The 53,783-nt window shown below is 63.9% G+C and carries 56 protein-coding genes, 5 tRNA genes and 1 pseudogene (1 of these 62 running past the window's edge); 22 read left to right on the top strand and 40 right to left on the bottom strand.

Annotated elements, in window-relative coordinates; translation table 11 throughout:
• Positions 1-213: 213 nt before the first annotated feature.
• From murB to NJH59_RS19330, 8 genes are all read right to left on the bottom strand, one after another.
• Complete coding sequence (gene murB, locus NJH59_RS19295; RefSeq protein WP_043862886.1) at positions 214-1,233, bottom strand: UDP-N-acetylmuramate dehydrogenase; 1,020 nt, start codon at positions 1,231-1,233, stop codon at positions 214-216.
• Entirely contained in the window at positions 1,230-1,694 is a 465-nt protein-coding gene (locus tag NJH59_RS19300) for a low molecular weight protein-tyrosine-phosphatase (RefSeq protein WP_054915815.1), read from the bottom strand. The genes murB and NJH59_RS19300 overlap by 4 nt, the downstream gene beginning before the upstream one ends.
• The gene (kdsB, locus tag NJH59_RS19305; RefSeq protein WP_043862888.1) at positions 1,694-2,458 is read right to left on the bottom strand and encodes a 3-deoxy-manno-octulosonate cytidylyltransferase; all 765 of its coding nucleotides are present in this window, start codon (positions 2,456-2,458) and stop codon (positions 1,694-1,696) included. Before kdsB ends, NJH59_RS19300 begins: the two co-directional genes overlap by 1 nt.
• Positions 2,455-2,640, bottom strand: a complete 186-nt coding sequence (locus NJH59_RS19310; RefSeq protein WP_003247142.1) for a Trm112 family protein — start codon at positions 2,638-2,640, stop codon at positions 2,455-2,457. Before NJH59_RS19310 ends, kdsB begins: the two co-directional genes overlap by 4 nt.
• Positions 2,641-2,677: 37 nt before the next feature.
• Positions 2,678-3,688 carry a tetraacyldisaccharide 4'-kinase gene (gene lpxK, locus NJH59_RS19315; protein WP_253087186.1) on the bottom strand — a complete coding sequence of 337 codons (1,011 nt, stop codon included), beginning with the start codon at positions 3,686-3,688 and terminating at the stop codon, positions 2,678-2,680.
• Positions 3,688-4,119, bottom strand: a complete 432-nt coding sequence (locus NJH59_RS19320; RefSeq protein WP_078479738.1) for a biopolymer transporter ExbD — start codon at positions 4,117-4,119, stop codon at positions 3,688-3,690. The genes lpxK and NJH59_RS19320 overlap by 1 nt, the downstream gene beginning before the upstream one ends.
• Entirely contained in the window at positions 4,116-4,751 is a 636-nt protein-coding gene (locus tag NJH59_RS19325; protein WP_162484877.1) for a MotA/TolQ/ExbB proton channel family protein, read from the bottom strand. The genes NJH59_RS19320 and NJH59_RS19325 overlap by 4 nt, the downstream gene beginning before the upstream one ends.
• A 62-nt stretch (positions 4,752-4,813) precedes the next feature.
• Entirely contained in the window at positions 4,814-7,036 is a 2,223-nt protein-coding gene (locus NJH59_RS19330) for a DNA internalization-related competence protein ComEC/Rec2 (protein WP_253087187.1), read from the bottom strand.
• Positions 7,037-7,176: 140 nt separating this feature from the next.
• Between NJH59_RS19330 and NJH59_RS19335 the strand changes: the two genes are divergently transcribed.
• Positions 7,177-7,716: a DUF2062 domain-containing protein gene (locus tag NJH59_RS19335; protein ID WP_043862892.1), complete on the top strand. Its 540-nt coding sequence runs from the start codon at positions 7,177-7,179 to the stop codon at positions 7,714-7,716.
• Here the strand turns inward: NJH59_RS19335 and NJH59_RS19340 are convergent.
• The 3 genes from NJH59_RS19340 to NJH59_RS19350 all read right to left on the bottom strand — a co-directional run bounded on the left by NJH59_RS19340 (position 7,684) and on the right by NJH59_RS19350 (position 10,160).
• Entirely contained in the window at positions 7,684-8,463 is a 780-nt protein-coding gene (locus NJH59_RS19340) for an ABC transporter permease (protein ID WP_058541067.1), read from the bottom strand. The genes NJH59_RS19335 and NJH59_RS19340 overlap by 33 nt on opposite strands.
• Positions 8,460-9,392, bottom strand: coding sequence for an ABC transporter ATP-binding protein (locus NJH59_RS19345; RefSeq protein WP_043862894.1), 933 nt, complete (start codon positions 9,390-9,392; stop codon positions 8,460-8,462). The genes NJH59_RS19340 and NJH59_RS19345 overlap by 4 nt, the downstream gene beginning before the upstream one ends.
• Before the next feature lie 144 nt (positions 9,393-9,536).
• On the bottom strand, positions 9,537-10,160 hold the full coding sequence (locus NJH59_RS19350) for a glutathione S-transferase (RefSeq protein WP_253087188.1): 624 nt from the start codon (positions 10,158-10,160) through the stop codon (positions 9,537-9,539).
• 187 nt (positions 10,161-10,347) lie between these two features.
• On the opposite strand from NJH59_RS19350, the gene NJH59_RS19355 reads away from it, so the two are divergent.
• Both NJH59_RS19355 and NJH59_RS19360 read left to right on the top strand, forming a co-directional pair.
• Positions 10,348-12,795, top strand: coding sequence for an acyl-CoA dehydrogenase (locus NJH59_RS19355; RefSeq protein WP_043862896.1), 2,448 nt, complete (start codon positions 10,348-10,350; stop codon positions 12,793-12,795).
• A 76-nt stretch (positions 12,796-12,871) separates the two neighbouring features.
• The gene (locus tag NJH59_RS19360; RefSeq protein ID WP_043862897.1) at positions 12,872-13,285 is read left to right on the top strand and encodes a PA2817 family protein; all 414 of its coding nucleotides are present in this window, start codon (positions 12,872-12,874) and stop codon (positions 13,283-13,285) included.
• Between the two features lie 103 nt (positions 13,286-13,388).
• Here NJH59_RS19360 and NJH59_RS19365 read toward each other — a convergent pair whose 3' ends face one another.
• From NJH59_RS19365 to NJH59_RS19385, 5 genes are all read right to left on the bottom strand, one after another.
• Complete coding sequence (locus NJH59_RS19365; protein ID WP_063612007.1) at positions 13,389-13,724, bottom strand: hypothetical protein; 336 nt, start codon at positions 13,722-13,724, stop codon at positions 13,389-13,391.
• Positions 13,725-13,800: 76 nt separating this feature from the next.
• Positions 13,801-13,876 (bottom strand) — tRNA-Gly (locus NJH59_RS19370).
• Positions 13,877-13,879: 3 nt separating this feature from the next.
• Positions 13,880-13,955, bottom strand: a tRNA-Glu gene (locus tag NJH59_RS19375).
• A 102-nt stretch (positions 13,956-14,057) separates the two neighbouring features.
• Positions 14,058-14,133 (bottom strand) — tRNA-Gly (locus NJH59_RS19380).
• A 2-nt stretch (positions 14,134-14,135) separates the two neighbouring features.
• Positions 14,136-14,211 (bottom strand) — tRNA-Glu (locus tag NJH59_RS19385).
• A gap of 333 nt (positions 14,212-14,544) precedes the next feature.
• Here NJH59_RS19385 and NJH59_RS19390 point away from each other — a divergent pair.
• Positions 14,545-15,312: a hypothetical protein gene (locus NJH59_RS19390; protein ID WP_043862749.1), complete on the top strand. Its 768-nt coding sequence runs from the start codon at positions 14,545-14,547 to the stop codon at positions 15,310-15,312.
• Positions 15,313-15,387: 75 nt separating this feature from the next.
• Here NJH59_RS19390 and NJH59_RS19395 read toward each other — a convergent pair whose 3' ends face one another.
• On the bottom strand, positions 15,388-15,870 hold the full coding sequence (locus tag NJH59_RS19395; RefSeq protein WP_054915824.1) for a GAF domain-containing protein: 483 nt from the start codon (positions 15,868-15,870) through the stop codon (positions 15,388-15,390).
• Entirely contained in the window at positions 15,870-16,757 is an 888-nt protein-coding gene (locus NJH59_RS19400; RefSeq protein WP_058541064.1) for an ATP-binding protein, read from the bottom strand. Before NJH59_RS19400 ends, NJH59_RS19395 begins: the two co-directional genes overlap by 1 nt.
• Positions 16,758-16,833: 76 nt before the next feature.
• On the opposite strand from NJH59_RS19400, the gene NJH59_RS19405 reads away from it, so the two are divergent.
• Positions 16,834-19,200: a response regulator gene (locus NJH59_RS19405; protein WP_253087189.1), complete on the top strand. Its 2,367-nt coding sequence runs from the start codon at positions 16,834-16,836 to the stop codon at positions 19,198-19,200.
• Here the strand turns inward: NJH59_RS19405 and NJH59_RS19410 are convergent.
• Both NJH59_RS19410 and msrB read right to left on the bottom strand, forming a co-directional pair.
• On the bottom strand, positions 19,197-19,685 hold the full coding sequence (locus NJH59_RS19410; RefSeq protein ID WP_043862745.1) for a glutathione peroxidase: 489 nt from the start codon (positions 19,683-19,685) through the stop codon (positions 19,197-19,199). The genes NJH59_RS19405 and NJH59_RS19410 overlap by 4 nt on opposite strands.
• 26 nt (positions 19,686-19,711) lie before the next feature.
• Positions 19,712-20,107 carry a peptide-methionine (R)-S-oxide reductase MsrB gene (msrB, locus tag NJH59_RS19415; RefSeq protein ID WP_043862744.1) on the bottom strand — a complete coding sequence of 132 codons (396 nt, stop codon included), beginning with the start codon at positions 20,105-20,107 and terminating at the stop codon, positions 19,712-19,714.
• Positions 20,108-20,272: 165 nt separating this feature from the next.
• Between msrB and NJH59_RS19420 the strand changes: the two genes are divergently transcribed.
• Together NJH59_RS19420 and htpX are read left to right on the top strand one after the other, a co-directional pair.
• On the top strand, positions 20,273-21,484 hold the full coding sequence (locus tag NJH59_RS19420; RefSeq protein WP_043862743.1) for a pyridoxal phosphate-dependent aminotransferase: 1,212 nt from the start codon (positions 20,273-20,275) through the stop codon (positions 21,482-21,484).
• A gap of 203 nt (positions 21,485-21,687) precedes the next feature.
• A complete protein-coding gene (htpX, locus tag NJH59_RS19425; RefSeq protein ID WP_043862742.1) occupies positions 21,688-22,575 on the top strand; it encodes a protease HtpX in 888 nt (295 codons plus the stop codon).
• 51 nt (positions 22,576-22,626) lie between these two features.
• Here htpX and NJH59_RS19430 read toward each other — a convergent pair whose 3' ends face one another.
• Positions 22,627-23,280: a thiopurine S-methyltransferase gene (locus NJH59_RS19430; RefSeq protein WP_058541062.1), complete on the bottom strand. Its 654-nt coding sequence runs from the start codon at positions 23,278-23,280 to the stop codon at positions 22,627-22,629.
• A gap of 105 nt (positions 23,281-23,385) precedes the next feature.
• Here NJH59_RS19430 and NJH59_RS19435 point away from each other — a divergent pair, with 105 nt between their 5' ends.
• Entirely contained in the window at positions 23,386-24,153 is a 768-nt protein-coding gene (locus tag NJH59_RS19435; RefSeq protein WP_054915826.1) for a class III extradiol ring-cleavage dioxygenase, read from the top strand.
• 105 nt (positions 24,154-24,258) lie between these two features.
• Here NJH59_RS19435 and NJH59_RS19440 read toward each other — a convergent pair.
• Positions 24,259-25,960 (bottom strand): annotated as a pseudogene (locus NJH59_RS19440) (DEAD/DEAH box helicase).
• Between the two features lie 322 nt (positions 25,961-26,282).
• Positions 26,283-27,038, bottom strand: a complete 756-nt coding sequence (locus NJH59_RS19445; RefSeq protein ID WP_043862738.1) for a spermidine synthase — start codon at positions 27,036-27,038, stop codon at positions 26,283-26,285.
• Between the two features lie 128 nt (positions 27,039-27,166).
• Between NJH59_RS19445 and NJH59_RS19450 the strand changes: the two genes are divergently transcribed.
• Entirely contained in the window at positions 27,167-28,513 is a 1,347-nt protein-coding gene (locus tag NJH59_RS19450) for a class II 3-deoxy-7-phosphoheptulonate synthase (protein WP_054915827.1), read from the top strand.
• A gap of 48 nt (positions 28,514-28,561) precedes the next feature.
• On the opposite strand, the gene NJH59_RS19455 is transcribed toward NJH59_RS19450, so the two are convergent.
• Complete coding sequence (locus NJH59_RS19455) at positions 28,562-29,311, bottom strand: sulfite exporter TauE/SafE family protein (RefSeq protein ID WP_043862736.1); 750 nt, start codon at positions 29,309-29,311, stop codon at positions 28,562-28,564.
• A 105-nt stretch (positions 29,312-29,416) separates the two neighbouring features.
• Here NJH59_RS19455 and NJH59_RS19460 point away from each other — a divergent pair, with 105 nt between their 5' ends.
• Positions 29,417-30,373 (top strand): LysR family transcriptional regulator, encoded by a 957-nt coding sequence (locus tag NJH59_RS19460; protein WP_054915829.1) that lies wholly within the window; start codon positions 29,417-29,419, stop codon positions 30,371-30,373.
• A 51-nt stretch (positions 30,374-30,424) separates the two neighbouring features.
• Positions 30,425-30,883, top strand: a complete 459-nt coding sequence (locus tag NJH59_RS19465; RefSeq protein ID WP_043862734.1) for a MarR family winged helix-turn-helix transcriptional regulator — start codon at positions 30,425-30,427, stop codon at positions 30,881-30,883.
• Positions 30,884-30,961: 78 nt separating this feature from the next.
• Here the strand turns inward: NJH59_RS19465 and NJH59_RS19470 are convergent, their stop codons facing one another.
• Both NJH59_RS19470 and earP read right to left on the bottom strand, forming a co-directional pair.
• Positions 30,962-31,534: an elongation factor P gene (locus NJH59_RS19470; protein ID WP_043862733.1), complete on the bottom strand. Its 573-nt coding sequence runs from the start codon at positions 31,532-31,534 to the stop codon at positions 30,962-30,964.
• 48 nt (positions 31,535-31,582) lie between these two features.
• Entirely contained in the window at positions 31,583-32,716 is a 1,134-nt protein-coding gene (gene earP, locus NJH59_RS19475; RefSeq protein ID WP_253087190.1) for an elongation factor P maturation arginine rhamnosyltransferase EarP, read from the bottom strand.
• A gap of 137 nt (positions 32,717-32,853) precedes the next feature.
• On the opposite strand from earP, the gene NJH59_RS19480 reads away from it, so the two are divergent.
• Positions 32,854-33,246, top strand: a complete 393-nt coding sequence (locus NJH59_RS19480) for a hypothetical protein (RefSeq protein ID WP_043862731.1) — start codon at positions 32,854-32,856, stop codon at positions 33,244-33,246.
• Between the two features lies 1 nt (position 33,247).
• Entirely contained in the window at positions 33,248-33,730 is a 483-nt protein-coding gene (locus NJH59_RS19485) for a GreA/GreB family elongation factor (protein WP_043862730.1), read from the top strand.
• 38 nt (positions 33,731-33,768) lie between these two features.
• Here the strand turns inward: NJH59_RS19485 and NJH59_RS19490 are convergent, their stop codons facing one another.
• A complete protein-coding gene (locus NJH59_RS19490) occupies positions 33,769-34,656 on the bottom strand; it encodes a LysR family transcriptional regulator (protein WP_253087191.1) in 888 nt (295 codons plus the stop codon).
• Between the two features lie 106 nt (positions 34,657-34,762).
• Here NJH59_RS19490 and NJH59_RS19495 point away from each other — a divergent pair, with 106 nt between their 5' ends.
• Positions 34,763-35,953 carry an MFS transporter gene (locus tag NJH59_RS19495; protein WP_043862728.1) on the top strand — a complete coding sequence of 397 codons (1,191 nt, stop codon included), beginning with the start codon at positions 34,763-34,765 and terminating at the stop codon, positions 35,951-35,953.
• 103 nt (positions 35,954-36,056) lie between these two features.
• Positions 36,057-38,216: a TonB-dependent siderophore receptor gene (locus tag NJH59_RS19500; protein ID WP_253087192.1), complete on the top strand. Its 2,160-nt coding sequence runs from the start codon at positions 36,057-36,059 to the stop codon at positions 38,214-38,216.
• An 88-nt stretch (positions 38,217-38,304) separates the two neighbouring features.
• Here the strand turns inward: NJH59_RS19500 and NJH59_RS19505 are convergent, their stop codons facing one another.
• The 3 genes from NJH59_RS19505 to NJH59_RS19515 all read right to left on the bottom strand — a co-directional run bounded on the left by NJH59_RS19505 (position 38,305) and on the right by NJH59_RS19515 (position 39,181).
• On the bottom strand, positions 38,305-38,820 hold the full coding sequence (locus tag NJH59_RS19505) for a hypothetical protein (protein ID WP_043862726.1): 516 nt from the start codon (positions 38,818-38,820) through the stop codon (positions 38,305-38,307).
• 78 nt (positions 38,821-38,898) lie between these two features.
• Positions 38,899-38,988: transfer RNA gene (locus tag NJH59_RS19510), tRNA-Ser, on the bottom strand.
• Entirely contained in the window at positions 38,984-39,181 is a 198-nt protein-coding gene (locus tag NJH59_RS19515; protein ID WP_143516616.1) for a hypothetical protein, read from the bottom strand. The genes NJH59_RS19510 and NJH59_RS19515 overlap by 5 nt, the downstream gene beginning before the upstream one ends.
• 75 nt (positions 39,182-39,256) lie before the next feature.
• Between NJH59_RS19515 and NJH59_RS19520 the strand changes: the two genes are divergently transcribed.
• The 3 genes from NJH59_RS19520 (at position 39,257) to NJH59_RS19530 (ending at position 41,851) form a co-directional block, all read left to right on the top strand.
• Positions 39,257-39,946 (top strand): crotonase/enoyl-CoA hydratase family protein, encoded by a 690-nt coding sequence (locus NJH59_RS19520; RefSeq protein WP_253087193.1) that lies wholly within the window; start codon positions 39,257-39,259, stop codon positions 39,944-39,946.
• Between the two features lie 146 nt (positions 39,947-40,092).
• Positions 40,093-40,836 (top strand): 1-acyl-sn-glycerol-3-phosphate acyltransferase, encoded by a 744-nt coding sequence (locus tag NJH59_RS19525; RefSeq protein ID WP_043862724.1) that lies wholly within the window; start codon positions 40,093-40,095, stop codon positions 40,834-40,836.
• 43 nt (positions 40,837-40,879) lie between these two features.
• Positions 40,880-41,851 (top strand): magnesium and cobalt transport protein CorA, encoded by a 972-nt coding sequence (locus NJH59_RS19530; RefSeq protein ID WP_043862723.1) that lies wholly within the window; start codon positions 40,880-40,882, stop codon positions 41,849-41,851.
• A 3-nt stretch (positions 41,852-41,854) separates the two neighbouring features.
• On the opposite strand, the gene NJH59_RS19535 is transcribed toward NJH59_RS19530, so the two are convergent.
• A complete protein-coding gene (locus NJH59_RS19535; protein ID WP_253087194.1) occupies positions 41,855-42,583 on the bottom strand; it encodes an amidotransferase in 729 nt (242 codons plus the stop codon).
• Positions 42,584-43,131: 548 nt separating this feature from the next.
• Here NJH59_RS19535 and NJH59_RS19540 point away from each other — a divergent pair.
• On the top strand, positions 43,132-43,947 hold the full coding sequence (locus tag NJH59_RS19540; protein ID WP_253087195.1) for a cytochrome c: 816 nt from the start codon (positions 43,132-43,134) through the stop codon (positions 43,945-43,947).
• A 42-nt stretch (positions 43,948-43,989) separates the two neighbouring features.
• Here NJH59_RS19540 and NJH59_RS19545 read toward each other — a convergent pair whose 3' ends face one another.
• The 5 genes from NJH59_RS19545 to NJH59_RS19565 all read right to left on the bottom strand — a co-directional run bounded on the left by NJH59_RS19545 (position 43,990) and on the right by NJH59_RS19565 (position 49,685).
• Positions 43,990-44,319: a ribonuclease E inhibitor RraB gene (locus tag NJH59_RS19545; RefSeq protein ID WP_043862720.1), complete on the bottom strand. Its 330-nt coding sequence runs from the start codon at positions 44,317-44,319 to the stop codon at positions 43,990-43,992.
• A gap of 198 nt (positions 44,320-44,517) precedes the next feature.
• Positions 44,518-44,754 carry a hypothetical protein gene (locus NJH59_RS19550; RefSeq protein WP_043862719.1) on the bottom strand — a complete coding sequence of 79 codons (237 nt, stop codon included), beginning with the start codon at positions 44,752-44,754 and terminating at the stop codon, positions 44,518-44,520.
• A gap of 73 nt (positions 44,755-44,827) precedes the next feature.
• On the bottom strand, positions 44,828-46,162 hold the full coding sequence (locus tag NJH59_RS19555; protein ID WP_253087196.1) for a T6SS immunity protein Tli4 family protein: 1,335 nt from the start codon (positions 46,160-46,162) through the stop codon (positions 44,828-44,830).
• Positions 46,159-47,334: a hypothetical protein gene (locus NJH59_RS19560; protein ID WP_253087197.1), complete on the bottom strand. Its 1,176-nt coding sequence runs from the start codon at positions 47,332-47,334 to the stop codon at positions 46,159-46,161. The genes NJH59_RS19555 and NJH59_RS19560 overlap by 4 nt, the downstream gene beginning before the upstream one ends.
• Positions 47,335-47,597: 263 nt before the next feature.
• The gene (locus tag NJH59_RS19565) at positions 47,598-49,685 is read right to left on the bottom strand and encodes an LTA synthase family protein (RefSeq protein WP_253087198.1); all 2,088 of its coding nucleotides are present in this window, start codon (positions 49,683-49,685) and stop codon (positions 47,598-47,600) included.
• A gap of 186 nt (positions 49,686-49,871) precedes the next feature.
• Here NJH59_RS19565 and NJH59_RS19570 point away from each other — a divergent pair, with 186 nt between their 5' ends.
• Positions 49,872-50,345 (top strand): methylated-DNA--[protein]-cysteine S-methyltransferase, encoded by a 474-nt coding sequence (locus NJH59_RS19570; protein ID WP_054915836.1) that lies wholly within the window; start codon positions 49,872-49,874, stop codon positions 50,343-50,345.
• Positions 50,346-50,394: 49 nt separating this feature from the next.
• On the opposite strand, the gene NJH59_RS19575 is transcribed toward NJH59_RS19570, so the two are convergent.
• Complete coding sequence (locus tag NJH59_RS19575; RefSeq protein WP_043862715.1) at positions 50,395-50,586, bottom strand: PLDc N-terminal domain-containing protein; 192 nt, start codon at positions 50,584-50,586, stop codon at positions 50,395-50,397.
• Between the two features lie 129 nt (positions 50,587-50,715).
• Here NJH59_RS19575 and NJH59_RS19580 point away from each other — a divergent pair, with 129 nt between their 5' ends.
• Positions 50,716-51,657, top strand: a complete 942-nt coding sequence (locus tag NJH59_RS19580) for a ZIP family metal transporter (RefSeq protein WP_043862714.1) — start codon at positions 50,716-50,718, stop codon at positions 51,655-51,657.
• Here the strand turns inward: NJH59_RS19580 and NJH59_RS19585 are convergent.
• Together NJH59_RS19585 and NJH59_RS19590 are read right to left on the bottom strand one after the other, a co-directional pair.
• Entirely contained in the window at positions 51,654-52,184 is a 531-nt protein-coding gene (locus NJH59_RS19585; RefSeq protein WP_043862713.1) for a hypothetical protein, read from the bottom strand. The two genes, NJH59_RS19580 and NJH59_RS19585, sit on opposite strands and share 4 nt — an antisense overlap.
• Positions 52,185-52,243: 59 nt before the next feature.
• Positions 52,244-52,768: an ankyrin repeat domain-containing protein gene (locus NJH59_RS19590; RefSeq protein ID WP_054915837.1), complete on the bottom strand. Its 525-nt coding sequence runs from the start codon at positions 52,766-52,768 to the stop codon at positions 52,244-52,246.
• 273 nt (positions 52,769-53,041) lie between these two features.
• On the opposite strand from NJH59_RS19590, the gene NJH59_RS19595 reads away from it, so the two are divergent.
• Positions 53,042-53,314 (top strand): DUF3509 domain-containing protein, encoded by a 273-nt coding sequence (locus NJH59_RS19595; protein ID WP_043862711.1) that lies wholly within the window; start codon positions 53,042-53,044, stop codon positions 53,312-53,314.
• A 92-nt stretch (positions 53,315-53,406) separates the two neighbouring features.
• On the opposite strand, the gene NJH59_RS19600 is transcribed toward NJH59_RS19595, so the two are convergent.
• Positions 53,407-53,783, bottom strand: the 3' portion of a protein-coding gene (locus NJH59_RS19600; protein ID WP_104572084.1) for an acireductone dioxygenase. 151 nt of this gene lie beyond the right edge of the window; only the last 377 of its 528 coding nucleotides appear in the window; the start codon falls outside the window, past its right edge; its stop codon occupies positions 53,407-53,409.

Here is a 53,783-nt window from a genome sequence, read left to right on the forward strand (position 1 = left end):
CACGCTGTGTGCGCTTTACACCTTGCTCCATCTGACTCTCCGGAAATTCGGGATGGGAGGTGTAAACCTTATTCAGGACGGGACAACGGCCATTAAAAAGCCCCGCCAGTGCAAACTGGCGGGGCTTTTTATTGCCTGATGCCTGGTGGTGGATGTGTCACCGACAACGCCGAATCCGCAGGAATCGGCGCTGCCAGCAAACAAGCCGCCCAGTCAATACAAGTTGGGTTCCATCTCCAGCGCGACGCCGAAGCGCGCCAGCACATCAGCCTGAATCCGCTGCGCCAGCGCATGCAACTGCTTGCCACTGGCCTGCCCGTAGTTCACCAGCACCAGCGACTGCAAACGGTGCACCCCGGCATCGCCCTCGCGAAACCCCTTCCAGCCCGCCTGCTCGATCAACCACCCCGCCGCCAGCTTTACCTGACCATCGGCCTGTGGATAACCTACCGCATCCGGATACGCCTCGCGCACGCGCTGCGCCAGCTCGGCGCTCACCACCGGGTTCTTGAAGAAGCTTCCGGCATTGCCCAGCTCGGCCGGGTCTGGCAGTTTCTCGCGACGAATGCTGCAGATGGCATCGCTGACATTCTGTGCGGTCGGCTGACCGATGCCCTGCTCACTCAGCCGCTGGCGTACCGGGCCATAGTCCAGGTGCAGGTGCTCGGCGCGATTGAGCACGAAGCGAACCCGCAGGATCAGCCAGCGCCCGGGATTACGCTTGAACACACTGTCACGGTAGGCAAAATCACACTGTTCCAGCGCGAACTCGTGCAACTGGCCGGTTTCCCGATCCAGTGCCGTAAGCCCGGCAAACACGTCCTTGATCTCCACGCCATAGGCGCCGATGTTCTGCATCGGCGCCGCCCCGACGGTACCGGGGATCAGGCTGAGGTTTTCCAGCCCCGACAGTCCCTGGGCCAGGGTCCACTGCACGAAGGGATGCCAGGGCTCACCCGCCTCTGCCTCGACCACCACGCGTTGGCCATCATCCGACAGTATCCGCACACCGACACTGGCCATGCGCAGCACCAGCGCCTGGATATCGGCAGTCAGCAGCAGGTTGCTGCCGCCACCGATCACCAGCACCGGCAGGTGCTGTTCGGCTGCGTGCGCCAGCAGCTGGCGCACTTCGTCATCGTTGTGTGCCTGGGCGAAATACTGCGCCTTCACTTCGATTCCGAAGGTGTTGTAAGGCTTGAGTGAAACCTGCGATTGCACCTGCACGCTCATAGCCGGCCCTTCAGCTCGACCACCAGCTTGCTACAAGCCAGCTCAATGAGATCAAGCACCTGTTCGAAGCCCTCTTCGCCGCCGTAGTAAGGGTCGGGCACTTCATCCAGCTCACCCTCGTAGCGGCGCAGGAACAGGTCCAGTTCGGCGGTACCGGCAGACGGTTGCAGCGCCTTGAGGTGGCCGAGATTGCTGGTGTCCATTGCCAGGATCAGGTCGTACCGGCTGAAGTCCTGCGCGCTCACCTGCTGTGCACGCTGTGCGGACAGGTCGTAGCCGCGCGCCAGCGCAGCGCGGCGGGTTCGGCTGTCGGGCGGCTTGCCCACATGCCAGTCTCCCGTACCCGCCGAGGCCACTTCGACCTGATCCTCGAGGCCTGCCAGCTTCAACTGATGGCGCAACACGCCCTCGGCCGTCGGCGAGCGGCAGATGTTGCCCAGGCATACGAACAGGACGCGCATCAGGCCTCCAGCAAGCGCCGAACGCGCTCCAGGTCTTCAGGTGTGTCGACGCCCACAGGCGGCGCCTGCAAGGCATCGGCCACGTGGATGCGCACGCCATTCCACAGCGCACGCAACTGCTCCAGCGACTCGGTCTGCTCCAGGCCGCACGGGCCCCAGGCGACGAAGTCCTGCAACAGGCCTGCGCGATAGGCGTACATGCCGATATGCCGGCGATAAGGCACACCCGCCGGCAATTGCTCGCGGCTCTGGGCAAACGCATCACGCGCCCACGGCAAGGGCGCACGGCTGAAGGTCAGGGCCAGGCCGTTGCGGTCGGTGCTCACCTTGACCGCATTGGGGTTGAACAGCACTTCGACGTCTTCGATCGGCTCGGCCAGCGTGGCAATGCCCGCTTCAGGATGCGCCGCCAGGTTGGCCGCCACCTGGTCGATGATCGCCGGGGGAATCAACGGCTCGTCACCCTGCACATTGACCACGATCGCATCTGCCGACAGGCCCAGCTGGGTGGCGACTTCGGCCAGGCGGTCGGTGCCCGACTGGTGGTCCTCACGGGTCAGCAGCACCTCGGCGCCAAACCCCTGGCATGCAGCGACGATGCTCGGGTCATCGGTGGCAATCACCACGCGGGTGGCGCTGCTTCTGCGCGCCTGCTCCCAGACGTGCTGCACCATCGGCTTGCCGGCAATCGACAGCAATGGCTTGCCCGGTAGACGGGTGGAGCGCAGGCGTGCTGGAATCACAACGGTGAAATCCAGGCTCATTTGTCCAGGCGCTCGTCATCGGTCAGGGTTCGGGCTTCGCTCTCGAGCATCACCGGGATACCGTCACGAATCGGGTACGCCAGGCCGGCCCCCTTGCTGATCAGCTCGGTCTTGTCGGCGCTAAGCTTGAGCGGGCCTTTGGTGATCGGGCAAGCAAGGATGTCGAGCAATTTGGTGTCCATGGATATTCCTCAGGCCTGTGGCCGGAAAAAGAAAATGTCAGGGCTGGCGAGGCCCGGGCAGCAGACGCGCCAGCTGCGCGTCGAGCCAGGCCACGAAGGCCGGCGAAGGCAGTGCGTCGACCGCAAGATACCACCAGTCATCGGCGGCGAAAGCACGGCATTTCACCGCATCCTTCTCAGTCATGACCAGCGGCAATGACGGGGTGAAGCTCAGGGCCTGGGCGTTGTACGCCGCATGGTCGGCAAACGCATGCGGCACAGGCTGCCAGCCCAGCCCCTGCAGGGTGTTGAAAAATCGCTGAGGGTTGCCGATGCCGGCCACCGCGTGCAATGCCTGGCCCGGCGCAAAATGCTCCAGGCCTCGGCGCTCGCCGCTGCGCAGGTTGACCAGTGCCGTAGGGGCCAGGGTGAAGGCAAAGCCATCGTCACGGTCGCTGAGGGCGCCGTTGTAGAGCACGGCGTCCACTTCATCCAGGCGCTCCTCCGGCTCACGCAGCGGCCCGGCAGGCAGGCAGCGGCGATTGCCGAGGCCGCGGGCCGCGTCGATCAGCACCAGCTCGAGATCACGCGCCAGGCGGTAGTGCTGCATGCCGTCGTCGCACAGGATCAGGTCCAGCGGCTCGGCGTCGAGCAAGGCCCGCACGGCCTGGCTGCGATCGGGGTCGATCATCAGCGGCACGCCGGTGCGCTGCACGATCAGCAAGGGTTCGTCACCGGTCTGTTCGGCCGGTTGATCGGCACGCACGCGCCACGGCAGTTGCGGCGCAGTGGCCCCATAGCCTCGGCTGACCACCCCCACGCGCAGGCCGCGCTGGCGACAGTGCTCGATCAGAAACAGGATAAGCGGGGTCTTGCCGGTGCCACCCACGGTGATGTTGCCCACCACCAGCACCGGCACCGGTGCGCGATAGATGTCGCCCTGCCCGGCCAGAAAACGCTCGCGCTTGCCCCGCACCACCCGGCGATACAGGGCCTCGAGCGGGCGCAACAATACCAATGCCGGGTGGCCGGCATACCAGGCATGCAACAGGCGATCGGCAAGCGCCATCAAGGTGTCCCCTGGGCGGCCTCGACCGTGGTCATGCGCAACTGGCTGAAGCCGAGCTTGCCAGCGGCATCCATGGCGGTGACCACGGCCTGGTGCGGAGTCTTGCCGTCAGCGCTGATCGACAGCGGCATCTTGGTGTCGCCCTGTGATTCCTTCTGCAGGGCCTCGGTCAGGGTGCCCAGGTCGCTCTTGGGCAACAGGTGGTTGTTGACCGAGTACACGCCTTCGGCGCTGATGGTGATTTCCAGCTGCTTGGCCTCGGTGTCGGGCGCCGGAGCGCCGCTGACCGCCTCGGGCAGTTCGACACGCAACTGGGTTTCACGGGTGAAGGTGGTGGTCACCACGAAAAACAGCAGCAGGATGAACACCACGTCGATCAGCGAAGCGAGGTTGATGTCCACGGTCTCCCGTGGCTTGCGCCGGAATTTCACGCCTTGCCCTCGCTCAGGTCGACATCACGGTCCCCCTGGACCACTTCCACCAGCTTGATGGCCTCCTGCTCCATGCCCACCACCAGCTCATCGATGCGCCGTTGCAGAAAACGATGGAAGAATACTGCCGGGATACCCACCATCAGGCCGGCTGCAGTGGTGATCAACGCCTTGGAGATCCCCCCCGCCAATACCGAGGCATTGGTGGTCATGCCGGACCCGGTGAAGGCACTGAAGATATCGATCATGCCCAGCACGGTGCCCAGCAGGCCCAGCAGCGGCGCCATGGCCGCGATGGTGCCCAGTGCGTTGATGTAGCGCTCCAGCTCGTGGATGACACGGGCGGCGGCTTCCTCGATGCACTCCTTCATGATTTCGCGACCATGGCGGGAGTTGGCCAGGCCTGCGGCCAGGATCTCGCCCAGCGGCGAGTCGGCGCGCAGGGTCTTGAGCTTCTCGCTGGTGAGCTGTTTGTCCTTGATCCAGCGCCACACCTGGCCGAGCAGGTGCGGCGGGGTGACACGACTGGCGCGCAGGGTCCACAGGCGTTCGGCGACGATAGCCATGGCAGCGATGGAACTCAGAATGATCGGCAGCATCATCCAGCCACCGGACTTGACCAATTCCCACACAGTAGCGACCCCCTCGAAAAAGTCCGCCACTTTACCATAGGGGGCCACGGGGCCGAACAGCGTCATGTCGGCTCCCGCCAGAAGCGGCGCTGGCTGCGTTGCCCGACCGCCTGGCCAAAGCTGCCCAGCACCAGGCGCACCGCCCCGTGCAGGGCGCTGTCGTGCACGGTGATACCCAGCGCCTGGTAACGCGCCATCACCTGTGCGTGCGGATGCCCGAATGCATTGTGGCGCCCTCGCGAAATCAACACGCCCCGTGGCCGGGTTCGCTCGAGAAAGGCCTGGCTCGACGAGGTGCGGCTGCCATGATGGGGCGCCTGCAACCAGTCGACCGGGCCGGCTGTCGACTCGCGCAGCCAGGCGCGCTCGGCCTGGGCATCGATGTCACCGGTAAGCAGCAGGGTTTCCCCGCCGGCATCCACGTGCAACACACAGGAGCGCTGATTGCTGTCGCCGGCCTGCTGCCAGCGCCACAGGCTGAAGAGCACGCCATCCCACTGCCATTGCTCGCCACTGGCGCAGGCCTGGGCCTGCAGTTGCCCGGGCAGCTCATCCGGGTCGCCGCCCACCACACGCACCAGCGGCACGCTGCGCTGCACCGCCAGAGCGCCGCCGGCATGGTCGGCATGGGCATGGCTGATCAGCGCCAGGTCCAGCTCGCGCACCCCCAGCTTGCGCAGAGTCGGCACGACCACCCGCTCACCCAGGTCGCTGCCACGGGTGGCCGGGCCTGCGTCATACAGCATCGCATGGTGACGGGTACGCAGCACAAACGCCTGGCCCTGGCCGACATCCAGCTGCCACACCTCCAGTTGCCCATGGGCGATCTCGTTGCGAGGCGCACAGCCGGCCAGCAGCAGCAAGGGCCAGCCCAGCACCCGCATCGGCAGCCCGCCCGGCAACAGCAGCAGTACCGCGCCACCGCCCACCATCAACCATGCCCATATCGGCAAGGCGACCGGTGTCCAGGCCGGTTGCCAATGTGCCACCTGTGCCAGTGTCCAGAACAAGGCTGCCAGCGATCCTCCAGCCAGCCACAACAGGGCCTCCCCCAGCAACGGGAGCCCCTGCAGCAGTGTGCCGGCCAGCGCCAGGGGCAACACCGCGATACTGACCCAGGGCACCGCAACCAGATTGGCCAGCGGTGCCGAGAGACTGATCGGCAGCCCCAGCGCCAGCAGCACCGGCAACAGGCCGATCGCGATCAGCCATTGGGCCCGGCACCATGCCAGCCAGGGGTTCCAGGCCCCCAGCCGGCCGCCGAACACATACACCAGCACCGCCACCGCTGCGAACGACAGCCAGAACCCCGGCTGCAGGCTGGCCAATGGCTCCACCAGCAATACACCGTTGAGGGCAAGCAGCAAGGGAATCCAGGCCCCAAGGTGGCGAAAACGCAGGCGCCACAACAGCACCACCGCCAGCATGATGCAGGCGCGTCGTACCGGTACCTGAAAGCCCGCCATCAAGCCGTACGCCAGGGCCGCCGCAAACGCCAGGCCGCACGCCCAGGGTAGCCAGGGCAGCGCCCTGGGCCATGCCCCCACACGTGCCAACCCGGCCACCAGGCCGTACACCAGACCGGCCAGCAAGCCGATGTGCTGACCGGAAATCACCAGCAGGTGCACCGTGCCGGTTGCCTGGAGCACCTGCCAGTCCTCCTGTGCCAGCGCCCCGCCGTCACCCAGCACCAGCGCCGCCAGCGCACCTTCGCGCCCATGGGCCTGAGCCCCGAGCAGGCGCTGGCGCACCGAATCACGCCACGCATGGCTGGCCGGGGCCAGTCGTTCACCTGCCCTTACGCGGCCGGTGGCACCGATTCGCCGAGCCAGCATGGCCGCTTCCTGGTCAGGCCCATGGGGGTTGAGCAGGCCGGAGGGGCGCTGCAGCTGCACCGCCAGGCGCCAACGCTCGCCACTGTTGACCGGCGGCCCGCCAAACCAGCTCAGGCTCAGCCGCTGCGGCAACTGGGCGCGGCGCGAGGAGGCTTCGGCCAGCTCGAAACGCACCGAATGTGGGCCCTGCTGCGCCAGGCCCACTACCCGACCTTCCAGCCACAGGGTGCGCCCCTCCAGCTCGGGCCGCAGTCGATCGTCCAGCGCCCATTGCGCCGAGCAACAGGCCCAGGCAAAACCAAGCAGGAACAGACCGGGCACTGCCCATCGACACACCAGGCATAACATTCCCGTCATGCCGATGCCCCAGAGCCAGCCGACCGACGGCAAGGCAGGTAGCACGTTGAGCGCCAACAGCCCCAAGGCCAGCGCCAACATCCTTGTGCGCATGGGTAAAGCTCCTGAGCAGATCTCACCCCAGAGGCTTAGATCACCCAGGCCCGCACCTTGCTTATTAATTGTCACAAAGTCTGAATTGGCGCTGTTTACAATCCGTGCATACTGGCCACTTCAGAACGCCGAGAGCCCACATGCCGCGTCGACTTTTCAAACGCTACATGCCAGATCCGACGAGCATTCGGGAACATAAATCCTTACGCTTTCTCGGCCGGCTGCTGCACGACCCCAACCTCTGGCACCTGAATCGCCATTCGGTGGCACGGGCCATGGCCGTAGGCCTTTTCGCAGCCTTCATCCCTATCCCGATGCAGATGCTGCTGGCCGCCAGCCTGGCGGTTCTGGTGCGTGGCAACATGCCCATCGCCGTCAGCCTGGTGTGGCTGACCAACCCCATCACCATGCCGCCGGTGTTCTACTGCACCTACCAGGTGGGGGCATGGCTGATGCAGATACCGCCACGCACGCTGCCTGAGGAACTCACCTTCGAATGGATCACCGACCAGCTGTCGACGCTGTGGCAGCCCTTTCTGCTGGGCTCGGTGGTGTGCGGCGTGCTGCTGGGGGCGCTGGCCTACTGCCTGACCATGCTCTACTGGCGCTGGTGGGTGGGCAGGCAGTGGCGCAGGCGCAAGCAGAAATCAGCTGCGCATTCCTCGCCCGCTGACCAGTAGGCGCACGCAGCCGATGTACAGCACCGCGGTGGCCACCAGCATGAAGGTGATGGCCACGCCGATGCGGATGTCCGAGACGCCCAGGATGCCGTAGCGGAACGAGTTGACCATGTGCAGCACCGGGTTGGCCAGCGACACGGTCTGCCAGAATGGCGGCAGCAGGGTGATGGAGTAGAACACCCCACCCAGGTACGTCAGCGGCGTGAGCACGAAGGTCGGGATGATCGAGATGTCATCGAAGTTGCGCGCAAACACTGCGTTGATGAAGCCCAGCAGCGAGAAGATCGTCGCGGTCAGCACCACCACCAGCACCGTCACGCCCAGGTGATGCACCTGCAGATGGGTGAAGAACAGCGACAGCAGGGTCACGATCACTCCCACCGCCAACCCGCGCAGCACGCCGCCCAGGGTGTAGCCGATGAGGATGGTGTGCGGCGACACCGGCGACACCATCAGCTCCTCGATCGAACGCTGAAACTTGCTGCCGAAGAAACTCGACACCACGTTGCCGTAGGAGTTGGTGATCACCGACATCATGATCAGGCCCGGCACGATGTACTCCATATAGGTGAAGCCACCCATGTCGCCGATCTGCCGGCCGATGAGGTTCCCGAAGATCACGAAGTACAGCACCATGGTGATCGCCGGGGGCAGCAGGGTCTGCGGCCAGATCCGCGTGAACCGCCGCACTTCTCGATAGACGATGGTATTGAGGGCAACCAGGTTGGCGCGCAGTTCCGAACTCATACCGCCACCTTCGCCAGGTTTTTTTCCACCAGGGACACGAACAGCTCCTCGAGACGATTGGTCTTGTTGCGCAGGCTCAGCACCTCGATGTTCTGCAGGGCCAACTGGCCGAACAGCGCGGTGATGCCCACGTCCTTGTCCACCTGCACTTCCAGGGTGTGCGGGGTGATCAGCCGGCACGGGTAGCCGGCCAGTTGCGGCGCCTGGGCCAGGTCATGCTTGAGGTCGAGCAGGAAGGTCTCCACATGCAACGTGCCCAGCAACTGACGCATGCTGGTGTTCTGCACGATGGTGCCGTGGTCGATGATGCCGATGTTGCGGCACAGCTGCTCGGCCTCTTCCAGGTAGTGGGTGGTCAGGATGATGGTGATGCCCTTCTGGTTGAGCTCGGTCAGAAAGCTCCACATCGAACGGCGCAGCTCGATGTCGACGCCAGCGGTAGGCTCGTCGAGGATCAGCAGGCGCGGTTCGTGGATCAGCGCGCGGGCAATCATCAGGCGGCGCTTCATGCCGCCGGACAGCGAGCGCGATGGCACGTCACGCTTGTCCCACAGGCCCAGCTGGGTCAGGTACTGCTCGGCGCGCTCCCTGGCCACCTTCATCGGGATGCCATAGTAACCCGCCTGGGTCACGACGATATCGAAGGTCTTTTCGAACTGATTGAAGTTGAACTCCTGGGGCACCACGCCGATGCAGCGCTTGAGCGCGGCTGGCTCTCGGTCCAGGTCATGGCCGAACACATTCACCGTGCCGCTGGTCTTGTTGACCAGGGTCGAGAGAATGCCGATGGTGGTGGATTTGCCGGCGCCATTGGGGCCGAGCAAGGCGAAGAAATCACCTTCGGCGACATCCAGGTCGATGCCCTTGAGGGCCTGGAAGCCATTGCCGTAGGTCTTGGTTAGCTGCCGAATGGACAGAGCAGAACTCATAGCAGGTCTACACACCAGGTTGAAGGGTTCACAAGGCAGGCGGTCAGACAGGGCCGACCGCGACGAATGTGGCCATGGTGCTTGCCCAGGCCACGCAAGTACAGTGAAGTGTATCGATATTGACTATCAGGGTAATCGACAGGTTCAGGTCAGCGCGGTCATTACCGCCGCCTGGTAGGCCGGCCGTTGCCTGAGGCGCTCGTACCACGCACGCAGGTGCTTCATTTCCGGACGCTCGATGGGCATCTCGAACCAGGCATACACGAAGCAGCCCAGCGGGATGTCGCCCATGCCGATCGCTTCCCCCGACAGGTAGGGTTGCGTGGCCAGGGCCTGATCGGCGATCGACAGCAGTTCGGCGCATTGCTTGTGCGCGGCGTTGATCTGCACCCAGTCCTGCTGGTCAGACGGGGTACGCAGGATGCCCCAGAACAACGGGCGAAATGGCGTAGCCAGCGATGACGTGGTCCAGTCCATCCACTTGTCTGCGCTGGCCCGGGCCGCCGGGTCGGCGGGGTACCAGTCAGTGTTTGGGGCATACCGGCCACACAGGTAGCGAACGATGGTATTGGATTCCCACAGCACCAGCTCGCCATCCTCGAGCATCGGCACCCGGCCGTTGGGGTTGAGGGCACGGTAGTGCGGCTCGTCGACCACGCCGAACTCGCCACCGGCATCGATCGACTGGTAACCCAGGCCCAGCTCCTGGGCGCACCACAGCGCCTTCCTGACGTTTGACGAGTTCTTGCGTCCCCAGATCTTCAGCATGACGACTCCTGACATAGGCGGTGGGCACTCAGTCTACCCGAGCTGGCGAGGCTGACAATCGCTGGCCCGCGGCCCGAAAACGCGAACTTCCACAGGTCACGTCCTGTCACTGTTCTGACGGGTTGTTTGGCACAGGCGGTCTAAGCTCTGTCGGATAGCTATTTCTGGAGCTCACGGAGGAAAGCATATGTTGCTGTTGTGGTTAGTGGTGCTGGTGGTCGGTATTGCCTACCTGGCGCACCGGCGGGTTGCCCCCCTGCCCGCACTGGGCGTGGTTGCCGTCTACCTGGTGGCGATGGGCGCATTCAGCCATGCCCCCGGCTGGCTGTTGACGATCTTCTGGCTGCTGCTGGTGGCCACTGCCGTGCCCCTGGTGCTGCCCGATCTGCGCCGCAAATGGCTGACTGCCCCGCTGTTCGGCTGGTTTCGCAAAACCTTGCCGCCGATGTCGCAGACCGAGCGCGAGGCCATCGATGCCGGCACGGTCTGGTGGGACGGCGAGCTCTTCAGTGGCCGCCCCGACTGGAACACCCTGCTGGCCTATCCCAAGGTGCAACTGAGCGCAGAAGAGCAAGCCTTCATCGACGGGCCCACCGAGGAGCTCTGCGCCATGGTCAGCGACTGGCAGATCGGCCAGGACATGGACCTTCCCGCCGAAGCCTGGGCGCACATCAAGACCCATGGCTTCTTTGCCCTGATCATTCCCAAGGAATACGGTGGCAAGGGCTTTTCCGCCTTCGCTCATTCACAGGTCGCGATGAAACTGGCCACCCGCAGCGGCGACCTGGCCTCCACGGTGATGGTGCCCAACTCGCTCGGCCCGGCCGAACTGCTGCTGCACTACGGCACCGACGAGCAACGCAACCATTACCTGCCCCGCCTGGCCCGCGGTGACGACATCCCGTGCTTCGCCCTCACCGGTCCGCTGGCCGGCTCCGACGCCGGCGCCATGCCCGACACCGGGGTCATCTGCAAGGGCCAGTGGCAGGGCGAGGAAGTACTGGGCCTGCGCCTGAACTGGGAGAAGCGCTATATCACCCTGGGCCCGGTGGCGACGCTGCTGGGTCTAGCGTTCAAGGCCTACGACCCCGATCACCTGCTGGGTGACAAGGAGGAGCTGGGTATCAGCCTGGCTCTCATCCCGACCGACACCCCAGGTGTCGAGATCGGTCAGCGCCATCTGCCGCTGGGCGCCGCGTTCATGAACGGCCCCAACAGCGGCAAGGACGTGTTCGTCCCGCTGAGTTTTCTGATTGGCGGGCAGGAGATGCTCGGCAAGGGCTGGATGATGCTGATGAACTGCCTGTCGGTGGGACGCTCGATCTCCTTGCCGGCAGTCGGTACCGGTGCCGCCAAGTACACCAGCCTGGTAACGGGCCAGTACGCACAGGTGCGCGAGCAGTTCAACGTACCGCTGGCCGCGTTCGAGGGCATTCAGGAGGCTCTGGCCCGCATCGGCGGCAATGCCTGGCTGATGGACAGCGCACGCATGCTCACCGCCAACGCGGTGGACCTGGGTGAAAAACCCTCGGTGCTGTCGGCGATCCTCAAGTACCACCTTACCGAACGGGGGCGCGAATGCATCCAGCACGCCATGGACGTGCACGGGGGCAAGGGCATCATCATGGGCCCGAACAACTACCTGGGTCGCAGCTGGCAGGGGGCACCGATCTTCATCACCGTCGAGGGCGCCAACATCCTCTCGCGCAACCTGATGATCTTTGGCCAGGGGGCGATTCGCTGCCACCCGTTCGTGCTCAAGGAGATGGCCCTGGCAGCACGTGAAGACCACGACCAGGCGCTCAAGGAGTTCGACGCCCTGCTGCTCAGGCATGTGGGCTTCGCGGTGGGTAACGCGGCCAGCACGCTGGTCCTTGGGTTGGGCCTGGGGCGCTTTGAAAAGGCACCCGGCGATGCATTGAGCCAGGGATACTTTCGCGCACTCGATCGCCAGGCGGCGGCCTTCGCCCTGCTGGCCGACCTGTGCATGATGCTGCTCGGTGGCGAGCTGAAACGCCGTGAGCGCCTGTCGGCGCGCCTTGGCGACGTATTGAGCAACCTGTACCTGGGTTCGGCAGCCCTCAAGCGCTACCACGATCTCGATTCGCCCGAGTACCTGCGGCCGCTGTTGCGCTGGGCCATGGAAGAAAGCCTGGGCCAGGCCGAAAAAGCCCTGGACCGCCTGCTCGACAACTTCCCCAATCGGTTCCTCGGTGGCGCGCTGCGCTTGGTGGTGTTCCCGTTCGGGCGCCGTCATACCGGCCCGTCGGACGAACTGGATGCCGAGGTTGCTGCGCTGCTGGGTCGCGCCAAGGGTGATCCGGCACTCGAACAACTGCTGGCTGGCTGCTATCGCCCCACCGATGCAAGCGACCCGGTGGGCGCGTTGCAACAGGCCAGCGACCTGCTAAGGGCCAGCGCCCCGCTGCACAAGAAGCTGCACCAGGCCCACAAGGGCGGCCAATTGGCGCCGGCTCCCGGCGAATCGCTGATCGACGCAGCCTTGCACGCCAACACCTTGCAGGCCGGCGAAGCTCAAAGCCTGCACGAGGCCGAAGCCGCACGGCGCCGTGTGATCGACGTGGATGCGTTCAGCAAGGACGAGCTGCTGCCCACCGAGGGCAAGGTGCGCTGAGCATCACTCCAACGGGACATCGGGCGCGGGGAGCCTTATACTCCCGCGCCCGATTTTGCTCTAGAGGATCGCCCGCATGGCCAACGCCACTGCTCAACTGGAATACCACCTCGCCCTGCTCACCCACCTGCGCACCATCCTTGCAGCCCTGGGTGAGGCCGAACAGGTACCGGAAGAAAGCCACGCGCTGTTTCTGGAGCGTTTCGACGACCTGATGCAACAGTTGCCGGTCGACCCGGAGAGCACCTACCTGGGTCAGGACCTCATCTGCCAGGTCATCCAGCGCTACCCGCAGATCGCGCACCTTATCCCCCGCGACCTGCTGTGGTTCTTTGGCGGCGATTGCCTGCACTACATGCCGGAAGAAGAACTGGCCATGTACCAGGAGCTGGAAGAACGCCGCTACGAAGCCGAGCAGAACGACGAACCGTTCGACTGGAACCAGGAGAAGCAGTTGTTGAGCATGTCGGGCGACGACAGCAAGCACTGATGCGCAAGCTACCTGTCAGCGCGACCAGCAGAACTGGCAGGTAGCCCCCATGACCACGTCCCGCACAAAGCGCATTCACATGACTGCGTGTGCTTGAACGGGCTCAGAAGAAAAAGTACACGCCGGTATCGAGCTCGAGTGCCGTTCGCACCTGCGCCTCCACCTTCAGCAGTGCACCTACCTCGGGGCAGGCTTCGATACAGGCCGACACCAACGCACTGAATGCCGCCAACTGCACAGTGCCTAGAATCCTTTCATCTTCGTACTCATCGATGTTCAGCGCCAGCGCTCGATTGGCCTGCGTGAAAAGCCCCGATCGCCACACGGCTTCGAATTCCTCTGCATCCAGCTGAACATCTAGCAGGTCTGCGTCCGTACAGGTATCGGTATCCAGCCGCGACATGGCGCCTCGGCTCAACGGCACACAGATTATTTTCATGCTGCCCCCTGCCATCGCGCGGCGTTTTTTATGCAAAAAAAAACGCCGTTCATACGAACGGCGTTTTCTTTGAATTTGGAGCGGGAAACGAGACTCGAACTCGCGACCCCGACCTTGGCAAGGTCGTGCTCTACCAACTGAGCTATTCCCGCAAATGGCGTCCCCTAGGGGACTCGAACCCCTGTTACCGCCGTGAAAGGGCGGTGTCCTAGGCCACTAGACGAAGGGGACACTGCCTGAAACACCATGGTGTAGTGTTTCAGCTCCAGAAATACACCCGAAGATGCTTTCTGGTTTCACTCAGCCCTGCCGTGAAGCAAAGCTGCTTAAAATTGGAGCGGGAAACGAGACTCGAACTCGCGACCCCGACCTTGGCAAGGTCGTGCTCTACCAACTGAGCTATTCCCGCAATGGCGTCCCCTAGGGGACTCGAACCCCTGTTACCGCCGTGAAAGGGCGGTGTCCTAGGCCACTAGACGAAGGGGACACACTACAACATTCACTCCCTGCCGCGTTTCGCTGTGTGCTTTACGCTGCAAGTGGCGCGCATTCTAGGGGTGCTTTGAGAAGTCGTCAACCCCTAGATATAAATTTATTTAAATCAATGACTTCGCCCTGCTTTACGCTGCCACGGAGGCCGCAGCGCGCCTGAGCCTTGACGATTATTTTCTGACGCACATACGCGACGCGGCCCAGTGCTGGCGGCACCTTAAGGCAAAATGCCAGCAATCCGCCCTGCTCAACTGCCAAACAGCTCTATCCGGGCAAAAGCGAAGCCACTACACTCAAACGGCAAACCTTCCTGTATGAGGCGTTAACGGTGACACCACTTCTGATCACCCTGCTTATAGTAGCGGGTATCGCACTCTTGATCGTGATTGGCTACCTGAACAATGTAGTCGAGAGCAACAAGCTGGAACGAGCCCGTCTCAAGATCGAGCTGGCCGACCGCTTGCGTCGTTGTGGCGAAATCACCGAAACCTTCCCCGGCCAGTTGATGACCCCGGCACTCAAGCTGCTGCTGACCCGCCTCGAACTGAACCTGAACCAGCGCCGCCTGGCCCTGGACAAGCACAACCGTGAAATCCAGGCACGCATCAGCGAGCTCCAGGGCCTGATTGCCCTGGGCGATGGCATACCGGTGAACAACCCTCCCGGCCCGATCCAGACCGAAGCCCGTGCCAAGGATGTACGCTTTCTGCTCGAAGCCCTGCACAGCCAGGTGGTGCGCGCCTCCCAGGAAGGCTTCCTGCCGACCAACGAAGCCAAGTATTGGGTAAAGGAAATTCGCCATATCCTGGTGCTGCTGCACATCGAGTTCTTCAACAACCTAGGGCAGCATGCGCTGCAGCAGAACCAGCCGGGGCAGGCCCGCCTGGCGTTCGAACGGGGCGTGCAGTACCTGCGCAAGCAACCTGATCCGGTGCTCTACCGCGAGCAGCTCGACTATATGGACAAACTGCTGGCACGCGCCAACGCCATGGTACTGAGCCAGAACCAGCCAACCGAAGACGAGGTCAACCCACTGACCGAAGGGCTGAAGTCCGACACCGAAGAAGACTGGAAGAAGAAAGTCATCTACGACTGATTGCAACACAACCCATTCGCCAGCAGCTCCCGACAGGAGCCTTGCTGGCGAATGGGCGCAACGCCTCTACCCGCCTCAGCAGTCCGTCGAATCCAGGAAAATCCGCGCCAGACGCTCCAGCCCGGCCTGATCCTGCTCACCAAAGCGTGCAAGTACAGGGCTGTCCAGGTCCAGCACGCCGATCAGCGCACCGTCCTTGACCAGAGGGATCACCAACTCGCTGTTGGAGGCGCTGTCACAGGCAATATGCCCCGGGAAGGCATGCACATCCTCCACACGCTGGGTCTGGCGTGTAGCCGCCGCAGCCCCGCACACCCCGCGCCCGAACGGGATGCGTACACACGCAACCTGCCCCTGAAACGGCCCCAGCACCAGCTCTTCACCGCGCGCCAGGTAGAAACCTGCCCAGTTCAGGTCTTCGACCTGGCTGTACAGAAAGGCGGAAAGCTGCGCAGCGTTGGCAATGAAATCCCGCTCCCCGTCCAGTAGTGCCTCCAGCTGCGCCGCCAGCAGGTCATAGCCGCACTGGCCGCCCCCCACTGCATTCAAATCGATCATTACTGTTGCTCCAGCAGTTTCAGGCCCACCCAATAGCGGGCAAATTGATAGGCGCAGCGGCCATTGCGATTGCCGCGGCCGGTTGCCCAGCGGATCGCGGCCTTGTCCAGCTCTTCATCCCGCGCCCAGACCAGACCTGGCGCCAGCGCCAACTGGGTGATCCAGTGCTCGACCACATCAAGGAAGTGCTCTTGGGTGAACGGGTAGAACGACAGCCACAGACCAAAGCGGTCCGACAGGGCAATCTTGTCCTCGACGGCCTCGCTGGGGTGCAGCTCGCCGTCGACCATCTTCCAGTTCTCGTTGTCGCTCTGCTTTTCCGGCACCAGGTGCCGACGGTTGGAGGTGGCATACAGCAGAACGTTGTCCGGCGCCTGCTCGAGAGAGCCGTCCAGCACGCTCTTGAGCACGCGGTAGTCGCCCTCCCCGGCCTCGAACGACAGGTCATCGCAGAACAGCACGAAACGCTGTGGCAGTTTGTGCAGTTGTTCCACCACCCGCGGCAGGTCCGCCAGGTGGTCACGCTCGATCTCGATCAGGCGCAGCCCCTGTGGGGCGTACTCTGCCAGCAAGGCACGCACCAGCGACGACTTGCCGGTGCCGCGCGAGCCCCACAGCAGCGCGTGATTGGCCGGCATGCCGTCGATGAACTGGCGGGTATTGCGGCCCAGTTGTTCACGCTGCCTGTCGACACCGATCAGGTCGGTCAGGCGCATGTCCAGGCTGACCTCGAGCGGCAGCAGAAAACCGCTGCGCCCTTCGCGCTGCCAACGGGCAGCCAGGCACTGGGTCCAATCGATGCTGGGGCGCAATGCCGGCAGCAGCGGCTCCAGACGCGCCAATACCGATTCGGCGCGCTCCAGGAAAGCATTCAAGCGAGAGTCCACGTTATGTCCTCGACACAGATTCTTGGGGAAGCCTGAATGTGCGACAGTACCTGCCAGCTACCGGGGGTGATCGGCTATGCTTGCGCAGCGCACGGAAAGTGGAACTGGCTCGGGATACATGGATATCAAGTTCACCAATCGCCTGTCTTACAAGCAAGCCCGGCTGACGGTCCTGGTCGGTTTCATCCTGGGAACATTGCTCAGTCTCATCCAGATCGGCATCGATTATGCCAGCGAAGACGCCTCTATCAATCGCGAGATGCAGGCACTGCTGCAAATCAGCCACAACCCTGCCTCGCGCATTGCCTACAACCTCGATGCGGAACTGGCCAACGAACTGACCCTGGGCCTGCTCAAATCCCCCGCCATCACCCGTGCGCGCCTGATCGACAACACCGACAGCGTGTTGTCCGATGTGCAGCGCCCGCGCGAACAAAGCAGCTATCGGGTATTGAGTGATTTTCTCTTCGGCCAGAGCCGGCAGTTCCAGGATCGCCTGATGCTCGACCAGATGCCCAGCGAATACCTCGGCACCCTGTATCTTGAAGTCGACACCTTCGCCTTCGGCAGCCGCTTTCTGAAGCGGGCCGAAGTAACGCTGCTCAACGGGTTCGTGCGCAGCCTGGTGCTGACCGGCATCCTGCTGGCACTGTTCTATTTCATGTTGACCAAGCCGCTGGTGCGGGTGATCAGCGCCCTGAGCAACAGCAATGCGCGCGCGCCCAACCAGAACAAGCTGGCCTTCCCGCCCGGTCACGAACAGGACGAGATCGGCGTGCTGGTCAAGGTCGCCAACCAGCAGTTCGTGAGCATGGCCACCGAGATCCAGCAGCGGCGCAACGCCGAAAACCGCCTGACCGACTACCTCAACGAGCTGGAAAACATCGTTTCGGCCCGTACCAACGAACTCAAGTCCAGCAACACCCGCCTGAGCCAGTCCAACGAGGAACTGGAGCAGGCGCGACGCCGAGCACTGGACATGGCCCAGGCCCGTGCCGCATTCCTGGCCAACATGAGCCACGAGATCCGCACCCCGCTCAATGGCCTGCTGGGCATGATCGCGCTGTCGCTGGACAGCCCGCTCAACGCCGAACAACGCCAGCAGCTGTCCATCGCCCACGACTCGGGCAAGGTACTGGTGGAACTGCTCAACGATATTCTCGACCTGTCCAAGTTCGACGCCGGCCAGCTGGAGCTGGAGCGCATCCCCTTCGACCTCGGCGCCCTGGTGGAAGACACCGCCAACCTGCTGTCGCAGAACGCGGCGCCCAGCGTGGAGCTGACCTGCCTGATCGATCCGCAGTTTCCCAGCAGCGTGCTGGGTGACCCCACGCGGGTGCGCCAGATCGTCAGCAACCTGCTGTCCAATGCGCTCAAGTTCACCCGTTTCGGGCGTGTCGACGTTCGCCTGGGCACCTACCCCGGCGGCGTGCGCCTGGAAGTCTGCGACACGGGCATCGGCATCCCGCTGGAAGCCCAGGTCAGGATCTTTCAGCCTTTCACCCAGGCCGGTGCCGGTATTACCCGCCAGTATGGCGGCACCGGCCTGGGCCTGGCGCTGACCCGCAACCTTTGCGAAGCCATGCAGGGGCGCCTGAGCATCAGTTCGGAAGCTGGCTTCGGCAGCCAGTTCAGTGTCGAGCTGCCGCTGGCCTCCCACACCCCGGCGATTGCACCCGCTCCCCTGCGCGGCAAGGTGGTGGCGATCAGCAGCGCCAGCAGCGGCCTTGCCGAACTGCTGCAGAGCCTGCTGCCACGTTGGGGGCTGACGTACTCGCGCCATGACAGTATCGACAGCCTGGTCGACCTGGAGCCCGACCTGCTGGTCACCGACAACCTGGATGGCCTGTTCGGCCTGCGTCCGTCACTCAAGGCGCCAATCCTGCTGGTGACCGCCTATGGCAACTTCCTGCCGGGGGAAGAAGCCGCCCAGCTGGCGCCGCTGCAGCAGCAGGCCCGCCCGCTGGCCCGCAACGCCCTGTACCAGACCTTGCAGCGCATTCTGCAGGGCAGTGACGATGCAGGCCCGATCGCCCAGGCGGGCACCCCGACCAGCGAGCGACGTGCCCGCATCCTGCTGGTGGAAGACAACCCGGTGAACCAGCTGGTCGCCAAGGGCATGCTGGGCAAGCTGGGCTGCGAGGTGATCGTGGCCGCCCACGGCGGGGAGGCCCTGGAGCAGTTGGAGCAAGCCGCCTTCGACCTGGTGCTGATGGACTGCAACATGCCGGTGATGGACGGCTACGAGGCCAGCCGGCGCATACGCCAGAGCGGACGCTGGCCCGACCTGCCCATCGTGGCACTTACCGCCAACGCCATGCCCGAGGAGCGCGAACGCTGCCGGGCGGCAGGCATGAACGACTACCTGGCCAAACCCTTTCGCCGCGAAGAGTTGCTGGCGCTGATCGATCACTGGGTGCCGCCAACAGCCCCTGAAACCTAGCGCAGCAGCTTTTCGATATCGCCCGCCAGCGCCTCGGGCTTGGTGCTGGGCGCATAACGGCTCACGGCACCCGACTGCGGATCGACCAGGAACTTGGTGAAATTCCACTTGATCGCCTGCGAACCGAACAGGCCGGGAGCCCTCTGCTTGAGCGCGGCGAACAGGGGATGCGCGCCCGCCCCATTGACCTCGACCTTTCTGAACAGGGGAAAGCTCACGCCAAAGTTGGCTTCACAGAACTGCGATATCGCCAGCTCATCGCCCGGCTCCTGCTTGCCGAACTGGTTGCAGGGAAAGCCCAACACCACCAGGCCGCGCTCGCGATAGCGCTGCCATAGCGACTCCAGGCCCTTGTACTGTGGCGTGAACCCGCACTGGCTGGCGGTATTGACCACCAGCACCGCCCTTGCCGGGTAATCCGCCAGGGTTTTCTGCTCGCCCCGCAGGGTGGTGCAGGGAATATTGAGCAAACTGTTGTCGGCCATGACCGCGTCTCCTGCGTTCGGGTGGGTTACTGTCGCGGCACCAGGTCAAGGCACACCGAGTTGATGCAGTAGCGCAGACCGGTGGGCGGCGGGCCGTCGGGAAACACATGGCCCAGGTGGGCATCGCAAGTGGCGCAGGTGACTTCGGTGCGAATCATGCCATGTGAGGTATCGCGGATCTCGACCATCGCGTTGTCGGCGATAGGCTCGTAGAAGCTGGGCCAGCCGCAGCCGGAGTCGAACTTGGCTCTGGAATCGAACAGCGGCTTGTTGCAGCAGATGCAATGGTAGACGCCATCGGTGCGGGTGCTGTTGTACTTGCCGCTGAACGGGCGCTCGGTGCCCTTCAGGCGACACACGTTGTACTGCTCGGGGTCGAGCATCGCACGCCATTCTTCCAGGGTTTTCTCGATCTTTTCCATCACCAGGCCTCGCTGAATTAAAAACCCCGCACTGCGTCTTTTCGACAACGCGGGTGGCACGTATTATTGCGCCTCATCAGACGTCAGTCTGGCACCCGCGTTACACGCATTTCAAACGTTTTCACAGCGCAATGCGCGGCGATCTTTTCTAATCGGGATCACATCATGCAGGTCAGCAAATCGAACAAGCTCGCCAATGTCTGCTACGACATTCGCGGCCCGGTGCTCAAGCACGCCAAACGCCTGGAGGAGGAAGGCCACCGCATCCTCAAGCTGAACATCGGCAACCCGGCGCCCTTTGGTTTCGAGGCGCCCGACGAGATCCTCCAGGATGTGATCCGCAACCTGCCCACCGCCCAGGGCTACAGCGACTCCAAGGGCCTGTTCAGCGCGCGCAAGGCGGTGATGCAGTACTACCAGCAGAAGCAGGTCGAAGGTGTCGGCATCGAGGACATCTACCTGGGCAACGGCGTGTCCGAGCTGATCGTGATGTCGATGCAGGCCCTGCTCAACAACGGCGACGAGGTGCTGATCCCGGCCCCGGACTACCCGCTGTGGACCGCTGCGGTGAGCCTGGCCGGCGGCAACCCGGTGCACTACCTGTGCGACGAGCAGGCCGACTGGTTCCCCGACCTTGCCGACATCAAGGCCAAGATCACCCCCAACACCAAGGCCATGGTGATCATCAACCCGAACAACCCCACTGGCGCGGTGTACTCGCGCGAGCTGCTGCTGGGCATGCTGGAAATCGCCCGCCAACACAACCTGGTGGTGTTCTCCGACGAGATCTACGACAAGATCCTGTACGACGATGCCGTGCACATCTGCACCGCCTCGCTGGCCCCCGACCTGCTCTGCCTGACCTTCAACGGCCTGTCCAAGTCGTACCGGGTGGCGGGCTTCCGCTCCGGCTGGCTGGCGTTGTCCGGGCCCAAGCAGCACGCCCAGAGCTATATCGAAGGCATCGACATGCTGGCCAACATGCGCCTGTGCGCCAACGTGCCGAGCCAGCACGCCATCCAGACCGCACTGGGCGGCTACCAGAGCATCAATGACCTGGTGCTGCCGCCAGGTCGCCTGCTGGAGCAGCGCAACCGCACCTGGGAGCTGCTCAACGACATTCCAGGGGTCAGCTGCGTCAAGCCGATGGGCGCCCTGTATGCCTTCCCGCGCATCGACCCGAAGGTCTGCCCGATCTTCAACGACGAAAAGTTCGCCCTTGACCTGCTGCTGTCGGAAAAACTGCTGATCGTGCAAGGCACCGCCTTCAACTGGCCGTGGCCCGACCACTTCCGCGTCGTGACCCTGCCACGTGTCGATGACCTGGAGCAGGCGATCGGTCGCATCGGCAATTTCCTCAAGACCTACCAGCAGTAAGCCCGAATGCCTGCCTGCGCCAGCCCTGGCGCAGGCCACGGGCCAACCTCAAGCCTGCCGCTCTGGCTCGCGCACCTGGCATTCTCCGCGCCTGCCCGCACAAGTACACAGTTTGAAATAGTCGCCCGGTTGAATACACGGAGCGCGCACCTTATATACCCCGCATACGCAAGCTTTCTATCCGTCAGGAGAACGTAACAACCATGATGCGCATTTTGCTGTTTGTGGCCACCAACCTTGCGGTCGTGCTGATTGCCAGCATCACCCTGAGCCTGTTCGGCTTCAACGGGTTCATGGCGGCAAACGGGGTTGACCTCAAGCTCGACCAGTTGCTGATTTTCTGCGCTGTGTTCGGCTTTGCCGGCTCGCTGATCTCGCTGTTCATCTCCAAGTGGATGGCGAAGATGAGCACCGGTACCCAGATCATCACCCAGCCGCGCACCCACCATGAGCAATGGCTGCTGCAGACCGTCGAAGAGCTTTCCCGCCAGGCAGGCATCAAGATGCCCGAGGTGGGCGTCTTCCCGGCCTATGAGGCCAACGCCTTCGCTACCGGCTGGAATCGCAACGATGCGTTGGTCGCGGTCAGCCAGGGCCTGCTCGAGCGTTTCTCGCGTGATGAAGTACGCGCCGTGCTGGCCCACGAGATCGGCCACGTCGCCAACGGCGACATGGTGACCCTCGCGCTGGTACAGGGTGTGGTCAACACCTTCGTGATGTTCTTCGCACGCATCATCGGCAACTTCGTCGACAAGGTGATCTTCAAGAACGAAGAAGGCCAGGGCATTGCCTACTACATCGCGACCATCGTTGCCGAACTGGTCCTGGGTATCCTGGCCAGCATCATCGTCATGTGGTTCTCGCGCAAACGCGAGTTCCGCGCCGACGAAGCCGGCGCCCGCCTGGCCGGCACCAACGCGATGATCGGCGCGCTGCAGCGCCTGCGTTCTGAACAGGGCGTGCCTGTGCACATGCCTGACACCCTGAATGCCTTCGGCATCAATGGTGGCCTCAAGCAGGGCCTGGCAGGCCTGCTGATGAGCCACCCGCCGCTGGAAGATCGTATCGAAGCCCTGCGTCGTCGCGGCTAAGCGAGCAGCAGGCAAACAGGAAGGGCGACCCACGGGTCGCCCTTTTTCATTTCAGCGTTGCAGACGGTACACCCGCTCCAGCAGCCGATCAGCACCCGCCTTGATGAACCTGGGGCTCTGCGCCAACACGTCGTCCTGCGCGGCGATCGCCAACTGCCAATGCTCGCCGAACAGGCACTCGACCTCTTCATCGGGCACGGCAAAGGGCGGACCGTCAGTAACCGCCTGATCGTAGTCCAGAGTGATCAACAGGCCCTTGCAAGGCGACGGCAGGAGCTGCTGCAGATGCGCCACATACCGCTCGCGCATGGCAGGCGGCAAGGCGATGATCGCGGCACGGTCGTAAAGGCCCGTACAGCCCCGCACGTCACCCGCGGTCAGTGCGAAGAAATCGCCACACCACAACTCGATGCCCTCGCTGCGGTAGACCGTGAAGGCCCCCTGCTGCGAAACCTGCGGCTCCCGCTCATGCTCGGAAAAAAAGTCCTTCACCGCCCGCTCGGACAACTCCACCCCAAGCACGTCGTGGCCTTGCGCGGCCAGCCACGCCATGTCCAGGCTCTTGCCGCACAGCGGCACCAGTACACGGGCACCAGGCGCAATGCCCAGTGCGGGCCAATGCTGCTGCAGATACGGGTTGACCTGCTGCTGGTGAAAGCCGATCAGATCGTTCTCCCAGCGGTTGTGCCAGAACGCGGGCTGCATAACCTTACCTCGATAAATTCGATTAAATACCGCAAAAACTTATATTAGATTTAGATCAATGATCTGCCTGAAGATGGCTGCATATTAACCTTCAGGACCACCCCGATGCTGCCCAGCCTGTTTATCTCCCATGGCTCTCCCATGCTGGCACTGGAACCGGGTGCCAGCGGTCCGGCACTTGCCCGCCTGGCGGCGCAACTGCCGCGCCCCAGAGCGATCGTCGTGATGTCTGCGCACTGGGAAACCACCGAACTGCGCGTGACAAGCAACCCGCACCCACCCACCTGGCACGACTTCGGCGGCTTTCCGGCCGCATTGTATGCCGTGCAGTACCCAGCCCCCGGCGACCCACAGCTCGCCGAACAGGTAAGGCAACGGCTCAATGAAGCCGGGCTGCCCACAACACTCGACGCCAAGCGGCCTTTCGACCATGGCGCGTGGGTGCCCCTGTCGCTGATGTACCCGGCGGCGGACATACCGGTGGTGCAGGTATCACTGCCCAGCCAGCACGGCCCGGCGTACCAGCAACAGGTAGGCCAGGCACTGGCGGCCCTGCGCGAGGAAGGCGTGCTGCTGATCGGCTCCGGCAGCATTACCCACAACCTGCGCGAACTCGACTGGCATGCCGGCCCCGAGAGCGTAGAGCCCTGGGCACTGGCGTTTCGCGACTGGATGATCGACAAGCTGGCTGCGGGCGACACGCCGGCCCTGCATGACTATCGCCGGCAGGCGCCGTTTGCGGTGCGCAACCACCCGAGCGACGAACACCTGCTGCCGCTGTACTTTGCCCGCGGCGCGGGCGAACGGTTCGCGATCGAGCACCAGGGCTTTACCCTGGGAGCACTGGGAATGGATATCTATCGGTTCGACTGAGGCGGCAGCCCTTTCCCCGGCAAGGTCGGCCCCTATAAGCGAAACAGGCCGCCCAGGCAAAAAAAATCCCCGAACCAGTCGGGGATTTTTCATTTCACTCGAAGATCAATCTTCGCGATAACGACGCAGCTTCAGCTGCTTGCCGGCAACGCGAGTGTCCTTGAGCTTGGTCAGCAGCTTCTCGAGGCCATCTTCCGGCAGCTCGACCAGGCTGAAGCTGTCGCGCACCTGGATGCGACCGATCGCTTCGCGGGCCAGGCCGCCTTCGTTGAGGATCGCACCCAGCAGGTTCTTGGCCGCGATACCGTCACGCGCACCCAGCGCGGTACGGCAACGTGCACGACCTTCACCCAGTGGCATCGGCGCGCGACGCTCACGCTCGCCACGCTCGGAGCGCTCACCGGCAGGACGATCACCACGTGGGGCCGAAGTCGGCACCAGCGGCTGCTCTTTCTCGACGGCTTCCAGGGTCAGCGCCTGGCCATTGGTGGCCTTGCGCAGCAGGGCCGCGGCCAGGGCACGCGGGCTGCAACCGATGTCGGCAGTCAGGCGGTCGAGCAGATCACCGTGGGTAGCTTCTGCATCGGCAACCAACGGCGCGAGGCTGTTGGTGAGCTTCTTGATGCGCGCGTCCAGTACGGCCTGGGCGTTGGGCAGACGAACTTCGGCAACCTTCTGGCCGGTCACACGCTCGATCACCTGCAGCATGCGGCGCTCACGCGGGGTGACCAGCAGCAGTGCACGACCTTCGCGACCGGCACGGCCGGTACGGCCGATACGGTGAACGTAGGACTCCGGATCGTACGGCATGTCGACGTTGAACACGTGGGTGATGCGCGGTACGTCCAGACCACGGGCAGCGACGTCGGTAGCGACGACGATGTCCAGGCGACCATCCTTGAGCGAGTCGATGACGCGCTCACGCTGGTTCTGGGCGATGTCACCGTTGAGCGCGGCAGCCTTGTAGCCTTTGGCTTCCAGGGCGCTGGCCAGGTCCAGGGTGGCTTGCTTGGTACGTACGAAGGCGATCAGTGCATCGAACTCTTCGACTTCCAGCAGGCGCAGTACCGCCGAGACCTTCTGGTCGGCGTGGACCATCAGGTGTGCCTGCTCGATGGCAGTCACGGTCTGGGTCTTGGTCTGGATCTTGACGTGTTTCGGGTCACGCAGGTGACGCTCGGCGATCGCACGGATCGACTGCGGCAGGGTGGCCGAGAACAGTACGGTCTGGCGGGTTTCCGGCATGGCCTTGAAGATGACTTCCAGGTCGTCCATGAAGCCCAGCTTGAGCATTTCGTCAGCTTCGTCGAGCACCAGGTGATTGACGGTAGCCAGCACCTTCTCGTCGCGACGCAGGTGGTCGCACAGACGGCCAGGGGTAGCGACGACGATCTGCGCGCCGTTACGGATTGCTTTGAGTTGTGGGCCCATCGGGGCACCACCGTATACCGCTACCACGGTAACGCCCGGCATCTGCTTGGCGTAGGTTTCGAATGCGGTAGCTACTTGCAGCGCCAACTCACGGGTTGGCGCCAGGATCAGGGCTTGCGGCTCGCGCTTGCTCGGGTCGATGCGGTGCAGGATTGGCAGAGCGAAGGCAGCGGTTTTACCGGTACCTGTCTGCGCCTGACCGATCATGTCATGACCGGCAAGAATAATCGGGATCGATTGCTGCTGAATGGCCGATGGCTCTTCGTAGCCAGTGGCGATAACGGCGGCAACAATACTTGGATGAAGATCGAGAGCGGCGAAGCCGCCGGTTTCCTGGGTCATGGGTCTGCCTCTAAGTGCATCCGCAAAGACCCATGCTCCAAAGCTGCACATGCCTTGTAAGACCCGAAGGTCACCCTGGCAGCTTTGTCGGCGGGGATTTGCGAAAACGATTGAAGAAAAAAAGGAACGTCAAGGCAGAGTCCGCGGTGCGGACGCGCAGCCGAAGCTGGCTTCGGGGAATTGCACTACCTGAACGAGGTCCGGTAAAAGACCGGCGCGTACTATACCCGATTTCCTGCATCGCGTGAGACTTTTTTACAGGGAAGAGAAGCCCGGAGGCCTCGAATCGACAGCCCTTGCCGATGATCGAGGCCCACGCGTCTGTTGGCGGCGCGGCCGGAGCTGAAACGATTTATTCAAGATGCCGGTCGGATCACCTCGATCAGGCGCTGCAGGGAGTAGCCCAGGCGCGGTTCAAGGGCCCGGGCGCGCGCGGTGAGCGCCTCCCGGTCGAGGGTCTGGTCGAGGTCGGCGGGCACCAGCAGGATGACGTTGCCCTCCTTCACCGGCAGCTCCCAGTAATGGCGGTGATACAGCCCGCGCAATAGCGCGGCGCCCAGCGGCTTGCCGTCATCGGTGGCCCACTGGTTGATGACCAGCCAGCCGCCGGGGTTCAGGCGCTTCTGGCAGTCTTCGAGAAACTTCCAGGCCAGGTGGCCGACGCCGGGCCCGTGGTCGGTGTAGAGGTCGACGAAGATCAGGTCGGCAGGCTCGGCCGTCTCCAGCAGCTCGACCGCATCACCCACGCGGATGTACAGGCGCGGATCATCGTCCAGCCCCAGGTATTCGATGGCCAGGCGCGGCACCTCGGGACGCAGCTCGATGGCCTCCACGTCCTCCAGGGGCAGGAACTTCAGGCAGGCCTGGGTCAGGGTACCGGCACCCAGGCCGAGAAACAGCGCGCTTTCAGGCTCGCAGTGGCACAGCGCGCCCACCAGCATGGCGCGGGTATAGTCGTACTCCAGCCAGCTCGGGTCGGCAGTGAATACGCAGCTCTGCTCGATGGCCTCGCCAAACTCGAGAAAGCGGTAGTCCTCGACTTCCAGCACGCTGATGGTGCCGAACTCGTCGTGCACCTGCGCCAGCAGCCGCTCTACCCGTTCCTCTGTCATGCTCTCTCCCGACACCTGCATGTGCCCAAGCAAAAACGACCATTGTCCGTCAATACAGGCGATGCAACAAGGCAGGGTCCAGGTGTTAGCATGTTCACAGCCCTTTTCCGATAGAAACCGAGCCTGTGATGAGCCAACCCTGGAGTCCCGATAGCTGGCGTGCCCTGCCGATCCAGCAGCAACCGCACTACCCCGATGCAGCGCACCTGCTCAAGGTCGAGCAGACCCTGGCCAGCTACCCGCCGCTGGTGTTCGCCGGCGAGGCGCGCGAGCTGCGCCGCCAGTTCGCCGAAGTGACCGAAGGCCGTGCCTTCCTGCTGCAGGGCGGCGATTGCGCCGAAAGCTTTGCCGAGTTCTCGGCAGCGAAAATCCGCGACACCTTCAAAGTGCTGCTGCAGATGGCCATCGTCATGACCTTTGCCGCCGGCTGCCCGGTGGTCAAGGTGGGGCGCATGGCCGGGCAGTTCGCCAAGCCGCGCTCGTCCAATGACGAAACCATCGGCGAGGTGACCCTGCCGGCCTACCGGGGCGACATCGTCAACGGCATCGGCTTCGACCCTGCCAGCCGCGTGCCCGACCCGGAGCGCCTGCTGCAGGCCTATCACCAGTCCACCGCCAGCCTCAACCTGCTGCGCGCCTTCGCCCAGGGTGGTTTCGCCGACCTGCACCAGGTGCACAAGTGGAACCTGGACTTCATCGCCAACTCGGCGCTGGCCGAAAAGTACAGCCAGCTGGCCGACCGCATCGACGAAACCCTGGCCTTCATGCGCGCCTGCGGCATGGACAGCTCGCCGCAACTGCGCGAAACCAGCTTTTTCACCGCGCACGAGGCGCTGCTGCTCAACTACGAGGAAGCCTTCGTGCGGCGCGACAGCCTGACCGGCGACTACTTCGACTGCTCGGCGCACATGCTCTGGATCGGTGATCGCACCCGTCAGCTGGACGGCGCCCACGTGGAGTTCCTGCGCGGGGTGAACAACCCGATCGGGGTCAAGGTGGGCCCGAGCATGAACACCGAGGAGCTGATCCGCCTGATCGACATCCTCAACCCGGCCAACGACCCGGGCCGGCTCAACCTGATCGTGCGCATGGGGGCCAACAAGGTCGGCGAGCACCTGCCGGGGCTGATCCGCAGCGTCGAGCGCGAGGGGCGCAAGGTGCTGTGGAGCTCCGACCCGATGCACGGCAATACCATCAAGGCCAGCAGCGGCTACAAGACCCGCGATTTCGCGCAGATCCTGGGCGAGGTCAAGCAGTTCTTCCAGGTGCACCAGGCCGAAGGCAGCCATGCCGGTGGCATTCACATCGAGATGACCGGTCAGAACGTCACCGAATGCATCGGCGGCGCCCGGCCGATCACCGAAGACGCGCTGTCCGACCGTTACCACACCCACTGCGACCCGCGCATGAACGCCGACCAGTCGCTGGAGCTGGCGTTCCTGATCGCCGAAACGCTCAAGCAGGTACGGCGCTGACACCTGCACGGCTCTCGACGGCCGTGCCGGCTCGACCCGCGGCGGGCTTCAGACCCTGAAGCCCAGCATCAACGCGCACACCACCAGAAACACACAGAACAACGAGCGCAGGACCTTTTCCGGCAGCGCATGGGCCAGCTTCACGCCCCAGCTGATACTCAGCAAGCCGCCCAGTGCCAGCGCGATGCCCATGTTCCAGTCCACATGCTGGTGCAGCCCGTAGGTCAGCAGCGTGACCGAGGTACTGGGCGCCGCCAGTGCCAGCGACAGGCCCTGGGCAACCACCTGGGTGGTGCCGAACACACTGGTCAGCACCGGTGTGGCGACCACCGCGCCCCCTACCCCGAACAGCCCGCCGACCACACCGGCACCCCCGCCCAGCACACCCAGCCAGGGCCAGGGCTGGCGCAACTCGGTCGAAGGCGGCGCGTTGCGAGTGAACATGCGCACCAGGTTCCACACCGTCAGCGCCACCAGAAACACCACGAAGCCGACGCGCATGGCCTGTGCATCCAACCCCACTGCCCAGATCGAGCCGAGCCAGGCGAACACGAAGCCGGCCAGCGACAAGGGCAATGCATGACGCAGCTCGATGCGATTGCGCTGGTGATAGCGCCACAGCGCCAGCAACACGTTCGGCACCACCATCACCAGCGCGGTGCCCTGGGCCAGTTGCTGGTCAAGGCCGAACAGCACGCCCAGCACGGGGATCGCGATCAGGCCGCCGCCGATCCCGAACAGCCCGCCCAGGGTACCCAGCCCTGCTCCCAATACGATGTACATCAACCACTCGACCATGCTCGCCTCTCTGCTCTGCAATAGCGCCATGCTACCGATGGCGGGCTAGCGGGGAAACGCACAGCAACGCACAATGGCTGTGCCCAATTCGCACAAGCAATCACCATGACCCCGGACGCCCTCACCCAACACCTGAGCCTGTTTCTCGATGTGCTCGAAAGCGGCAGCTTTTCTGCCGCAGCGCGGCGCCACCCGCTGACCCCTTCGGCGGTGGCCCGACGCATCGATACCCTGGAGGCCGCCGTGGGCAGCCGCCTGTTCGTGCGCAGCACCCATGCGGTACGCCCCACGCCCGCCGGCAATGCATTCGCCGAACGCGCCCGGCGTATCGTCGAAGAGCTGCGTCTGGCCCGCGCCGAAGCCGTGTCGCTGAGCAATGCACCGGAAGGCCTGATCCGCATCGATGCGCCTTCGGCGTTCGGCCGCCGCCACCTGGCACCGGCCATCGCCGATTTTCTGGTGGCGTACCCGGGCCTGGATGTACAACTGCGCCTGATCGACAGCTTCGTCGACCTGCAGGGCGCGCACCTGGGCGAAGTCGACCTGGTGCTGCGTGCAGGCCCTCTGGCCGATACCCGGCTGGTGGCAACACCACTGGCGTACATGGTGCGCATTGCCTGCGCCAGCCCCGCCTACCTGCAGGCCCGTGGCGTGCCTGCCAGCCCCTGCGACCTGCCAGAGCACGACGGGCTGGACTGGGATGGCCTGGCCCCACCCTTCGCCTGGCGCTTCGCGGTGGACGGGCAGATGCGTCTGCTGCGTCCCTCGCGCATGCGCATGAGCGCCAACAATGCCGAGACCCTGCTGTTCGGCGCCCTGGCGGGCCTGGGCATCGCGCACCTGCCCACCTGGCTGATCAGCGAGTACCTGCTGCGCGGCGACCTGCTGCCGCTGTTCTGCGAGAACGGGCTGCCCCCGGCCGAAACCAGCGGTGTCTATGCATTGCGCCTTGAACATGAAACGAACTCTCGCAGCCGTTTGCTGCTCGAATTCCTCAAGAGCCGCTTCAGCCCCATCCCTCCCTGGGACCTGGCACTGCAGAGCGAGCTGCGCTGGCAATAGCGCGCATAGCATGCGCGCCACCATTTCATGGACCAGATAGAAAGGAGCCGCATGAACGCCACCTCCAAAGCGCCCGTTTACGATGAGCTGCTGCTCGACAATCAGGTGTGCTTCGCCCTGCACTCCACGTCACTGCTCATGACCAAGGTGTACAAGCCACTGCTGCAGGCACTGGGCCTGACCTACCCGCAGTACCTGGCCATGCTGGTGCTATGGGAGCAGGACGGGCTGACCGTCGGCGAAATCAGCCATCGCCTGCTGACCGACCCCGGCTCGCTCACGCCCTTGCTCAAGCGCCTGGAAGCCGAGGGCCTGCTCAAGCGCACCCGCAGCCGCGAGGACGAGCGCGTGGTGATCGTGCAACTGACTGCCCAGGGGCGTGCCCTGCAAGCGCAGGCACGCTCGATACCGCCGTGCATCCTGGGCGCCAGCGGCCACTCGCTGGAGCGCCTGCAACGCTTGCAGGCCGAGCTGCTGGCGCTGCGCGACAACCTGCAGAACAGCCTCTGACGGCGCCGCAGCCGCGCACGCAGGGCATAAAAAAACCCGGCCTTGGCCGGGTTTTCGTGTTCGCGCAGATCGCCAGGTTTAAACCTTGGCGCGGCCCTTGTAGGAGCCACCTTCGCGGGTGTCGATCTCGATCCAGTCACCGATCTCGATGAAGTCGGCAACCGACAGCTCGGTACCGTTCTTCAGTTTGGCAGGCTTCATGACCTTGCCGGAGGTATCGCCACGGGCGGAACCTTCGGTGTAGTCGACCTGACGCACGATAGTGGTCGGCAGCTCTACGGAAACCAGGCGGTCTTCGAAGAATACGGCTTCGCACACATCGGTCATGCCTTCTTCAACGAAAGGCAGAACGCTTTCGATGTCTTCGGCGTTCAGCTCGTACATGGTGTAGTCGGTGGTGTCCATGAACGTGTAGGTGTCGCCGCTGATGAAGGACAGGGTCGCTTCTTTGCGGTCGAGGATCACGTCGTCCAGCTTGTCGTCGGCGCTGTAGACGGTTTCGGTCTTGTAGCCGGTCAGCAGGTTTTTCAGCTTGGTCTTCATGATCGCGCTGTTACGGCCCGATTTGGTGAATTCAGCTTTCTGAACCAGCCAAGGGTCGTTGTCGATACGGATCACGGTACCGGGTTTCAGCTCTTTACCAGTTTTCATTGCGAGATATCCGAATTTGGATGGATTTACAAAAATCGAGGCCGCATATCATAGCGAATTTCGACAAAACTGTACCAGCGCCGTGGCAAGGTCCGGCTGAGCGGCCTGCGCGGCGCACCAGCGCTCGGCGTGGGCGCTCAGTTCCGGCCAGTGCGCCAGCAGCTCGCGCCACGCCTGGCCCATGTCGCGATCCATGTTCCAGGCCCGCCACAGCGCCACCAGCGCGGCGGCTGCCGGGGCCGACAGGCCCTGGGTGTAATGGTCCAGAAAGGCCTCGAGCTTTTCCCAGTGGGCGTACTCTTCCTGCACATAGATATGCCACAGCAGTGGCCGCCCAGCCCACTGAGCACGCACGAACGAGTCCTCGCCGCGCACCGCATTGAACTCGCAGCACCACAGCAGCCGATCATAGTCATCCTGGCTGACGAAGGGCAGGATCTGCACCGTCAGCGCCCCACGCTGCGTCACACTGTCCACCCCCAGCCCGCTCTCGCCCAGCCAGGCCTGCACATCCCCCAGGATGCGCCCCTCGGGCACCAGCAGGTGACTGGGGCGGGTGTCGGCGGCCAGCACATCGAGCCAACTGGCCAGGCCCGGGTTCTCATAGGCGAACAACGAGATCAGCCGTGCACCCTCATGCACCCTCACGCCCAGGCCGCGCAGGAATGCCTGACGGGCCTGCGGGTCGTCTTCGAACGCCTTGCGCCGCGTCAGCAACGTGGCTTCGCGCAGCAACCCGCCGGTACCGGGCGTGAACCCCGGAAAGAAGAACACCTTGCGCAGGCCATTGGCCTGGGGCGACGGCAGGCCGTGGCAGCCTTCCACCCAGTCCTCGGCGCTCAGGTACTCCAGGTTCAGCCACACTGCCGGCACGGTGCGGTCCTGCATGGCCTGGACATAGGCCGCTGGCAAGTGGCAGCCGAAGGCGCCGATCACCACGTCCGGCACTGCCGTCGGCTGCCAGTCGGCCGGCCACAGGCACACCTCGACGCCTTGCTGCCATTGCTGCCGGGCCTGGGCGTCCGCCTCGGGGCACAGGCGCACGAAGGCCGCCAGTTCATCCACCCACAGGCGCACCGCCACGTCGTGTTCGGCCACCAGTTGCCGGGCCAGGCGCCAGGTGACGCCGATGTCGCCATAGTTGTCGACGACGCAACAGAAGATATCCCAGGTCGGTTTCATGGCAGGCACCTCACGTTGAGCCGGAAACAAAAAGCGCCGATTGTCCGGGTTAATCATTGCAGACAACAGTAGCGAGGCTGAATAAAACCCGCGCTGCATGCGACAATCGCCGCCATTGTCCTGGCCAGGAGGCTGCCATGTCGTACCGTGCGCGTCGCCGTGAACTGAAAATTTCGCAAAACCCGCTGCAACTGATCCTGTGCGTGGCCATCGGCCTGTGGCTGGGTTTCGTCGCCATCATGCTGACCCTGTGGCTGGGCTGGCAGTACCTGCCCGACCTGCGCCAGCCCCTGCACGAGGTGATCGCCCCGCCCGCGCCGGCCGTGGCGCCGCAGCAGTCGCCGGAGCAGAACCGCATGTTCGAGCAGTACAAGCAGATCCTGCACGATCAGGCGGTGCAGCAGGCCGAGGAGCAGGCCCAGGGCAGCCCGCGCAACCTGTCCAACCCCAGATGCCAGTTCTGGCTGCAACAGAACCGTACCGCCCCCACCGAGAAAAGCCGCGCCAATGTCCTTGAGTTCTGCAACTGAGATGAACAAGACCGACCTGCTGGCGCGCATCATCGAGCGCCTGGGCGTCGACCTCGACGTGGCACAACGTGCTGCGCAGACCGCGTATGAGGCGGCCACTGCCGAGGAGAACATCGCCGAGAACAAGTACGACACCCTCGGCCTGGAAGCCTCGTACCTGGCCACCGGGCAGGCCCGGCGCATGGAGGAGATTCGCCAGGCACGGCTGGCGTACCAGCAACTGACCCTGCGCGACTACGACCCCGAGGCCGGCGTGCAACTGAGCAACCTGGTGCTGCTGGCCGACGAACAGGATCGCCAGCAGCGCGTGTTCCTGGGGCCGGAAGCGGCAGGGCTGAAAATCGGCGAAGGGCAGGCGCTGATCACGGTGATCACCCCGCGCTCACCTTTGGGGCAAAGCCTGATGGGCAAGCTCGAGGGCGACGAGGTGGTGCTGGTACTGGGCAATGGGCGCCAGGTCTACGAACTGGTGGAAGTGCTCTGAAGCACTTCGCTGGCTTGCCAGCAAAGAGGCTGCCACGGCTAATGGCTTGCCCTTGCCGCCAGGTTCTGCTCCAGCAACTGGACGAAGGCCCGCGCCGGCGGCGTCGGGGTGGTCGACCAGATCGCGTACAGGTGGCGCACCGGGGCATCGCACACCGGTACTGCGGCAACGCCCTTGAAGCCTGCGGCGATCCTTGCCGGTACCAGCCCCAGGGCCAGGCCACGCTGCACGAACTTCTCGATCAGGCCGATACTGCCCACCTCGAACTGCACCCGATGACGCACCCCTGCGGCGGCAAATGCCTCGTCGGTCTGTCGACGCGCGCCGCTGCCAGCCTGGAAGTCCACCAGGGGCTGGTCTTCCAGTTGCTCCAGCGCCAGACGCCCGATGCCTGCCAGCGGGTGCTGCAGCGGCAGCACCGCCACCAGTTCCTCGGCCGCCAGCAGGCGCGACGCCACCCCCGCCAACGGTTCCCCCGGCCAGACGCCGATGAACGCCACATCCAGGCGCCGTTCGCGCACATCGGCAATCAGCAGCTCGCTCTTGCCGATCAGCCAGCGAATGTCCACCTGCGGGTACTGCCCGTGAAAACCGGCCAGCAGGTCCACCAGGTCCAGCTCGGTCAGCGAGCTGATCTCGCCGATGGACAAGCGCCCGCGCACTTCGCCACAGGCTGCGGCCACGTCCTCGGCGATGCGCCGGGTGGCCTCCAGCGCCGTGCGTGCGCTGAGCACGAAGGCTTCGCCGGCAGGTGTAAGGCGCACCCGGCGCGAGCTGCGCTCGAACAGCAAGGTGCCCAGTTGAGACTCCAGGCGCGCCACCTGATGACTCAAAGCCGACTGCACCACATGACAACGTTCGGCCGCACGGGTGAAACTACCGGTATCGGCCACCGCCAGCGCGTATTCGATCTGCTTGAGGTTCATCTTTCCATCTGCACAAGAGATTGATGGGATCTAAACGATTCATTGGCGTCATGCTAGCGCATTTTCGATAATGCACTCCCCTTCCCCCCTGACAACGAGACGGTCCATGGCCCCCGCCACAACTCACCTGAGCCGCGCCCTGATTCTGCTGATGGCAACCGCCACCGGCCTGGCCGTGGCCAGCAACTACTATGCGCAGCCCTTGCTGCACAGCATCGCTCAGCATTTCGGCCTGACCACCGCCACCGCCGGCAGCATCGTGATTGCCGCCCAGCTGAGCTACGGCGCCGGCCTGTTGCTGCTCGCGCCGCTGGGTGACCTGTTCGAACAACGCCGCCTGATCGTCAGCATGATCGCCATCGCCACGGTCGGCCTGCTGATCAGCGCCTTCGCCCCCAGCCTGATGTGGCTGCTGATCGGCACCACCCTGACCGGGCTGTTCTCGGTGGTGGCGCAGGTACTGGTGCCGATGGCCGCCGGCCTGAGCGACCCGTCCGAGCGCGGGCGAGTGGTCGGCACGCTGATGAGCGGCCTGCTGCTGGGCATTCTGCTGGCGCGCACCGCTGCCGGGTTCATGGCGACCCTGGGTGACTGGCGCAGCATCTACCTGCTGGCCGCTGCGCTCATGGCCCTGAGCGCCATCGCCCTGGCCAGGGCCCTGCCCGAGCGCCACCAGCACGCCGGGCTCAAATACCCCGCACTGATCGGTTCGGTGTTCCGCCTGTTCGTGGATGAGCCGGTGCTGCGCCTGCGCTCGTTGCTGGGGCTGCTGTCGTTCTGCCTGTTCGCGCTGTTCTGGACACCCCTGGCGTTTCTGCTGGCAGCCGAGCCTTACCACTACTCCGATGCGGTGATCGGGCTGTTCGGCCTGGCCGGTGCGGCCGGCGCGCTGGCCGCCAACTGGGCCGGGCGCCTGGCCGACCGCGGCAAGGGCTCGCTGGGCACCACCGTGGGGCTGCTGGCCCTGGTGCTGGCCTGGGTACCGCTGGCCTTCGCCCAGGTGTCGCTCGCCGCCCTGCTGATTGGCGTGCTGGTACTCGACCTGGCGGTACAGCTGGTGCACGTGAGCAACCAGAACGCGGTGATCGCCCTGCGCCCCGAGGCGCGCAACCGACTCAATGCCGGGTACATCACCTGCTACTTCATCGGTGGCGCACTGGGCTCGCTGCTGGGTACGCAGTTGTTCCAGGCCCACGGCTGGAACGGCATCGTGGTGGCGGGGCTGGTGATCGGCGGCGTGGCGCTGGTGGTGTGGCTGTGGGTGGAGCGCCGCTCGGCTCAGGTGAAGGCCGCCTAACGGCGTTCGCCAGCAAGGCTGGCTCCTACCCGCAGGCCCCCTTCAGGTAACATGGCGCCCCGCCTGCCGGCGCGCCTGTTGCTGGCCTTCAAGGAACCTGCGCATGACCCTGCACCACCCTCGCCTGCCCCTGGGGCTGCTGAGCCTCGGCCTGGCCCTGAGTTCGTCCACTACGCTGGCCGACAGCGGCATCACCCTCGCGCCCCTGAGCGTGTCCGATGTGCTCGAGGACGGCTACCAGCCGCGCCAGGCCTCAGTGGCCGGCTTTGGCGCGGCGCCGCTGCTCGACACCCCCGCCTCGGTGTCGGTGTTCACCGAACAGTTGCTGCAGGACCGCCAGGTGCGCCTGCTCAGCGAGGTGCTGCAAAGCGATGCCTCGGTCGGCGAGAGCTATGCGCCCATCGGCTACTACGAGAACTTCAACGTGCGCGGCTTCGAACTGGACGCCGCCCACAGCTACACCATCAACGGCCAGACCATCGCCGGCGAGCAGAACGTGGCGCTGGAGAACAAGCAGCAGGTCGAGTTGCTCAAGGGGCTGTCGGGCCTGCAAAGCGGAGTAGCCGAACCCGGTGGGCTGATCAACTATGTGACCAAGCGCCCGCAGGACATCCGTTCGCTCACGGTATCGAGCACGGCCTTGGGCGAGCGCTACATCGCCACCGACCTGGGCGGCTGGTTTGGCAGCGAACGCCAGTTCGGCCTGCGCGCAAACCTGGCCCATGAAGATATCCGCTCCTACGTCGACCATGCCGACGGCCAGCGCGACTTCGCTTCGCTGGCCTTCGACTGGCAAGTGAACCCGGATGCGCTGCTGCAACTGGATGTCGAGTACCAGCAGCGCGAGCAGCGCTCGGTGCCCGGCTACCAGTTGCTCGGCGGCAACCGCCTGCCCCACGGCATCGACCCCGACGATCGCCTGGCCTATCAGCACTGGGCCAAACCGGTGCAGATCGACTCGCTGAACCTGGGCGGTCGCTTCGAATACCGCTTCAGCGACACCTGGACCGGCAGCGTGAGCGCTTCGCGCAGCCGCGTGGTGATCGACGACTACAGCGCGTTCGCCTGGGGTTGCTACGGCGCCGCCAGCTGCGCAGGCTCGAAGGTGCCGAACTACTTCAGCCCCGAGGGCGACTACGACATCTACGACTACCGCAGCCCGGACGATACCCGGCGCACCGACGAGGCACAGGTCACCCTCAACGGCCAGTTTGCCCTGGCGGGCCTAGAGCACGAGCTGACGGTCGGCAGCAGCGCGCAACGGCGCACTGTCGACCAGCGACCGACGTTCAACGAGTGGATCGGCAGCGGCAACATCTACCAGCCTACGCCGGCACTGGAGCCCTTCGACGGCAGCCCGGGCAACCGCGAACGCCGCCTCGACAGCCGCCAGTACGGCCTGTTCGCCAGCGACCGGATCAGCTTCGACGAACACTGGCAGACGGTACTCGGTGCGCGCGTTGTACGCCTGGACGAGCAGGCCTTTGGTGAAGATGGGAACCTGCGCCGGCATACCCGGCAATATGAACTGCTGCCCAACGCCGCGCTGATCTACAAGCCGCGCGCGGACATTTCGCTGTACGCCAGCTACAGCAAGGGGCTGTCGTCGGGCAATGCCGCGCCGTGGTTCGCGCTCAACAGCCAGGACATCCTGGCCCCCACCACGTCACGCCAGCTCGAACTGGGTATCAAGCGTGAATGGCAGCGCATGAGCCTGAGCGCGGCGCTGTTCCAGCTGCGCCAGGGGTATCAGTATGCCCAGCCGGATGGCAGCGGTGACTTCACCTACGTGCAGCAGGGACAGCAGAAGAACACCGGCCTGGAGCTGGCGGCCGGCGGCTGGGTAACGTCGAACCTGCAGATCAACGCCAGTGCCGCGGCCATTCGTGCACGGGTCGGCGGCAGCGGCACGCGGGCGTACGACGACCATCAGGCGCTGAACGTGCCGAATCTGCGCGCGGCGCTGCAGGCCGACTACAGCCTCCCGGGAGTACCGGGGTTGGCGCTGCTGGGTGGGGCGCGCTACAGCGCGAGCAAGTATGCCAACCAGGCAGGTACGGTGGCGGTGGGTGGCTATGCGGTGTTCGACATTGGCAGCCGCTATCGCACGCGCATCGGCGGGTATGACACGGTGCTGCGCCTGACAGTGGATAACGTGTTCGATCGGCGCTACTGGAGGGACGCGGGGGAGTATCTGGGCGACGGCTACCTGTTTCAGGGCGCGCCGCGAACTGCGCGGGTGTCGGCTGCTGTGAGCTTCTGAGAATGCGTTCGCCGGCAAGGCCGGCTCCTGCACAGGCGTTCGCCTTGCCTGCAGGAGCCAGCCTGGCTGGCGAACAGCGCGCCGCCGATCAGAACGGCTCGCTGCCCTCGCGGAACTGCACTTCCAGTATCCCGGCGATTTCGCTCAGGTCGGCCGCCGCGGCCGGAGTGGTGATGAAGCCGCTGTAGCAGTCCTCCAGCGTCGACCAGTTCCACAGCACCAGGCCCTGCTTCTGAAGCTCGGCATGGGCCAGCACCATCAGTTGCGACACGCTGTGGTTTTCCAGGAAGTCTTCATCTTCCGGGTCGTCCACGCCAAAGGTCACCTGGGCGTCACGTGCTTCTGCCAGTTGCTGGACGCTTTGCACGAACGACTCGGTGTCCTTCCAGTCGACGTAGAACACCGACTCCCAGTCGGCGATGTCCTTGACCATCCACATCAGTTGCTTGGGATCGTCCTCGAACTCTTCGATGTCATCCTCGTCCAACTCCAGCTCGCGAAACGCCTGAAGATGCTCGGCGGCCATTTCGGGCGTGGGGCTGACAAGAGCAATCAATTGCTCGGCGGCAAGAATCTGCTGTTCGGAAAAGCACTCTGCAAGCATCTGAAACTTCCTTTTCAATGGCCCAACAAAAAGCCCCCGGACTCTTTCAAGTTCGGGGGCTCTTCGCGTATCTGAATATGGCGGTGAAGAAGGGATTCGAACCCTTGATACAGTTTCCTGTATACACACTTTCCAGGCGTGCTCCTTCAGCCACTCGGACACTTCACCGGTTCTCGCCAAGCTGTTCAGCCTGTCGAGGCGCGCTAATGTAGTCGAAAGCACTTTGAATGGCAAAGGTTTTTTTCAGAATATTCATGCGCTTAAGCCAGCAGTGGCAAAGCTGCCAATCTCTGGCGTGGTTCGGCTGTGGTCCATGCACGAAGCCCGTGGTGCCGGGGCCGGCGTGCTGCGCCTGACTCATCGGTCAGCCTTGGTGCTTTACCTGACCGCGGCAGCTGGGTAACGTCAGCCCCACTCCACCTAAAGGAACTCTGTCATGAGTGAGCTGGTTACCTACCAACTGGAAGACGGCATCGCGACGCTGACCCTGAACAACGGCAAGGTCAACGCCATTTCACCGGACGTGATCGCAGCCTTCAACGATGCACTGGACCGTGCCGTGCAGGATCGCGCCGTCGTCATCCTCACCGGCCAGCCGGGCATCCTCTCCGGTGGCTACGACCTCAAGGTGATGACCTCTGGGCCACAGGCCTCCATCGCGCTGGTGACCGCCGGCTCGACGCTCTCCCGGCGCCTGCTGTCGCATCCGTTCCCGGTGATCGTCGCCTGCCCTGGCCACGCCGTGGCCAAGGGTGCATTCCTGCTGCTGTCGGCCGACTACCGCATCGGCGTCGAAGGCCCGTTCCGCATCGGCCTGAATGAAGTGCAGATCGGCATGACCATGCACCACGCCGGCATCGAGCTGGCGCGTGATCGCCTGCGTCGCTCGGCCTTCCACCGCTCGGTCATCAATGCCGAGATGTTCGACCCGGCCAGTGCCGTGGATGCCGGCTTCCTCGACAAGGTGGTGCCGGTGGAGCAGTTGCACGAAACCGCCCTGACAGCGGCGCAGCAACTCAAGACCATCAACATGAACGCGCACAAGAAGACCAAGCTCAAGGTGCGCAAGGCGCTGCTGGACCTGCTGGACGACGCGATCATTCGCGACCAGGAACACCCGGTCTGATAGCGGGTCGCGCCATTCGCCGGCAAGGCCGGCTCCTGCAGGGGACGCAACCGTTGCAGGAGCCGGCCTTGCCGGCGAAGCTTTAAGTTTGCCCCGGGCTGTGCACAACCGTACACTGCGCCGCGTTTTGTCCGGGGTTAACCACAATGCTGTTTCTGATCCGCATGCCCCTCCTGGGCCTGCATTTTGTTCTGGTAGGCATACTGGGTGTGCTCATCGGCCTGTGTCGGCCTTTCAACCCCGACAACAGCCGCGTGTTCGCGCGCCTGTATGGCTGGCCCGCCACCTGGCTGATGCGCCTGCAGGTACAGGCCGAAGTCGGCCCGCTGTTCGACCAGCCCCCGGGTTGCGTGATCGTGGCCAACCACCAATCCAACCATGACCTGTTCGTGCTCGGTCACGTGGTGCCGCCGCGCACGGTGTGCATCGGCAAGAAGAGCCTCAAATGGATCCCCCTGTTCGGCCAGCTGTTCTGGCTGGGCGGCAATGTGCTGGTCGATCGCAGCAACGCCTACCAGGCCCGACGCGCCATGCAGACCACCACCCGCACCCTGCAGGAACAGGACACCTCGATCTGGGTATTCCCCGAGGGCACGCGCAACGCCGGCGATCGGTTGCTGGCCTTCAAGAAGGGCGCGTTCCACATGGCCATCGAAGCCGGCGTGCCCATCGTGCCGGTGTGCGTGAGCCGCTACGCCAGGCGCCTGAACCTCAACGGCTGGCGCAAGCAGAAGGTGATCATCCGCTCGCTGGCGCCGATCTCCACCACCGGCATGACCCACCAGGATGTTCCCGCCCTGGCCGAGCAGTGCCGCGAACAGATGCAACGCTGCATCGACCTGATGGAAAAAGAATTGCAGGCCAGCCGCGCAGTTGCCGATTTGTCGTAGTCATACCAAGCTAGGGGCATGACAACGGGGGAAAGGCACAACCATGGGTCGAGTCGTAGCGGCAGCGGTCTACAGCGCCGGTAGAAAAGTCACCAACATCAGCCTCGACGAGGGCGCCGAGTGGGCCAGCAAACCGGGGCACTTCGTGTGGATCGGGCTGGAAGAGCCCTCCGCGCAGGAACTGGCCAATCTGCAGCGCCAGTTCAACCTGCATGAACTGGCAATCGAGGATGCGCTGGAAAAGCACAGCCGGCCCAAGCTTGAAACCTTCGGCGATGCCTTGTTCATCGTGACCTATTCGCCGGTACGCCAGGACGGCAGGCTGGAGTTCATCGAAACGCATATCTTTGCCGGCAACGGCTACATCATCACCTGCCGCAACGGCCACTCCAAATCCTATGCCCTGGTACGCCAGCGCTGCGAGGCCCGGCCGCTGCTGCTCGAGCACGGCGAAGACTTCGTGCTGTACGCACTGCTCGACTTCGTCACTGAAAACTACCAGCCGGTGAGCGAGGCGATTCACAGCGAGATCGAAGAGCTGGAAAACAACGTACTCAGCAGTTCGCTGCAGGAAGACGATATCCGCCGCCTGCACGGCCTGCGTCGCGACATCCTGCGCCTGCGCCGCTATGTGGCACCGATGGTCGAGATCAGCGAAGAGCTGCAGCGCCTGGCCTTCCCCTTCATCGACAAGAACATGCGCCCGTATTTTCGCGACGTGCAGATCCACGTGACGCGGCAGATGGAAGACCTGTCGAGCATCCGCGACATCGCCAGCCAGACCATCGAGATCGGCATGCTGCTGGAGTCGTCACGCCAGAGCATCACCCAGCGCAAGTTCGCCGCCTGGGCGGCGATCCTGGCCTTCCCCACCGCCGTGGCGGGTATCTACGGGATGAACTTTCAGAACATGCCGGAGCTGAGCTGGCACTACGGCTACTTCACCGTGCTGGGGGTCATCGCCCTGGGCTGCACGGCACTGTTCGCCAGCTTCAAGCGCTCCGGCTGGCTGTAGGCCTCAGGCCGCGCTGCCCTGTGGCTTGTGCGCGACAAAGCGCATCATCCACTCGGCCACCGTGGTGCCCTGGTGTTGCTGGTCGAGGCTGGCCACGCCCTTGCTGTAGACCTCCGGGCCCAGGTGCTGCTGGCGCAGCTCGAGCAAGGCACGGGAATAGTCGTGGATGAACTCGGGGTGGCCCTGGAAGCACAGCACCTGGTCGCCAATGTGATAGGCGGCATAGGGGCAGAAGTCGCTGGAGGCGATCACCGTGGCGTTTTCGGGCAGTTGGGTAACCTGGTCCTGGTGGCTGATCAGCAGGGTCAGTTCCTCCACCTGCGGGCTCATCCACGGCGCCTTGGCCGCCATCACGTAGCGGTGGGTTCCCACCCCCCAGCCCTGGTGCGCGCGCTCGCTGCGCCCGCCCAGCAACAGGGCCAGCAACTGGTGGCCGAAGCATACGCCCAGCAGCTTGTCGCCGCGCTTGTAGCGGTCCAGCAGAAAGGTCTTGAGCCTGGCGATCCACGGGTCGTCGCCAAACGAGTCGGCCTTGCTGCCGGTCACCAGGTAGGCGTCGAACACCTCGTCGTCGTCGGGGTATTCACCGTTCATCACGTTGTACACGCGAAATTCGGCGGCAATCGGCTGATGGGTGAACAGGTGCTCGAACATCCGTCCGTAGCCCTGATACTGATCGACCAGCTCGGGTCGCAGGACATCGGTTTCCAGGATGCAGATGCTTAACGACATAGATTTAGTCCCGAACGACATGAGGCACAAAGTGTCGCTAGAGCCTGCCGCGAATGGCGCTCGGAGGCAAGTGTTCACTCGGACGAACGGTCACACTGTGCAGGCCACGCCCCGGAGCGCACGCACGTGTCTAGCTGAAGGGATGGTCGCCGGATGGCCCTTGGCCTCATAGCCGTAGTGCCTTAGAACCCACCATTTAATACGAAAGCGTTCTAAAACACGGGTGACGTTGACCCTAAGGTTAGTTGTATATCGAAGCAAAGCAGGTCCGATGCGGGGGCAACGCGGACATTTCGACAGCGCTCGCGGGTTATCACGGACCCTGGCCAAGGACGCCACACGGCATTCAGGAATAACAACAAAAAGGCAGACCGCCATGTTCAAGCACTCCAAAGTACGTCAAGCCGGCCTCATCCTCTTCGCCACGACGCTGCTGCTGATCGTGCCCAACCTCACACGACTGTTCGGCTGAAGCCCATCCGTTCTGTAACCAGGCATCATCGCAACGCTGGTGTATCCTGCCGGCCTGAATGGTTGGAGAGCACCCGATGCGTCATTGCCTTGCCCTGATCCTGCTGTTGAGCCTGCCCCTGCACGCCGCACAGCTGACCCTGAACCTGGGCGGCGCCGAGCGCCAGTGGAGCACCGCTCAACTGCTGGCTCACCCGCAGGCGCGGGATATCCGCATCGACGGTGACGTTTCCTACAAGAAGACCATGCACTACCGCGCAGTGCCCATGGTGGCGCTGCTGGAGGGCGTAGCCCCCGGCGATCATCTGCAGGCCGTGGCGCTGGATGGCTTTGCCGCCGAACTGCCCGCTGCCCCGTTGCTCGGCAACGGCCCGGCACGCGCCTGGCTGGCCATAGAGGACCCCGCCCACCCATGGCCAGCCCTGAGCAAGGGCAAAGGCAGCGCCGGGCCCTTCTACCTGGTGTGGACCCAACCGCAGGCAGGCCGGATCAGCCCCGAACAATGGCCTTTCCAGCTTGCCACCATTCGCCGCCTGACCCCTGTGGCATCGCGCTTCCCGGCACTGCTGCCAGACCCGCAACTGCGTGAGGACGACCCGGTCAACCTGGGCTTTGCCGTGTTTCAGAAAAACTGCCTGGCCTGCCACCGACTCAACGGTGCCGGCGATGCGCAGTTCGGGCCCGACCTGAACCTGCCCTTCAACCCCACCGAGTACTTCCAGCCGACGTTCTTGCGCCGTTACATCCGCAACCCCCAAAGCCTGCGCCAGTGGCCACAGGCGCGCATGCCCGGCTTTGCCGAAACGGTGATCAGCGACGCAGAACTGGACCAGTTGCTGGGGTATCTGGCGCACATGGCCAGCCGCAAGCGGTCCGGGGTGGAAGTACCCTGAAAATGGATGGGGGCGGCATGGCCGCCCCGCGGATACACAGGCTCAGGCGAGCAGTCGCTCCTGCTTGACGCCCCAGCCCTGTATCTGGCCGCCCAAAGGGGAAACTGCCAGCTCGAAGTCATGCTCGAACTCGCCGATGCCGCCATAGGTGGCGAACATCAGTTTGCTCAACTCCAGCTGCCACCCCTCGTCGCTTTCGCGTACCTGGGTGTTGATCGATTCACCACGAAACTTGCCTGCGGCCCTGCGCGCCCGCTCCTCGTCCGGGAACACCGCATAGAACTCGATGGGATGGATCTGGGCAAAATCGAAACCGCCTTCTTTCATGCGGCGTAGAACCGTGCTGCTGATGTCCTCATACGGGCTGCTCATGAATCGTCCTCCTCGTCGCGATGGATAGACTTTCAGTGCATTACGCACTGACCCACCCTGCCAAACGTGGGTGGGCAACTCGAGCGGATGTAGCGGATGCAGCGATGGTTTAAGGGAAAAGGGCCGGCTGGGTAAATAACCCGTGACCCTGGCTGCAGACTAGCGCCAATCATAAGGGTATGCCAGTAGCGCGAGCGCTCAGGGCTGTTCTTTGATTTCCTTGATCTCCACGCCACTGTCCTGCTTCAGCCATTCGGCAGTGGGCATCGACACGCGGCCCTCGAAATCATTGAGGTCCGCCTTGTCCACGACAGGATAGAGGTGGGCGCGAATCACCCGAGCCGCCTCTTCGATACTGGGCTGCTGCTCGGCGTCAAACGACAGCGAGGTCCTTTCGCCTTTCTGGTCAACAAAGGTAATTACCCACGCTTTCATTGGATTCTCCTCAGTAACGCGACTCAGGGTGAATCAGCCTTACCTTCCGTTGACCCCGCGCCTGGGCGGTTGTTCAGTCGGCCTGCGGCGCAAAACGATGGCCGCCCGGCAGCGCCCGGATGCTTTTCAGGGTCTGCAGCATATCGACGCGGGTGCGCTCGAACGCAAGCTGCGGCTGGGAATGATCATCGAGCACCGTCAGCCCCACGCCAGGCTGGTATCCAGTGGGCGGAGCGTCGCCGTCGAGCGTGAACGTTTCGTAATCCACCGGCTTGTGGTACGCATCATAGGCCTTGTAGCGCGCACCGCGGAGGTTGCCGTCGAGGGCCCCGACAAGCACGCGCAGCGGGCCGAAGATGTCGGTCTGGACGAGCGTCGGAAACCGCCTGGAAATCACCTGCTCCAACAGCTTCGGCATGAAATCGGCGTCTTTCCTGATCTCGCGCCCCATGCTCAGGCGGTGCAGCAGGTGCGGGTTGCCCACGGGGTTGAAGCCCAGCGTTATCGAATGATGCGGGGCGCCATCGTCGGCAATGAACCCGAACGGCAGGCAAAAGCCGCGCTGCTGCGGGATTTCGTATTGCTCGCGGGTTCGAAAGGCCGCCAGCAAGGCACGGGCCCTGGGCTCGACACGTTCCAGTGAGACCGGTACGCCGGCAGCGTCCGACCCTGCATGAAATACAAAGCGATAGATGCGCTGGTTACGCCAGAGATGGGCCGTCATCTCACCCGGCACCCAGTCGGCGAACGTATCTGCAATCCCCAGGTCCAGAAAGCGCTCTTGCTCGAACAATGCGTCGGTCGGCCACTTGGCCTGTTCCTCGAGATAAGCTGCGCGTTCAGCCTCCAGTTTGACGGTGGGGCGCCCCGTGGCCGAGAACTCGCGGATCATGTCGTTGAGTACGAACAACTCGGTGCTCACCCAGTTGATTCGCGTAATGGTGTCGTCCAGGGCGCGATGCTGTTCAAGCAACGCGGAATAGTCTTCGTCGTCAGCCTTTTTTGCATCGATCTGGGCTTGCAGCGCGTCGATCTGCGCACGTACCACGCGTGTTTGCGCCGAACCGCGATCAGGCCCGTGGATAAGCTGCAGGCGATCGAAGACATTGCGATCCGTCACGGGGCTGACTTCGATCTTCACCAGGTAGGTCTGCTCGGGTGTCACGCCCTCGCCATACATGATCTGCTGGCCACCCGGGGCGATGGTTGGGCGCACGGGGTCGAAGTCCGGCTTTTGCCAGTAGCCCCCGGCAAGGTGCCAGGCAATCTCCTTGGGCACATCGAACTGCACCCGCCCCATGCACTCGGTACGCCAACCCGGCGGCGTCTGGTAATCCGGCTCACCCAGCGCCGACAGGGGCGCTGCCAGCAACGCCAGCCACATCCAGCTCATGTGTAACGACTTCATGTACGTTTCCTTTTCTGTGCCACTTGCGGTGCGTTCGGCAGGGCCTGCACCTGCCCCAGTATCTCGACGGCTTCTGTCTCCAACAGCTTCAGGCTCAGGCCGTCGCGGCTGTGCAACTGGTCCACCTGCAGGATCATCGAAGGAACGGGCGTGGCGCCCAGGTGCGCTGCGCGCAGCTGGAATGTTTCGCGGCGATCCGTTTCGTGTTCGAGGTACCACTTGGTCAGCGTGGTGGTTTGCAGGATGGTCATCTGCCCCAGCCGGAACTGGCGTTCCGGCAGTTGCTCAAGTACGGGGAAATCAGCGCGATCGAGCGACAGGTCGGCGGCCCGCCGGGCCTCGAACTGCTCACGCAGCGACTGGCTGGCCACCTGAAGGTCGTAGCGGACCGCCTCCTGGTGCCGCCCGAACCACGCGGCGCGCACCACATAGGGGGCTGTGCCGTCATCGGCCAGAAAGCCGAACGGCAGGCATATACCCGGTTGCCGAGGCACTTCGAAGGCGGCGCGTGGACGCAAGGCGGCGAGCACACGGCGCACATGCGGGTCCAGCCGCTGCAGCACCTGCTCGTTGCTCACTCCACGTTCGATGTAACCGAAGTTGAGCTTGTAGACGCGCGACTGGCGCCACAGCACCACGGTCAACCCATGCTCGTTGTACACCGCATAGCCATCCTCCAGGGCAAAGTCCGGCAGGACTTGCCACTTGAAGCGATCGGAGACGGGGTACCCCGCGTCTTCACGGTTGAGCCGCTCAAGCCGCGCCTGAAGCGTGTCCACTGGCCAGCCCTTGCCCCCGAAATCGGCGATCATCGCCTCGAGCGACGCCCGCTCACCGGGGATCTTGTCGATGCGCTCGAAGGTGCGCGCTAGTGCCTTGTACCGTTCGTTCAAGGCGTGGTACTCGCTCGGCTTCTGGGCCTTTAGGTACGGGGTCATCAGGTTCCCGATGCGTGTCTGCTCGGCCATGATGAACTCGCCCTGTGCATTGGCCCGGCTCAGGACCAGACGATCCTTGAGGCGGTCGTACAGCTCACGGGTAGTGAGCGGGCTCACATCGATGGTGACCAGGTGCGATTCCCCGGAGAACGCCGGCGCGCCGTAGTCGGCCTGCCACGTATCGCCACCAGGCATGAAGCGGGCGAACGGCTCGCCCAGGCGAAGACCGCTCATTTGCCACTCCAGGCTGGCCGGTACCACAAGGCGCGAGCGCCCTACACATTCCTGAGCCATCTGGGGCGCAGGCGATACGGCTTCAGCCACCGCCTGGATCGAATGGCACAGGCAAACCAGCAACACGAACACACGCACGCAAACATCCTTTTTGCGGGACCGCTGTCGGCCCCTCTTGCTGAGGCGCGTGATTTGAGCACCCACGGCCCGAAAAGCCAAGACCCCGGCAAGCCGGGGTCCTGGTCAGTGCAACAGCCCGTGCGTCATTGCGGCGTGCTGTGGGTCACGCCGGCAGTGTTGTCCAGCAGGCTCTTGGTCGCGGTCTGGATGTAGGACTCCAGCTTGCGGCTCAATTGTGCCTGGTCCGGGCTTTCGATCACCTCGGCCTTGAAGTTGGCCCCAAGCTGGTAACGGTACATGCGCGGCGACATGTCCTTGGACTGGATCAGAATGCGATCGCCCTGCACCAGGCCGACGATCTGCTCACTGCCCGATGGCTTGATCATGCCGATGCCTTCATCGCCGGCCGGCAGGTTGAGCAGGTCACGCCCCCAGCACTGATGACGGGTTTCGCCCCCCAGTCGGCCCATGATGGTCGGCACGATGTCGACCTGGGTGCCCACGGTGTGGCTGACCGCACCGAACTTTTCCTGGATGCCCGGCGCAATCAGCAACAGCGGCACGTTGAAGCGGCCCAGGTCCAGTTCGGTGACCTGCTGGGCATTGCCGAAGCCGTGGTCGCCGACGATCACGAACAGGGTTTCCTTGAAGTACGGCTCCTTGCGCGCCTTCTCGAAGAACTGGCCCAGCGCCCAGTCCGAGTAGCGCATGGCGGTCAGGTGCTCGTTCAGGCGGCCCTGGTCGGTCACCGGCTGCACCGGCAGGTCCTTGGGCAACGCATACGGAGTGTGGTTGGACAGGGTCTGCAGCAGGGCATAGAACGGCTTCTTGCCATAGTTGTGCGCAAGCTCCTGTGCGCCGCGGTCGAACATGTCCTGGTCGGACACCCCCCACGTCGGGTCGGAGAACACCGGGTTGACGAAGTCATTGCGGCCGATGAAGGTGGTCATGCCCTGGTTGCCGAAGAACCCGGACTGGTTGTCCCAGGCGAAGTCGCCGTTGTAGACGTACACGTCGTCATAGTCCCGGGCGCTGAGCAGCGCCGGCAGGCCGGACAGCTTGTGGCCGCCTTCCGGCGTCTGCATCAGGTATTCGAAGCCTGGCAGGTTCGGGAAGCAGGCCATGGTGGCGAACATGCCCTGGTGGGTATGGGTGCCGTTGGAGAAGAAACGGTCGAACAGCAGACCTTCCTTGGCCAGCTTGTCGAAGTACGGGGTGATGTTGGTGGTACTGCCCAGCGCGCCCACCGAGTGGCCGGCGAAGCTCTCCATCAGGATTACCACGACGTTCTTGATCGGCAGGCTGTTGGCCGCAGGCGGGGTGAAGTCACGGCGGATCGCCGCGCTGTCGGCATCCACCAGCTGGTCGTTCTCGGTCAGGATCATGTCGCGCACGGTCTGCTGGGCCTGGCTCTGGTCGAGGGTGGCCTTCCAGATGTTGCCGCGGTCTTCGCCAAAACGGCTGTGGGCGGCGTCGATCAGGGTCAGGGTGCCGTTAAGGCCCAGCTGATTGACGAAATTGGAGTCGGTAGTGAACGCGTCACCCCAACGCATCGGCGGGCCCTGGCGCAGGGTGCCACGGGCGGCGATCACGGCCACCAGCAGGATCACCACGAATACCGCGCCACGCAGGTACCAGGGCGCCACGCTGCGCAGGCCGGCGACGTTGCTGGAGTACTCGCCGCGCGGGCGGGTAAGACGGTCGATGCCCTTGAACAGCAGGCTCAGCACCCAGGTGCCAAAGGCCCAGGCCAGCAGGTAGCGCACCACCGGAAAACCGTACCAGAGCATGCTCAGAACGGTCTTGGGGTCTTCCTTCACATACTGGAACACCAGGCCGTTGAGGCGCTGGTGAAACTCGCGGTAGAAGTCCATCTCCATCAGGCCGAGGAACATCACCACGCTGGAAGCCAGGGTCAGCCATACGCGAAACAGGCCACGGGCGGCCATGGCGCGAGCGCTGAGGATCGCCAGCAGCAGCGGAATGCTCAGGTACACCACCACGCGCAGGTCGAAGCGCAGGCCGTTGAGGAAGCCTTCAGCGACGGTCGAGAGTGGGGTGTCGCCGATCATGTCGCTGTTGTAGAGCAGCAGCGCCAGGCGCACGAGGCTCAGCATCAGCATGATCACCAGGCCGCACAGCAGGGTATAGGCGAGGTGTGATTTGAGCGTTGGTTGCAGCAACGGGCGCGAAGCGGCTCGCTGATGACTCAAGGCATCCGTGTTAGCCATGGACAGGAAGATCCCTAGGGTTCAGATTTTTATGAGGGCCGGGACATTGCGTGGCCCTTGGACGAACGGAAATTCGCGCGCGGATTGTCAGCAATCGAATGTGAAAATTATGTTGAAAACCGCGCCTCGAACAATAGCTCAGTGTTCGGGTATCGTGTGGGCCAGACATGCCCGGAGCCACTCACCATGTACTTTCGCTACCACCCCAGCCCTATCGGCCAGTTGCTGCTGGCCGGTGATGAACAAGGTCTGCACCTGCTGCACATGGACAGCGCCCACCCCTGGCAACTGGCCGAAAGCTGGCAGCCGGCGGGCGCGCAGCTGGATACGGTAGCGCGACAGCTCGACGAGTATTTCGAAGGCCGGCGCCAGCGTTTCGAGCTGCCCCTGGCGCCACGGGGTACCGAATTTCAACGTGCAGTGTGGTGGGCGCTGCAGCAGATTCCGTATGGCACCACCACCAGCTATGCACAACTGGCGCAGCGCGTCGGGCGGCCGAAGGCGATACGCGCGGTAGGCACGGCCAACGGCGCCAACCCGGTGGCGGTAATCGTGCCGTGCCACCGGGTGATTGGCAGCGACGGCAGCCTGACCGGGTTTTCAGGTGGCCTGGAGCGCAAGCAGCAGTTGTTGCAGCTTGAGGGCGCCTGGTTGATCTGAGCCGCCGCATCGCCGGGCAGGCCCACGCCCACAAGAGCCTGGACTGGCGCTACAGCCTAACGTTGCCCCGTGGCCCGGCAATCGCCCAGATGATAAGGCCCAGCACCGGCAGCAGCAGGATCAGCAGGATCCACAGCACCTTGGCCCCGCCACTGGCGCCGCTCTTGATCACGTTGATGATCGCCCAGATATCCAGCGCCAGAATGACCAGCCCCACCAACCCATTGAACGTCGACCCCATGGTGATACTCCCATGATTGAACCTGCCTTCAGCGTAGCTGGCTATCGGCCCCATAGCGGCGAACCGCTCGTCGCACACGCCGCGCAGTGATTACACTCGATTGATCGACTCCGTACCACAGAGGCCTCCATGCCACCCGCCCAAAGCTCCGCCAACGCCAACCCGACCTCCCTGCGCAGCGCCTGGCTGCACCAGGTTCAGGCCACCCCATGGCTCAGTGCCGGCCTGGCCCTGAGCCTGCTCGCCGTGCTCGGCCTGCTGGTTGCCAGTGCCTGGAACGCGGTGCACGGCGACAACAAGGACAACCTGCACATGGCCCTGCTCGGCGGCCTGGCAGGGTTTGGCGCCACGGCGCTAGGCGCGGTGCTGGCGGTGGTGCTGCGCGACGTCAGCGCCCGCTCGCAGGATGTGATGCTCGGCTTCGCCGCCGGCATGATGCTCGCCGCCAGTTCGTTTTCGCTGATTCTGCCGGGCCTGGAGGCTGCGCGTGAAATCACCGGCAACGGGCCTTTCGCGGCCTTGACCGTGGTGGTCGGCATGGGTCTGGGGGTGCTGCTGATGCTGGGCCTGGACCGCTTCACGCCCCATGAGCACGAAAGCACCGGCCCCTGCGGCCCACAGTCGGAACGCATCAACCGGGTGTGGCTGTTCGTGCTGGCGATCACCCTGCACAACCTGCCCGAGGGCATGGCCATCGGCGTGGGCTTTGCCAACGGCGACCTCAACGTGGGCCTGCCGCTGACCACCGCCATCGCCATCCAGGACATTCCCGAAGGCCTGGCCGTGGCACTGGCGTTGCGCGCCACCGGCCTGTCCAACCTCAAGGCTGCGCTGGTGGCGGTCGGCTCGGGGCTGATGGAGCCGATCGGGGCAGTGATCGGCCTGGGCATTTCCACCGGTTTTGCCATCGCCTACCCGGTGAGCATGGGCCTGGCGGCCGGGGCGATGATTTTCGTGGTATCCCACGAGGTGATCCCCGAAACCCACCGCAATGGCCACCAGACCTCGGCCACCCTGGGCCTGATGGGCGGCTTTGCGGTGATGATGTTCCTGGATACCGCGCTGGGCTAGACGTGTACCGCGACCCGCAGCGCCTCCAGGGCAGGCGCCGCGGCGATGCCGACCTCGGCGCACAGTTCCAGCACCCGCGGCACGTCGTTGCCGTACACCAGCACCATCTGCAATTCGTCGTCCAGCAACTGGCTGATGTTGACCAGGGTGTAGCCGCCGTTTTCCTTGTTCATGCTGCCCATCTGCACCTGGATGCGGTTGAGTGCCGTGAGCGGCTCGACCTTGACCAGTTGCTTGGGCTTGATGTTGAAGGCAACGTCCTTGCCGAACGAGTCGGTGATCTGCTGGAACAGGTCACTGTAGGTGTCGGCCTGGAACAGCACGGTATCGGGCAGGCTGCCGATCACCACCCACTCCCCCAGCGGGATCGGGAAGGTGTCGTCGTAGTTGATGTCGGGGTTGGCCGCCAGGAACGCCTGCGGGTCGGCATAGGCCTGCGCCGCTTCATCGGCGATGCGCTCGATTTCGGCGTCCGGAAGGCAGCCGGAGCTGATTTTGCCGATGAGTTCGACCAGTTGGTTTTTCATGCGGGGGCCCTGCGAGGCGAAAAAAGTCGCCAAGGATAGCCGCAAAAGCCCCCTGGCAGTTAGCCGGCCAGCGCCTGCAACTGGGCGACGGTGTCGGGTGCGCCCATGGTTTGCGCGGCAACCAGTGCGGTGGCGCCCTGCGCGTCGCGGTGGTTGGGGTTCGCGCCCTTGCCGAGCAGGTAGGTGACGATGGAGGTGCGGTTGAACATCGCGGCCAGCATCAGCGCGGTACGGCCATCGGCAGACGCTCCATCGATCAGCGCGCCCTTCTCCACCAGCAGCTCGATCATCGCCTGGTTACCCTTGAAAGCGGCACCGGCAATCGGCAACTGGCCCTTGTCATTGGCAATCTGCGGGTCTGCGCCGTGCTCAAGCAGCACCCTCACCGCTTCAAGGTGGCCGTGGTAGCTGGCAAGCATCAGCAGCGTGTCGCCGTTGCCATTGCGAAGGTTGACCGGCAGGCCCTTCTCCAGCAGACGGCCAAGCATGTCGGCGTCCCCCTTGCGCGCCCGATCGAACACTTCTTCGGCAAAGGCTGCGGCTTCATCGTCGTTCATCGGGGTGGGGGTTGGGTGGTCGGTCATCGGGAACCTCCTGGCTGCGGTAGAGCCCAAGTCTTTGTCAGGGAAGGCTTTGGGTCAACCTCGCAAATCCCATGAGGACGACAGAGCGAATCTATTGGCCGCAAGGCACTGCAAAATGCACTGTGCAAATTGCACGACCATGCAGAATGCACGGCACCCCTTCTGTACGATAACTTTAAGTCATTGTTTTATAAGCTTTTTTTAATCAAGGAAAACTGGCACGGTCGCTGCACCTATCACTTCATGTCTGCCACACAACAGTCAGGAGCTGATATGGACCTCATCCAGCAAAAATTCGCCTCGGTATTTTCCGCCTACGACGTCACCACCCAGGCTCGCCCTGATGGCGGTGTACTGCTGACGTTGCGCGCCGCCGACGGCAAACAGGTCAAGCGCTCGATTTCGTATGGCCAGCTGCACAGTGCCGAGCAACTGTCGTGGGCGATCAGCGCGATCCGCCGCGACCTGGCCGAGCAGGCCAGCGAGCTGCCGGTGATCTCGATGCTGCAAAGCCAACAGCGGTTCGCACTACCGACCTATCGCTGAATCGCGTAGCGGCCTTTGCTGGCAAGCCAGTGCCAACAGGATCACCTTGGTTCCTGTGAGCGCTGGCTTGCAAGCCAGTGGCCTCGGCGTGATCAATCGTCCAATCGCGCGTAACGCTCGGCCAGCTTCTCCCCCGTGAACTGCGCCACCACCCCTTCAGGCTGATTGAACAGTCGCACCGCCACGAAGTGCGGGTTGTCCCCGCCATCGATCCATACCCGCAACCCCGCCGGCACCACGATCAGATCCCCCTTCTCGCACACCACCGCATGCACGTACTCCCCTGCCCGCACGCTGACCAGGCTGCGCCCGGCTGCGAAGAAACGCACCAGGTCATCCGAATACACATGTTCGTCCAGCAGTTCGCTCATCGGATCGCCACTGGCGCTGATCACGTCGACGGCGCGGTAACCGCCTTCGTGTTGCAGCCGGTCGATCTGCACCTGGTAGGCGGCCAGCACACCGGCCT

It is taken from the genome of Pseudomonas sp. VE 267-6A, assembly GCF_024126555.1.
In the GTDB taxonomy this organism is placed as follows: Bacteria; Pseudomonadota; Gammaproteobacteria; order Pseudomonadales; family Pseudomonadaceae; genus Aquipseudomonas; species Aquipseudomonas palmensis.

What these genes read in the sequence shown, in the direction of transcription:
- murB (WP_043862886.1), bottom strand. Translation starts at nt 1,233, where the DNA reads ATGAGCGTGCAGGTGCAATCGCAGGTTTCACTCAAGCCTTACAACACC.
- NJH59_RS19300 (WP_054915815.1), bottom strand. Translation starts at nt 1,694, where the DNA reads ATGCGCGTCCTGTTCGTATGCCTGGGCAACATCTGCCGCTCGCCGACG.
- kdsB (WP_043862888.1), bottom strand. Translation starts at nt 2,458, where the DNA reads ATGAGCCTGGATTTCACCGTTGTGATTCCAGCACGCCTGCGCTCCACC.
- NJH59_RS19310 (WP_003247142.1), bottom strand. Translation starts at nt 2,640, where the DNA reads ATGGACACCAAATTGCTCGACATCCTTGCTTGCCCGATCACCAAAGGC.
- lpxK (WP_253087186.1), bottom strand. Translation starts at nt 3,688, where the DNA reads ATGGCGCTTGCCGATCGCCTGTTGCATGCCTGGTATGCCGGCCACCCG.
- NJH59_RS19330 (WP_253087187.1), bottom strand. Translation starts at nt 7,036, where the DNA reads ATGCGCACAAGGATGTTGGCGCTGGCCTTGGGGCTGTTGGCGCTCAAC.
- NJH59_RS19335 (WP_043862892.1), top strand. Translation starts at nt 7,177, where the DNA reads ATGCCGCGTCGACTTTTCAAACGCTACATGCCAGATCCGACGAGCATT.
- NJH59_RS19340 (WP_058541067.1), bottom strand. Translation starts at nt 8,463, where the DNA reads ATGAGTTCGGAACTGCGCGCCAACCTGGTTGCCCTCAATACCATCGTC.
- NJH59_RS19345 (WP_043862894.1), bottom strand. Translation starts at nt 9,392, where the DNA reads ATGAGTTCTGCTCTGTCCATTCGGCAGCTAACCAAGACCTACGGCAAT.
- NJH59_RS19350 (WP_253087188.1), bottom strand. Translation starts at nt 10,160, where the DNA reads ATGCTGAAGATCTGGGGACGCAAGAACTCGTCAAACGTCAGGAAGGCG.
- NJH59_RS19355 (WP_043862896.1), top strand. Translation starts at nt 10,348, where the DNA reads ATGTTGCTGTTGTGGTTAGTGGTGCTGGTGGTCGGTATTGCCTACCTG.
- NJH59_RS19360 (WP_043862897.1), top strand. Translation starts at nt 12,872, where the DNA reads ATGGCCAACGCCACTGCTCAACTGGAATACCACCTCGCCCTGCTCACC.
- NJH59_RS19365 (WP_063612007.1), bottom strand. Translation starts at nt 13,724, where the DNA reads ATGAAAATAATCTGTGTGCCGTTGAGCCGAGGCGCCATGTCGCGGCTG.
- NJH59_RS19395 (WP_054915824.1), bottom strand. Translation starts at nt 15,870, where the DNA reads ATGATCGATTTGAATGCAGTGGGGGGCGGCCAGTGCGGCTATGACCTG.
- NJH59_RS19405 (WP_253087189.1), top strand. Translation starts at nt 16,834, where the DNA reads ATGCTTGCGCAGCGCACGGAAAGTGGAACTGGCTCGGGATACATGGAT.
- NJH59_RS19410 (WP_043862745.1), bottom strand. Translation starts at nt 19,685, where the DNA reads ATGGCCGACAACAGTTTGCTCAATATTCCCTGCACCACCCTGCGGGGC.
- msrB (WP_043862744.1), bottom strand. Translation starts at nt 20,107, where the DNA reads ATGGAAAAGATCGAGAAAACCCTGGAAGAATGGCGTGCGATGCTCGAC.
- NJH59_RS19420 (WP_043862743.1), top strand. Translation starts at nt 20,273, where the DNA reads ATGCAGGTCAGCAAATCGAACAAGCTCGCCAATGTCTGCTACGACATT.
- htpX (WP_043862742.1), top strand. Translation starts at nt 21,688, where the DNA reads ATGATGCGCATTTTGCTGTTTGTGGCCACCAACCTTGCGGTCGTGCTG.
- NJH59_RS19430 (WP_058541062.1), bottom strand. Translation starts at nt 23,280, where the DNA reads ATGCAGCCCGCGTTCTGGCACAACCGCTGGGAGAACGATCTGATCGGC.
- NJH59_RS19435 (WP_054915826.1), top strand. Translation starts at nt 23,386, where the DNA reads ATGCTGCCCAGCCTGTTTATCTCCCATGGCTCTCCCATGCTGGCACTG.
- NJH59_RS19445 (WP_043862738.1), bottom strand. Translation starts at nt 27,038, where the DNA reads ATGACAGAGGAACGGGTAGAGCGGCTGCTGGCGCAGGTGCACGACGAG.
- NJH59_RS19450 (WP_054915827.1), top strand. Translation starts at nt 27,167, where the DNA reads ATGAGCCAACCCTGGAGTCCCGATAGCTGGCGTGCCCTGCCGATCCAG.
- NJH59_RS19455 (WP_043862736.1), bottom strand. Translation starts at nt 29,311, where the DNA reads ATGGTCGAGTGGTTGATGTACATCGTATTGGGAGCAGGGCTGGGTACC.
- NJH59_RS19460 (WP_054915829.1), top strand. Translation starts at nt 29,417, where the DNA reads ATGACCCCGGACGCCCTCACCCAACACCTGAGCCTGTTTCTCGATGTG.
- NJH59_RS19465 (WP_043862734.1), top strand. Translation starts at nt 30,425, where the DNA reads ATGAACGCCACCTCCAAAGCGCCCGTTTACGATGAGCTGCTGCTCGAC.
- NJH59_RS19470 (WP_043862733.1), bottom strand. Translation starts at nt 31,534, where the DNA reads ATGAAAACTGGTAAAGAGCTGAAACCCGGTACCGTGATCCGTATCGAC.
- earP (WP_253087190.1), bottom strand. Translation starts at nt 32,716, where the DNA reads ATGAAACCGACCTGGGATATCTTCTGTTGCGTCGTCGACAACTATGGC.
- NJH59_RS19480 (WP_043862731.1), top strand. Translation starts at nt 32,854, where the DNA reads ATGTCGTACCGTGCGCGTCGCCGTGAACTGAAAATTTCGCAAAACCCG.
- NJH59_RS19485 (WP_043862730.1), top strand. Translation starts at nt 33,248, where the DNA reads ATGAACAAGACCGACCTGCTGGCGCGCATCATCGAGCGCCTGGGCGTC.
- NJH59_RS19490 (WP_253087191.1), bottom strand. Translation starts at nt 34,656, where the DNA reads ATGAACCTCAAGCAGATCGAATACGCGCTGGCGGTGGCCGATACCGGT.
- NJH59_RS19495 (WP_043862728.1), top strand. Translation starts at nt 34,763, where the DNA reads ATGGCCCCCGCCACAACTCACCTGAGCCGCGCCCTGATTCTGCTGATG.
- NJH59_RS19500 (WP_253087192.1), top strand. Translation starts at nt 36,057, where the DNA reads ATGACCCTGCACCACCCTCGCCTGCCCCTGGGGCTGCTGAGCCTCGGC.
- NJH59_RS19505 (WP_043862726.1), bottom strand. Translation starts at nt 38,820, where the DNA reads ATGCTTGCAGAGTGCTTTTCCGAACAGCAGATTCTTGCCGCCGAGCAA.
- NJH59_RS19515 (WP_143516616.1), bottom strand. Translation starts at nt 39,181, where the DNA reads ATGAGTCAGGCGCAGCACGCCGGCCCCGGCACCACGGGCTTCGTGCAT.
- NJH59_RS19520 (WP_253087193.1), top strand. Translation starts at nt 39,257, where the DNA reads ATGAGTGAGCTGGTTACCTACCAACTGGAAGACGGCATCGCGACGCTG.
- NJH59_RS19525 (WP_043862724.1), top strand. Translation starts at nt 40,093, where the DNA reads ATGCTGTTTCTGATCCGCATGCCCCTCCTGGGCCTGCATTTTGTTCTG.
- NJH59_RS19530 (WP_043862723.1), top strand. Translation starts at nt 40,880, where the DNA reads ATGGGTCGAGTCGTAGCGGCAGCGGTCTACAGCGCCGGTAGAAAAGTC.
- NJH59_RS19535 (WP_253087194.1), bottom strand. Translation starts at nt 42,583, where the DNA reads ATGTCGTTAAGCATCTGCATCCTGGAAACCGATGTCCTGCGACCCGAG.
- NJH59_RS19540 (WP_253087195.1), top strand. Translation starts at nt 43,132, where the DNA reads ATGCGTCATTGCCTTGCCCTGATCCTGCTGTTGAGCCTGCCCCTGCAC.
- NJH59_RS19545 (WP_043862720.1), bottom strand. Translation starts at nt 44,319, where the DNA reads ATGAGCAGCCCGTATGAGGACATCAGCAGCACGGTTCTACGCCGCATG.
- NJH59_RS19550 (WP_043862719.1), bottom strand. Translation starts at nt 44,754, where the DNA reads ATGAAAGCGTGGGTAATTACCTTTGTTGACCAGAAAGGCGAAAGGACC.
- NJH59_RS19555 (WP_253087196.1), bottom strand. Translation starts at nt 46,162, where the DNA reads ATGAAGTCGTTACACATGAGCTGGATGTGGCTGGCGTTGCTGGCAGCG.
- NJH59_RS19560 (WP_253087197.1), bottom strand. Translation starts at nt 47,334, where the DNA reads ATGAGCGGTCTTCGCCTGGGCGAGCCGTTCGCCCGCTTCATGCCTGGT.
- NJH59_RS19565 (WP_253087198.1), bottom strand. Translation starts at nt 49,685, where the DNA reads ATGGCTAACACGGATGCCTTGAGTCATCAGCGAGCCGCTTCGCGCCCG.
- NJH59_RS19570 (WP_054915836.1), top strand. Translation starts at nt 49,872, where the DNA reads ATGTACTTTCGCTACCACCCCAGCCCTATCGGCCAGTTGCTGCTGGCC.
- NJH59_RS19575 (WP_043862715.1), bottom strand. Translation starts at nt 50,586, where the DNA reads ATGGGGTCGACGTTCAATGGGTTGGTGGGGCTGGTCATTCTGGCGCTG.
- NJH59_RS19580 (WP_043862714.1), top strand. Translation starts at nt 50,716, where the DNA reads ATGCCACCCGCCCAAAGCTCCGCCAACGCCAACCCGACCTCCCTGCGC.
- NJH59_RS19585 (WP_043862713.1), bottom strand. Translation starts at nt 52,184, where the DNA reads ATGAAAAACCAACTGGTCGAACTCATCGGCAAAATCAGCTCCGGCTGC.
- NJH59_RS19590 (WP_054915837.1), bottom strand. Translation starts at nt 52,768, where the DNA reads ATGACCGACCACCCAACCCCCACCCCGATGAACGACGATGAAGCCGCA.
- NJH59_RS19595 (WP_043862711.1), top strand. Translation starts at nt 53,042, where the DNA reads ATGGACCTCATCCAGCAAAAATTCGCCTCGGTATTTTCCGCCTACGAC.